At 74.7% G+C, this 57,671-nt stretch carries 48 protein-coding genes, 1 pseudogene and 1 riboswitch (1 of these 50 cut by a window edge); of the genes and pseudogenes, 26 read left to right on the top strand and 23 right to left on the bottom strand.

All coding sequences use genetic code 11. From position 1 onward, the window contains the following. Positions 1 to 1,342 carry the 3' portion of an NAD-binding protein gene (locus FRAQA3DRAFT_RS23935; protein ID WP_232291728.1) on the top strand. The gene continues 509 nt to the left of window position 1, outside the view, so only the last 1,342 of its 1,851 coding nucleotides appear in the window; its start codon lies off the left edge, out of view; its stop codon occupies positions 1,340 to 1,342. A 22-nt stretch (positions 1,343 to 1,364) separates the two neighbouring features. Here the strand turns inward: FRAQA3DRAFT_RS23935 and FRAQA3DRAFT_RS23930 are convergent, their stop codons facing one another. After that, a complete protein-coding gene (locus tag FRAQA3DRAFT_RS23930) occupies positions 1,365 to 3,101 on the bottom strand; it encodes a hypothetical protein (protein ID WP_009741631.1) in 1,737 nt (578 codons plus the stop codon). 164 nt (positions 3,102 to 3,265) lie between these two features. On the opposite strand from FRAQA3DRAFT_RS23930, the gene mptB reads away from it, so the two are divergent. After that, complete coding sequence (gene mptB / locus FRAQA3DRAFT_RS23920) at positions 3,266 to 4,960, top strand: polyprenol phosphomannose-dependent alpha 1,6 mannosyltransferase MptB (protein ID WP_232291727.1); 1,695 nt, start codon at positions 3,266 to 3,268, stop codon at positions 4,958 to 4,960. Here the strand turns inward: mptB and FRAQA3DRAFT_RS23915 are convergent. Further along, entirely contained in the window at positions 4,869 to 6,383 is a 1,515-nt protein-coding gene (locus tag FRAQA3DRAFT_RS23915; RefSeq protein ID WP_009741629.1) for a glycosyltransferase 87 family protein, read from the bottom strand. The genes mptB and FRAQA3DRAFT_RS23915 overlap by 92 nt on opposite strands. 196 nt (positions 6,384 to 6,579) lie before the next feature. On the opposite strand from FRAQA3DRAFT_RS23915, the gene FRAQA3DRAFT_RS23910 reads away from it, so the two are divergent. Then, entirely contained in the window at positions 6,580 to 7,836 is a 1,257-nt protein-coding gene (locus tag FRAQA3DRAFT_RS23910; RefSeq protein ID WP_009741628.1) for a Glu/Leu/Phe/Val dehydrogenase, read from the top strand. Between the two features lie 277 nt (positions 7,837 to 8,113). Here the strand turns inward: FRAQA3DRAFT_RS23910 and FRAQA3DRAFT_RS23905 are convergent, their stop codons facing one another. Beyond that, entirely contained in the window at positions 8,114 to 8,527 is a 414-nt protein-coding gene (locus FRAQA3DRAFT_RS23905; RefSeq protein ID WP_009741627.1) for an RNHCP domain-containing protein, read from the bottom strand. Between the two features lie 207 nt (positions 8,528 to 8,734). On the opposite strand from FRAQA3DRAFT_RS23905, the gene FRAQA3DRAFT_RS23900 reads away from it, so the two are divergent. From FRAQA3DRAFT_RS23900 to otsB, 3 genes are all read left to right on the top strand, one after another. Next, positions 8,735 to 9,043, top strand: a complete 309-nt coding sequence (locus tag FRAQA3DRAFT_RS23900) for a DUF3263 domain-containing protein (RefSeq protein WP_009741626.1) — start codon at positions 8,735 to 8,737, stop codon at positions 9,041 to 9,043. Positions 9,044 to 9,050: 7 nt separating this feature from the next. Then, a complete protein-coding gene (locus tag FRAQA3DRAFT_RS23895) occupies positions 9,051 to 9,701 on the top strand; it encodes a LytR C-terminal domain-containing protein (protein WP_009741625.1) in 651 nt (216 codons plus the stop codon). Between the two features lie 227 nt (positions 9,702 to 9,928). Beyond that, positions 9,929 to 10,708: a trehalose-phosphatase gene (gene otsB / locus FRAQA3DRAFT_RS23890; protein WP_157468712.1), complete on the top strand. Its 780-nt coding sequence runs from the start codon at positions 9,929 to 9,931 to the stop codon at positions 10,706 to 10,708. On the opposite strand, the gene FRAQA3DRAFT_RS23885 is transcribed toward otsB, so the two are convergent. After that, complete coding sequence (locus FRAQA3DRAFT_RS23885) at positions 10,686 to 12,242, bottom strand: trehalose-6-phosphate synthase (protein WP_051054468.1); 1,557 nt, start codon at positions 12,240 to 12,242, stop codon at positions 10,686 to 10,688. The two genes, otsB and FRAQA3DRAFT_RS23885, sit on opposite strands and share 23 nt — an antisense overlap. Before the next feature lie 197 nt (positions 12,243 to 12,439). Beyond that, positions 12,440 to 13,237 (bottom strand): HAD hydrolase family protein, encoded by a 798-nt coding sequence (locus FRAQA3DRAFT_RS23880; RefSeq protein ID WP_009741622.1) that lies wholly within the window; start codon positions 13,235 to 13,237, stop codon positions 12,440 to 12,442. A 232-nt stretch (positions 13,238 to 13,469) separates the two neighbouring features. After that, positions 13,470 to 13,585, top strand: a riboswitch (SAM riboswitch). 8 nt (positions 13,586 to 13,593) lie between these two features. Between FRAQA3DRAFT_RS23880 and thrC the strand changes: the two genes are divergently transcribed. From thrC to FRAQA3DRAFT_RS23865, 3 genes are all read left to right on the top strand, one after another. Then, complete coding sequence (gene thrC, locus FRAQA3DRAFT_RS23875; protein WP_009741621.1) at positions 13,594 to 14,871, top strand: threonine synthase; 1,278 nt, start codon at positions 13,594 to 13,596, stop codon at positions 14,869 to 14,871. A 491-nt stretch (positions 14,872 to 15,362) separates the two neighbouring features. After that, entirely contained in the window at positions 15,363 to 16,985 is a 1,623-nt protein-coding gene (groL, locus tag FRAQA3DRAFT_RS23870) for a chaperonin GroEL (protein ID WP_009741620.1), read from the top strand. A gap of 1,032 nt (positions 16,986 to 18,017) precedes the next feature. Then, the gene (locus tag FRAQA3DRAFT_RS23865; RefSeq protein ID WP_009741619.1) at positions 18,018 to 18,608 is read left to right on the top strand and encodes a Uma2 family endonuclease; all 591 of its coding nucleotides are present in this window, start codon (positions 18,018 to 18,020) and stop codon (positions 18,606 to 18,608) included. A 76-nt stretch (positions 18,609 to 18,684) separates the two neighbouring features. On the opposite strand, the gene FRAQA3DRAFT_RS23860 is transcribed toward FRAQA3DRAFT_RS23865, so the two are convergent. The 9 genes from FRAQA3DRAFT_RS23860 to FRAQA3DRAFT_RS23820 form a co-directional block, all read right to left on the bottom strand. Further along, positions 18,685 to 20,409 (bottom strand): DNA repair helicase XPB, encoded by a 1,725-nt coding sequence (locus tag FRAQA3DRAFT_RS23860; protein ID WP_009741618.1) that lies wholly within the window; start codon positions 20,407 to 20,409, stop codon positions 18,685 to 18,687. Between the two features lie 270 nt (positions 20,410 to 20,679). Then, positions 20,680 to 23,244: a helicase-associated domain-containing protein gene (locus FRAQA3DRAFT_RS23855; protein WP_009741617.1), complete on the bottom strand. Its 2,565-nt coding sequence runs from the start codon at positions 23,242 to 23,244 to the stop codon at positions 20,680 to 20,682. 42 nt (positions 23,245 to 23,286) lie between these two features. Next, positions 23,287 to 23,808: a hypothetical protein gene (locus FRAQA3DRAFT_RS23850; RefSeq protein WP_009741616.1), complete on the bottom strand. Its 522-nt coding sequence runs from the start codon at positions 23,806 to 23,808 to the stop codon at positions 23,287 to 23,289. Positions 23,809 to 24,327: 519 nt separating this feature from the next. After that, entirely contained in the window at positions 24,328 to 25,857 is a 1,530-nt protein-coding gene (locus FRAQA3DRAFT_RS23845; RefSeq protein WP_232291726.1) for a hypothetical protein, read from the bottom strand. Positions 25,858 to 26,172: 315 nt separating this feature from the next. Further along, positions 26,173 to 26,610, bottom strand: a complete 438-nt coding sequence (locus FRAQA3DRAFT_RS23840; protein ID WP_009741614.1) for a DUF3180 domain-containing protein — start codon at positions 26,608 to 26,610, stop codon at positions 26,173 to 26,175. After that, entirely contained in the window at positions 26,607 to 27,197 is a 591-nt protein-coding gene (folK, locus tag FRAQA3DRAFT_RS23835; protein WP_009741613.1) for a 2-amino-4-hydroxy-6-hydroxymethyldihydropteridine diphosphokinase, read from the bottom strand. The genes FRAQA3DRAFT_RS23840 and folK overlap by 4 nt, the downstream gene beginning before the upstream one ends. Next, a complete protein-coding gene (gene folB / locus FRAQA3DRAFT_RS23830; RefSeq protein ID WP_009741612.1) occupies positions 27,187 to 27,663 on the bottom strand; it encodes a dihydroneopterin aldolase in 477 nt (158 codons plus the stop codon). Before folB ends, folK begins: the two co-directional genes overlap by 11 nt. Then, the gene (gene folP / locus FRAQA3DRAFT_RS23825) at positions 27,648 to 28,727 is read right to left on the bottom strand and encodes a dihydropteroate synthase (protein ID WP_009741611.1); all 1,080 of its coding nucleotides are present in this window, start codon (positions 28,725 to 28,727) and stop codon (positions 27,648 to 27,650) included. Before folP ends, folB begins: the two co-directional genes overlap by 16 nt. After that, entirely contained in the window at positions 28,724 to 29,701 is a 978-nt protein-coding gene (locus tag FRAQA3DRAFT_RS23820) for a GNAT family N-acetyltransferase (protein WP_009741610.1), read from the bottom strand. The genes folP and FRAQA3DRAFT_RS23820 overlap by 4 nt, the downstream gene beginning before the upstream one ends. A 786-nt stretch (positions 29,702 to 30,487) precedes the next feature. Here FRAQA3DRAFT_RS23820 and FRAQA3DRAFT_RS23815 point away from each other — a divergent pair. Both FRAQA3DRAFT_RS23815 and FRAQA3DRAFT_RS23810 read left to right on the top strand, forming a co-directional pair. Further along, positions 30,488 to 32,029, top strand: coding sequence for a hypothetical protein (locus tag FRAQA3DRAFT_RS23815; RefSeq protein ID WP_009741609.1), 1,542 nt, complete (start codon positions 30,488 to 30,490; stop codon positions 32,027 to 32,029). Positions 32,030 to 32,131: 102 nt separating this feature from the next. After that, positions 32,132 to 33,103, top strand: coding sequence for a phosphotransferase (locus FRAQA3DRAFT_RS23810; protein WP_009741608.1), 972 nt, complete (start codon positions 32,132 to 32,134; stop codon positions 33,101 to 33,103). 131 nt (positions 33,104 to 33,234) lie between these two features. Here the strand turns inward: FRAQA3DRAFT_RS23810 and FRAQA3DRAFT_RS38930 are convergent. Then, positions 33,235 to 33,822, bottom strand: a pseudogene (locus tag FRAQA3DRAFT_RS38930) (phosphatase PAP2 family protein); the annotation flags it as partial. Positions 33,823 to 34,190: 368 nt separating this feature from the next. Between FRAQA3DRAFT_RS38930 and FRAQA3DRAFT_RS23805 the strand changes: the two are divergent. Beyond that, positions 34,191 to 37,202 (top strand): AAA family ATPase, encoded by a 3,012-nt coding sequence (locus FRAQA3DRAFT_RS23805; RefSeq protein WP_009741607.1) that lies wholly within the window; start codon positions 34,191 to 34,193, stop codon positions 37,200 to 37,202. A gap of 42 nt (positions 37,203 to 37,244) precedes the next feature. On the opposite strand, the gene FRAQA3DRAFT_RS23800 is transcribed toward FRAQA3DRAFT_RS23805, so the two are convergent. Together FRAQA3DRAFT_RS23800 and FRAQA3DRAFT_RS23795 are read right to left on the bottom strand one after the other, a co-directional pair. Next, positions 37,245 to 38,477, bottom strand: coding sequence for a geranylgeranyl reductase family protein (locus FRAQA3DRAFT_RS23800; RefSeq protein ID WP_009741606.1), 1,233 nt, complete (start codon positions 38,475 to 38,477; stop codon positions 37,245 to 37,247). A gap of 106 nt (positions 38,478 to 38,583) precedes the next feature. Continuing rightward, the gene (locus tag FRAQA3DRAFT_RS23795) at positions 38,584 to 39,753 is read right to left on the bottom strand and encodes a DUF5926 family protein (RefSeq protein ID WP_009741605.1); all 1,170 of its coding nucleotides are present in this window, start codon (positions 39,751 to 39,753) and stop codon (positions 38,584 to 38,586) included. A 397-nt stretch (positions 39,754 to 40,150) separates the two neighbouring features. Here FRAQA3DRAFT_RS23795 and FRAQA3DRAFT_RS23790 point away from each other — a divergent pair, with 397 nt between their 5' ends. The 3 genes from FRAQA3DRAFT_RS23790 (at position 40,151) to purQ (ending at position 42,590) form a co-directional block, all read left to right on the top strand. Further along, positions 40,151 to 41,110 (top strand): NAD(P)-binding protein, encoded by a 960-nt coding sequence (locus FRAQA3DRAFT_RS23790; RefSeq protein WP_035921425.1) that lies wholly within the window; start codon positions 40,151 to 40,153, stop codon positions 41,108 to 41,110. Between the two features lie 52 nt (positions 41,111 to 41,162). Then, the gene (locus tag FRAQA3DRAFT_RS23785) at positions 41,163 to 41,735 is read left to right on the top strand and encodes an ATP-binding protein (RefSeq protein WP_009741603.1); all 573 of its coding nucleotides are present in this window, start codon (positions 41,163 to 41,165) and stop codon (positions 41,733 to 41,735) included. A 144-nt stretch (positions 41,736 to 41,879) separates the two neighbouring features. Continuing rightward, positions 41,880 to 42,590: a phosphoribosylformylglycinamidine synthase subunit PurQ gene (purQ, locus tag FRAQA3DRAFT_RS23780; RefSeq protein ID WP_009741602.1), complete on the top strand. Its 711-nt coding sequence runs from the start codon at positions 41,880 to 41,882 to the stop codon at positions 42,588 to 42,590. Positions 42,591 to 42,602: 12 nt separating this feature from the next. Here purQ and FRAQA3DRAFT_RS35395 read toward each other — a convergent pair whose 3' ends face one another. Then, positions 42,603 to 42,770, bottom strand: coding sequence for a hypothetical protein (locus FRAQA3DRAFT_RS35395; protein ID WP_157467621.1), 168 nt, complete (start codon positions 42,768 to 42,770; stop codon positions 42,603 to 42,605). 201 nt (positions 42,771 to 42,971) lie between these two features. On the opposite strand from FRAQA3DRAFT_RS35395, the gene FRAQA3DRAFT_RS23775 reads away from it, so the two are divergent. The 3 genes from FRAQA3DRAFT_RS23775 to purL all read left to right on the top strand — a co-directional run bounded on the left by FRAQA3DRAFT_RS23775 (position 42,972) and on the right by purL (position 47,191). After that, positions 42,972 to 44,294, top strand: coding sequence for a hypothetical protein (locus FRAQA3DRAFT_RS23775; RefSeq protein ID WP_157467619.1), 1,323 nt, complete (start codon positions 42,972 to 42,974; stop codon positions 44,292 to 44,294). A gap of 7 nt (positions 44,295 to 44,301) precedes the next feature. Next, on the top strand, positions 44,302 to 44,736 hold the full coding sequence (locus FRAQA3DRAFT_RS23770; RefSeq protein WP_009741600.1) for a hypothetical protein: 435 nt from the start codon (positions 44,302 to 44,304) through the stop codon (positions 44,734 to 44,736). A gap of 136 nt (positions 44,737 to 44,872) precedes the next feature. Continuing rightward, positions 44,873 to 47,191, top strand: a complete 2,319-nt coding sequence (gene purL, locus FRAQA3DRAFT_RS23765; protein WP_009741599.1) for a phosphoribosylformylglycinamidine synthase subunit PurL — start codon at positions 44,873 to 44,875, stop codon at positions 47,189 to 47,191. A gap of 145 nt (positions 47,192 to 47,336) precedes the next feature. Here the strand turns inward: purL and FRAQA3DRAFT_RS23760 are convergent, their stop codons facing one another. Beyond that, entirely contained in the window at positions 47,337 to 48,362 is a 1,026-nt protein-coding gene (locus FRAQA3DRAFT_RS23760; protein ID WP_009741598.1) for a DUF3027 domain-containing protein, read from the bottom strand. A 229-nt stretch (positions 48,363 to 48,591) separates the two neighbouring features. Between FRAQA3DRAFT_RS23760 and FRAQA3DRAFT_RS23755 the strand changes: the two genes are divergently transcribed. From FRAQA3DRAFT_RS23755 to FRAQA3DRAFT_RS23735, 5 genes are all read left to right on the top strand, one after another. Next, positions 48,592 to 50,226, top strand: coding sequence for an MFS transporter (locus tag FRAQA3DRAFT_RS23755; protein ID WP_009741597.1), 1,635 nt, complete (start codon positions 48,592 to 48,594; stop codon positions 50,224 to 50,226). 148 nt (positions 50,227 to 50,374) lie between these two features. Then, positions 50,375 to 50,797 carry a hypothetical protein gene (locus FRAQA3DRAFT_RS23750; RefSeq protein ID WP_009741596.1) on the top strand — a complete coding sequence of 141 codons (423 nt, stop codon included), beginning with the start codon at positions 50,375 to 50,377 and terminating at the stop codon, positions 50,795 to 50,797. A gap of 283 nt (positions 50,798 to 51,080) precedes the next feature. Continuing rightward, positions 51,081 to 52,109, top strand: coding sequence for a futalosine hydrolase (mqnB, locus tag FRAQA3DRAFT_RS23745; RefSeq protein WP_009741595.1), 1,029 nt, complete (start codon positions 51,081 to 51,083; stop codon positions 52,107 to 52,109). 90 nt (positions 52,110 to 52,199) lie between these two features. Then, the gene (locus FRAQA3DRAFT_RS23740) at positions 52,200 to 53,045 is read left to right on the top strand and encodes a 1,4-dihydroxy-6-naphthoate synthase (RefSeq protein ID WP_009741594.1); all 846 of its coding nucleotides are present in this window, start codon (positions 52,200 to 52,202) and stop codon (positions 53,043 to 53,045) included. A gap of 53 nt (positions 53,046 to 53,098) precedes the next feature. Beyond that, positions 53,099 to 53,449 (top strand): rhodanese-like domain-containing protein, encoded by a 351-nt coding sequence (locus FRAQA3DRAFT_RS23735; RefSeq protein ID WP_009741593.1) that lies wholly within the window; start codon positions 53,099 to 53,101, stop codon positions 53,447 to 53,449. Positions 53,450 to 53,582: 133 nt separating this feature from the next. Here the strand turns inward: FRAQA3DRAFT_RS23735 and purS are convergent, their stop codons facing one another. Then, positions 53,583 to 53,867: a phosphoribosylformylglycinamidine synthase subunit PurS gene (gene purS / locus FRAQA3DRAFT_RS23730; protein WP_035921420.1), complete on the bottom strand. Its 285-nt coding sequence runs from the start codon at positions 53,865 to 53,867 to the stop codon at positions 53,583 to 53,585. A gap of 176 nt (positions 53,868 to 54,043) precedes the next feature. Between purS and FRAQA3DRAFT_RS23725 the strand changes: the two genes are divergently transcribed. After that, positions 54,044 to 54,649: an HAD family hydrolase gene (locus FRAQA3DRAFT_RS23725; protein ID WP_035921418.1), complete on the top strand. Its 606-nt coding sequence runs from the start codon at positions 54,044 to 54,046 to the stop codon at positions 54,647 to 54,649. Between the two features lie 7 nt (positions 54,650 to 54,656). Here FRAQA3DRAFT_RS23725 and FRAQA3DRAFT_RS36280 read toward each other — a convergent pair whose 3' ends face one another. Together FRAQA3DRAFT_RS36280 and FRAQA3DRAFT_RS23715 are read right to left on the bottom strand one after the other, a co-directional pair. Next, a complete protein-coding gene (locus tag FRAQA3DRAFT_RS36280) occupies positions 54,657 to 55,073 on the bottom strand; it encodes a hypothetical protein (RefSeq protein WP_009741590.1) in 417 nt (138 codons plus the stop codon). A 72-nt stretch (positions 55,074 to 55,145) separates the two neighbouring features. After that, entirely contained in the window at positions 55,146 to 55,373 is a 228-nt protein-coding gene (locus tag FRAQA3DRAFT_RS23715; RefSeq protein WP_009741589.1) for a hypothetical protein, read from the bottom strand. A gap of 237 nt (positions 55,374 to 55,610) precedes the next feature. Here FRAQA3DRAFT_RS23715 and FRAQA3DRAFT_RS23710 point away from each other — a divergent pair, with 237 nt between their 5' ends. After that, positions 55,611 to 56,006 carry a cold-shock protein gene (locus FRAQA3DRAFT_RS23710; protein ID WP_009741588.1) on the top strand — a complete coding sequence of 132 codons (396 nt, stop codon included), beginning with the start codon at positions 55,611 to 55,613 and terminating at the stop codon, positions 56,004 to 56,006. A gap of 18 nt (positions 56,007 to 56,024) precedes the next feature. Here FRAQA3DRAFT_RS23710 and FRAQA3DRAFT_RS23705 read toward each other — a convergent pair whose 3' ends face one another. Beyond that, positions 56,025 to 56,207 (bottom strand): hypothetical protein, encoded by a 183-nt coding sequence (locus FRAQA3DRAFT_RS23705; protein ID WP_009741587.1) that lies wholly within the window; start codon positions 56,205 to 56,207, stop codon positions 56,025 to 56,027. 427 nt (positions 56,208 to 56,634) lie between these two features. Here FRAQA3DRAFT_RS23705 and FRAQA3DRAFT_RS37590 point away from each other — a divergent pair. Beyond that, on the top strand, positions 56,635 to 57,671 hold a 1,037-nt coding region (locus FRAQA3DRAFT_RS37590; protein WP_009741586.1), incomplete at its 3' end, for a serine/threonine-protein kinase.

Below are 57,671 nucleotides of genomic sequence, written 5' to 3'. Positions count from 1 at the left end.
CGTCGGTGACCCGGTGGAACCGCTGGTGCTGACGAAGGCCGGCGTCGCCCGCGCGGACGTGGTCTACGGCTGCCTGCCGGACACCTCGTCGAACCTGGCCATCGCCCTCGCCGCCCGGCGCCTCGCCGCCAACCGGGCGGAGCAGCCGCTGCGCTGCCTGGCCCAGGTCGGCGACCTCTCCCTGATCCCGCACCTGCGCGCCCGGCGGATCGGGCTCAACGACGACAGCGGGTTCCGGCTGGACTTCTTCGCCGTCGAGGTGCTCGGCGCGCACGCCCTGCTCAACCGGCACCCGCCGAGCTGGGCCGCCCCGGAACCCGGCGGGGCACCGCCCGCGGCACCCGCGCCCCTGGTCGTTCTCGGGCTGTCCGGCCTCGGCCGTGCCCTGGTGATGGAGCTGGCCCGCCGCTGGCGGGCCCTGGCCGGCGCGTCCGGTCCGCTGCTGCCCATCGCCGTGGCCGATCCGGCGGCCGAGGAGATACTCGCCGCGCTGCGCGCCCGGGAACCCGCGCTGGCCCGCGTCGCGCTCACCGGTCACGACACCCCGCACGGCGAGCTGCCGCCGGCCGTCACGGACCCGGATGGTCCGCACGGGCCCCCCGAGTTCGTCTACGTCTGCCAGCGCGACGAGGAACGGGCGCTGCTGTACGGGCTGGACGCCGCGCAGGCCCTCAACGACCGGTTCGGCGTCGCGCGGACCACGGTCATCGTCCGCACCGGCCGGCAGCGCAGCCTGCAGGACGTCTTCGGCCGGCTGACCTTCCCCCGCCCGCCGACGCCATTGCCGGGGCCGCTGCTGGAGGACCTCCAGGGCGGCGTGCGCTTCTTCGCCGTCAACGACGAGGCGCTCCCGCTCGACCTCGGCGACACCGACCTCATCGAACGTTTCGCCCGGGCGAGCCACGAGCGCTACCTGGAGACGGAACGCCGCCGGGGCAGCGCGATGGGGTCCAGGCGGGCGATGGTGCCGTGGGCGGAGCTGCCGGACGACCTGCGCGACTCCAACCGGGCGCAGGCCGCCCAGTTCGGGGAGGTCCTGCGGGCGCAGGCGCTGATGCTGATGCCGGCCGGGGAGGTCGACACCGACTTCACGTTCACCGCGGGGGAGGTCGACGAGCTCGCCCAGCAGGAGCATGACCGGTGGCGCCGGGAGCGGGAGGCGAAGGGCTACACCCTGGGGCCGACCCGCCAGGACGGCACCGACCGGCGCCACCCCGCGATGGTCGACTGGTCGGCGCTGCCCGAGACCGACCGGGAACGCGACCGCGACGTCATCCGCAGCCTGCCGGCGATCCTCGCCCACGCGGGGCTGCGCATCGTCCGCCTCGACGAACCCGGCTGAACCGCCCAGGTCGCAGTGGCGGTCAGGAGATGCGCTGGTCCACGGGGCAGTCCAGGGCGCTGGCCCGGGTCAGACCGTCGACCGAGAGCCGGGCGGACAGGCGCACCGGCCCGGACGCCTCGGTGAGGATGCCCGTCCAGCCGCCGGCGGCCCGGAACACGCATGCCCTGCCCTCCGACAGCCGCCAGTAGGGCGTGTAGTGGACGAGCACGGTGGCGACCCCGGGCGTGCGGAAATCCACGGCGACCGAGCTCACCCCGAGCTCGGTCAGGCTCGCCGGCCCCTGCACCAGGCCGGCGGAGTCGGTGACGAGCCAGACCTTCCAGTGCGGGTTCTGCCAGGCGAGCTCGAGGTAGGGCAGACCCGCCCGCAGCAGTTTCGCCTCCGCGACGGCGGACGGATCGAGCTCCACGTCGGGCAGGGCGACGTAGCGGATGCCCCGGGCGAGCAGCCACTCGTGGTAGGTCTCGGCGTTCAGGGTGCCGTCGTAGAACAGCGCGTTGTACTTGCTGTCGAGCTGGCGCAGCCAGCCCCGGGCCATCGGGACTGACGGCGCGACGAAGCGGGCCTCCCAGTGGGCCCGGGTGAACGGGACCTCGACCCGGCCGGCCGGCACCGGCGCGCCGCGATCGAGGTAGTCGAGCAGCTCGGTGTAGTACCCGGCGGACGAGGACGGATCGCCCTGAGTGAGCAGCGCGCCATGGATCGGGCCGATCTGCCAGCCGATCAGCGGGATCGCGACGATCGCGAGCAGCCGGCGGCGGTTGGCGAGCAGCAGCGCCGCGGCGGGGCCGGCCAGCAGCGTCGCCGGCCGGGTGATGTTCCCCCCGACCTGGGAGGGGATGAAGAAGAACACGGCCGCCGCGGCCGCCCACAGCAGCAGGCCGTGCCGGATCGCCCGGGCGCCCTTCGGGACCACCAGCAGACCCACCGTGATGAGCGCCAGCAGCGACAGGAAGGTCAGTGCCGGGAACGGCTGGTAGCCGTCCTCGGGGAAGGCGAGCGCGACGACGATGCCGGCCCCGGCGCCGGCGAACGGCAGCACGCGCCGCCAGCCGATGGTCAGCAGCAGCGCGGCGCCGACGAGCAGCACGAAACCGGCGGCAAGCGGCGAGGCCAGCGACGACAGCACGGCGCCGGCCCAGGTCAGCGTGGTCCGGCGTTCGCGGGCCCCAAGCAGCGCCAGCGCGCCGAACGCCATCCCGAGGGCGAACGGCATCCGCCCGACGACGAGGTTGGAGACGGTGGCGACGGCGAACCAGACGAGGACGAGGTCCTGCCCCGACCGCCGGCCCGGCCCGCGCAGCAGCCGGGTCACGATCACCGTGGAGGCGACGCAGGAGATCGCGCCGAGGAGCTGGACCCCGAACAGCGCGCCGAGCGGCGGGAACAGCACACTGTACCCGGGTATGGTGTGGCCGCCGTACCATTGATCGTCCCAGAGGACCGCTCCGCCGTGGCGGAACAGCCACACCCGGTATTCCTGGGCGGGGGTGTCGGGGCCGGTCACATCGAGCCCGACGCACAGCAGGCACAGGGCCGCGGTCAGCGTCCAGGGCCACCGGCGCACAGCCGCGACGAGGACGAGGACGCCCCGCACAACCGGCCCGTGGTGCCGCGGCGGCTCGAGGGCGATGAAGGGGGTCTGGGGCAGTGGAGCCACGCGAGACTCGGTCTCGCCCGCCGGCACCGCCGCGGTCGTCGGCCGGCTACCGGGCGTGGCGTCGATCGGGGAGCCGGGCGCCGCGAGCGCTGTCACCCGCGACCTCCCAAGGCACCGACGACGGTCCGTCCGCCGCATCCCACCGATCATCTCCCGACGGCCCGCCGGTCGGCGAACGGCCGGCCGCGGCCACCCCCGCTCCGGCGGCGCGCGGCGGCCGCGGACCATCCGCCGTCAGGGCCTCGACCAGCGTCATCTGGTTGATCATCGGCGGAGTCGGCGCCGCGGCCGCGGCCATGCTGGCCGAGGGGCGGCTCGGACCGCGCGATCCGTACGTCACCGACCCCTCATCCTGGTGGGGAATTCTCCCATCGACCCCGCCGGCCCAGACGGCAAGGGGCGTTCTGGCCGGGCTGTCCGCGCTCAGTGTCATCGCGCTGTGCCTGTGCTGGGTTCTCCTGGTACGCGCGATGACCGCCGGGCGGGTGTCCACCCGCGCCGGGCTCGCGGCCGCCGCCGCCTGGAGCCTGCCCTTCGCCGTCGGCCCCCCGCTGTTCAGCCGGGACGTCTACGCCTACGCCGCCCAGGGCGAGCTGGCCAGGCTCGGTCTGGACCCGGCGACCCACGGCGTGGCCACCCTGCTGACGGCCGGCGCGCCGGACGGTTCGGGCCGGGCGTTCGTGTGGGCCGTCGACCCGCGGTGGTGGCACACCCACACCCCCTACGGCGGCGCCGCGGTCGCGGTCGAGAAGGCCGCGGCGGCGATCGGCGGCGGCCCGGCCGGGACCGTCGCCGTGCTCCGGGTGGTCGCCGTGCTCGCCACCTTCGTCATGATCGCCCTGTCGCTGCGCCTCGCCGGATCCGACCCGGCCCGGCGCCGCGCGGTCGCGGTCCTGGTCGCGGCGAACCCCGTGGTCGTCATCCACCTCGTCGGCGGCGCGCACCTCGACGCGATCGCCGCAATGCTCGTCGTCGCCGCCCTCGTGCTGGACCGCGCCCGCCGCGTCCCGCACCCGCACCCGCACCCGCAGGCTGCGTCGGGGCGGACCGAGGCGCACGGGATCCTGCCGGGCGCCGCCGCGACGGGGCTGGCGTGCCTCGCGGGCAACGTCAAGGCGACCGCCCTGCTCTGCGTCGGCTGGCTGGTGCTGGCCCACCTGCTGGCAGCGCGGCGGTCGCCGCGGCCGGTGCGGGCGGGGGCCGTGCGCCTCGCCGCCGACGCCGCCGCCGCCGCCGTCGCCTCGGGCTTGAGCATCGCCGCCGCCGGCTTCGGCCCGACCTGGATCCACGCGCTGTCCACATCGGGCACCCTGACCACCGGAATCGCTCCCGCCGCCGTCCTCGCCGCGGCGGCGGACGGCGTGCTCGCACTGGTCGGCGTGCATCCCGCGGACGGCGCGACGCAACGGGTGACCCGGGCGCTGTGCCTAGCCGCCGCGGCGGCCGTCGTCCTCGCCCTCTCCCTGCGCGCCTGGCGCCACTCCCCTGGGGCACCGACCGGCACCGGCGCCGCGGAGGGGACGCCGGCACCGGACGGGGCGCCACCGGCGGGCGGTGACCGGGCGTTCCGGGCGTTCGCCGACAGCCGGCCCGACCTGGTCGTCGTCGGCTTCGGCGGGCTGGCCGTGGCGTTGGGCAATCCGGTGGTCTACCCCTGGTACCTCGCGCTGTGCCTGGCGCCACTCGCCGTCCTGGCGGCGCGCGGCGCCCCGGCCGGGCGGCGGGCGGGGCGGCTGCCGGGAACGGCCGCGGGGCGTACCGTCGCCGCGCTGGTCGCGGCCTCCACCTGGCTGTGCCTCGCGACCCTCCCGCCGCTCGCGGCCACCTGGCGGCTGCTCGGTCCCGCCGGAGTGGCCGCCCTCGTCACGGTCGCCGGGCTCGCCGTCGTCGCCGGGGCCGCAGCCGCGCTGCTGGCGGCCCGGCGGCGGCCCGCACCGCCCACCAGCACACCGTGAGCAGGCCGAGGTTGCGCCCGACCAGCAGCAGGCTCAGCACGATCCGGCCCTGGATGACGTCGTTGTACCGCCATGGGTAGATGATCTGGGTCAGCACGACGCAGGCCAGCAGCGCCACCGGCAGCCGCGCGCGCGGACCCCACGGTCGGCCGCCGCTCCCCGGCGCCGGCGCGGTGCCGGCGGCGTCTCCCGTGGCGCCCGGGGGCGCGACGGCGAGCCCCGCGGCGACCAGCGCGAGGATCCACACGAGGTACTGCGGGCTGAGCACCCGGGCGGTCACGACGACCACGACGACGAGCGCGAGGGCCCGCCCGGCGAGCGTCGCGGCCATCGCCCGCGGGTCGGCAGCGGCATCCCCCGGCGGGACGACGCAGGCAACGCCCGAGGTGACGGTCCCCTCGCCCGTCCGGGCCGCCCCGGCACCCGCCGGCTGCCGGGCCCGCGTCCACCACCACACCGCCGCGGCGACGACGGCGACGGCCTCGAGCAGGGTGCAGGCCGTGGCGACGGCGCGGGCCGCCGGACCGCCGAACTGCAGGGAGCCGTAGGAGTAGTCGGGCGCCGGGCCGCCGAGCATGTGGGCGACGACGAACGGCGTCGCGGCCACCGCCTCGACCTGCAGCCCGCGGGCCTGCTGCGCGCCGAGGAAGCCGAGGACGTCGCGCCACCACCCGGTCAGCGCTCCGACGGCGGCGAGCAGTCCCACGGCGCCCAGCAACCCACCGACCAGGCGGGCCGCCCCCGCCCGCAACCACGCCGGCCACCGTGACGGGGAGCCGGCCGGCGCCGGCACCGCGACCAGCAGCAGCAACGGCCACACCTTGAGCAGCGTCCCCACGCCGAGGTGGAATCCGGCGCGGCCGAACCGGGCGCGCGAGACGGCGAGCACCGCGGCGACCGCAGCCGCCGCCGGAAGCAGGTCGAACCGGGCCAGCGCCACCGGGCCCAGCGCCGTGATCCCGACCACCCAGAACAGCGCCGCGCCGCGGTCGCGCCGCGCCAGCGCGGCGGTCACGGCGGCGTCGGCGAGAAGCGTCAGCACGAGGAACGCCACCCGATAAGGCACCGCCGAAAGGGTGTGAGCGAGCTCCGGTAGCACGAGCGCGACCGCCGCCCCCGGCGGGTACTGCCAGCGATCATCGCCGGCGGGCAGCCCGCCGCCGTGGCCGAGATCGTGCGCCCAGTCGGCGTAGATTCGAAGATCACCGAGGACACTCTGCTGGGCGCCGAACGTCTGGCCGATCAGGACACCGACGACGAGCAGCGCGCGACTGAGCAGCCAGCCGCCCCATAACCGGCCGACGGCCGGACCGGGGGTACCCGGACCGGTCCGGGATGTGGCCGCCGGGCCGGCGGCGGCGATCGGCTCCGGGGCCGGCGGGCGGGGCGGCCCGGCGGACGGGGCCGACTGATCCGCGCGCACGCTCGCGACCGTACCCGCCCGTTCGGGCGGCCCGGGGCGCGCCCTCGACGTGCCGGGCGGGGGGCCTCTCCCGTCACCTATTGTTTGCGCCATATCGAGTCACTGCCACGGCACGCAACGGAGCGCGCCGTGGCCGACGAACCCGGCGGCGCGTTCGGCGGCAGAGGGTGGCTCGAAACGCGCCGCGGAGGTGCCTGTGATCCTCGGATCCGGCTCAGCATGGGACACGGCCTGCGTTCAACTGGCGAACGCGGCCCGTCATCTGGGCCTCGACGACGGACTGCACGAACTGCTCCGCACGCCCCGCCGGGCGATCACCGTCAGCGTGCCGCTGCTGCGTGACGACGGACAGCTGATGGTGCTGACCGGCTACCGCGTCCAGCACAACCTCGCCCGCGGCCCCGGCAAGGGCGGCATCCGCTACCACCCCAGCACCGACCTCGAGGAGGTCAAGGCGCTGGCGATGTGGATGACCTGGAAGTGCGCGCTGATGGGAATCCCCTACGGCGGGGCGAAGGGCGGCATCGCCGTGGAGCCGGCGCTGCTGTCCCGCCAGGAGCGCGAGCGCATGACCCGGCGCTACGCCGCCGAGCTCGTCCCCCTGATCGGGCCGGAGAAGGACATCCCGGCCCCCGACGTGGGCACCGACGAGCAGACCATGGCCTGGATCATGGACACGTACTCCACCCACACCGGCCACACCGCCACCGGCGTCGTGACCGGCAAGCCGCTGTCGATCGGCGGCTCCGCCGGGCGGGCCGGGGCGACCAGCCGCGGGGTCCAGCTCGCGCTGTTCGCCGCGCTGCGCCAGACCGGGCGGGACCCGCACGCGACGACCGTCGCCATCCAGGGCTTCGGCAAGGTCGGGGCGCTCACCGCCCAGTACCTGCACGACGCCGGCTGCAAGGTCGTCGCCGTCTCGGACGTCAAGGGCGGCGTCTACAACCCGCAGGGCCTCAACCCGGCGGCGCTGATCCGCCATCTCGCCGAGGGCGCGGAGACCGTCGTCGGCTTCCCCGGCACGGACACGCTCACCAATGACGACCTGCTCGAACTCGACGTGGACGTGCTGGTCCCCGCGGCGCTCGAAGGTGTGATCACCATCGAGAACGCCGACCGGATCTCCGCCCGGATCATCGTCGAGGGGGCCAACGGCCCGGTGACGGCCGAGGCCGACCGGATCCTGGAGGACCGGGGCGTGATGGTCGTGCCGGACATCCTCGCCAACGGCGGCGGTGTCGCGGTCTCGTACTTCGAGTGGGTGCAGGACATGCAGGCCTACTTCTGGTCCGAGGACGAGGTCAACGACCGGCTGCGGGCCCTGATGGAGCGCGCCTACAGCGAGGTGGCGATGCTCGCCACCACGCAGGGCATCAGCATGCGCAAGGCGGCACACGTCATCGGGGTGAGCCGGGTCGCCGAGGCACACCGCACGCGCGGCCTCTACCCCTGACGGCCCGCCTGCCGATCAGCCGTTTTCGCCTGAACCAACCGCCCCGTCCCTGACGGGCCGGGAAGCCGACCAACGGGGCACCACGCCGGCGCGAGGTGACGCGCCGGCCCCAGGGCGGGCCGCGCCGGGCGGCATCCCGGGCCTCGCGCCCGGGCTGCCACCGGACGGTGCCGGTCGCCGAGTTGCCGAGGGTGACCACGGTCAAGGCCACCGATCGTGCGAGCTCTCGGCAACTCGTGCGGCTGCCCGATCAGGCGACGCACCGGGACGCGGGCGCTCAGCGGCCGCGGCCGGCTCGGGCGCGACGCCGTGGACGGGCGCCGGCGGAGCGCGACGCAACCGGGGATCCCACCTCGGGGAGCACCGCTTCGGCGGAGAACACCGCTGTTTGTGCCGCCGCGGCCGCGACGGCGAGCAGGGCGTCGCGGTCGTCGGCCGGCGCGGTGCGGTTGCGGCGGCGGTGGCCGCAGCGCTCGCAGGCATGCGTGAGGACCACGTCGTGCGTCCGGGTCTCGACGGCCACCGGGCGCATCACCCCGCCGCAGCCGGCCGCACGGTCGCCGGGATGCACGTCGACGTGGCGCGAGCACAGGCAGGATGGGCAGTGGTTGGTGTACCCGTCGCCGCGCACGGAGGCCCCGCAGACGAGACAGACGAAGTCCTCCGTGGTGCGGGTGAAACGCCGGCTCACCGATCCAGCCTAGAGCCCCCCGGTCGCCGCGGGCCCGGCGTCGCCGTGGCCCACTGTCGCGATCGCCGCCCGGAACGTGTGTTCCCGGAGACGACCGGGGATGTCGGACCCACAGGATGAAATAGTGGGCGGCAAGCCATACCGGGCGTGGCGTGGCCGCGTCCTAGCGCGTCCGTCGTCCCGGCTGCGTCCCGAGGAGGTCCCGCTGTGCAGGCAGCTCAACCCCTGCCGCCCGAGGAACCCGGGCGGGCGAGCGCACCGGCCGCGGAGCTGTCCGACCGCGACCGGCGCATCCTTCGCTTCGAGCAGGGCTGGTGGCGTCATCCGGGGGCGAAGGAGGAGGCGATCCGCGCCGAGTTCGGCCTGTCCTCGACGCGTTACTACCAGATCCTCAACCGACTGATCGACTCGGACGCGGCACTGATCACCGATCCGATGCTCGTCCGACGGCTGCGCCGGCTGCGCGAGCAGCGCCGGGCCGCCAGGTCCGGCCGCCGGGACCGGGTCGAGGAGTAGAGCGCGCATGACGCATGGCACGAGCGCGCCGCCGCGGCGCCGCCCCCCGGACCGGCGCGCGGACCGGCTGCATGCCCTGGCGGCGGGGGTCATCGCCGTCCTCGCCGTGCTCGCCGGCATCCTGCTGGTCAACCTGCTCAACGGCAACTCCGACCCCGATCGGTCGAGGCCGGTCGCGGCGCCGACCCGCACGCCGGACGGCGGCAGCCCGAGCCCGTCGCCCGCCGTGCGCCGCACGACGCCCGCAGCCTCGCCGACCCATCGCCCGAGCCCGGCCGCGACGACGCCGCCCAGCGAGCGGCCGTCATCCCCGACGCCCGCGCCGCCGCCGACGCCGCAGACCCGGCGGGCCCCTGCGGTGACCGCGCCGGTGGTCGTGCTGAACAACTCCCGGATCTCCGGCCTGGCGGAGGCGGCGGCCGGGCGGGTCGAGGCCGCCGGGTTCCCGGTCGAGCGGACCGGGAACTTCCAGTCGATCTACAACGTCCCGGTCTCGACGGTGTTCTACGACGACTCCGACGCCGAGGCCGCCCAGGCCCTCAAGGACGCCGTTCCGGGCATCGAGAAGATCATCCCCCGCTCGCAGACGAGAATCATCTCCACCGACACCCTGATCCTCGTCATCACTCGCGACTTCCCCGCCGACCCGGAAAAATGATCAGTGATCGTCCCGCCTGAGACATCCCACGGTGGGCATGTCCGCCGGCCCTCGACCATCGACGACACCGACCCCGGGAAGGCTCCGTGAGCGATTCCGCCCAGCACAGCGCCGCGTCCGCCCAGCACAGCGCCGCCGACTCCGCAGCCCACGACGACTCCGCAGCCCACGACCAGCACAGCCCGCCCGCGCCCCGAACCCTCGCCGGGGGTGCCGGGCTCGCCGCCCTGCTCACCGCGCCCGACCGCGCGCTGATCGCCCTCGACTACGACGGCACGCTCTCCCCGATCGTGGCCCGCCCGGCCGATGCCGTCCCCGCCGCCGGGGCGATCGAGGCGCTGCGCCGGATCTCCCACGCGGTGGGCACTCTCGCGATCATCACCGGGCGGCCGGTCGACGCGCTGCTGGAGCTGACCGGGGTCGAGAAGCTCCCCGGCCTCGGCGACCTGGTCATCCTCGGCCAGTACGGACTGCAGCGGTGGGACTCGCGGTCGCGCGCGATCACCAGCCCGGAGCCGCTGGCGGGCGTGGCCACCGTCCGCGCCGCCCTGCCCGAGCTGCTGCGCGACGCCCCCGCCGGCACGGTCGTCGAGGACAAGCATCAGGCGCTCGTCGTGCACGTGCGCCGCACCGCCGACCCGGATGCGGCACTGGCCGCGCTGACCCCGGCACTGACCACCCTCGCCGAGGAGCACGGGCTGGAGGCCGCCCCCGGCAAGAAGGTGCTGGAGCTGCGCCCGCCCGGCCACGACAAGGGGGGCGCGCTGCGCGAGCTCGTCGCCGCCAGAGGGGCACGCTCGGTGCTGGTTGCCGGGGACGACTACGGCGACCTGCCCGCCTTCTCCGCCGTCGACGAGATGCGGGCGAGCGGGCTGCCCGGCATCACCGTGTGCAGCGACAGCCCCGAGGTCCCCGCCGTGCTGCGGGAGCGTGCCGACCTGGTCGTCGGCGGGCCCGCCGGAATGGTCGCGCTGCTGGAGGTGCTCATCGAGCGCCTCGGCGGTTGACCGGCGCGCCTGCGCGATCCGCGGCGAGGGCGGTGAGCTGGTCGGTGAACCAGACCCGCGGCGGCAGCCGGCCGGCCACGGCGGCGAGCTCGCCGGCGCGGCGCCGGCGGTCGGCCGCGGGCATCGTCAGCGCCGTGTGCAGGGCCTGCGCGGTCGCCTGGATGTCGAAGGGATTGATCACCAGTGCCGCCCGGCCCATCTCCGCGCAGGCCCCCGCCTCCCGGGACAACACCAGCACGGCGTCTCGCCGCGACACGACCGGCCCCTCCTTCGCGACGAGGTTCATCCCGTCCCGGATCGGGTTGACGACGAGCACCTCGGCGAGCGAGAGCGCGGCGATCGACCGCGGGTAGTCGTCGGTGATCTCCAACCGCAGCGGCAGCCAGGTGTCCGTGGCGAACTCGTCCTCGATCTCCGCGGCGAGACGCTGCACCGTGGCGGTGTACTCGCGGTACTCCGGCAGGTCGTGCCGCGACGGGTAGGCGCAGACCAGGTGCATCACCTTGCCGCGCCACTCCGGGCGGGTCCGCAGCAGCTCGCGGTAGGCGGCGAGGCCGCGCACGATGTTCTTGGACAGCTCGGTGCGGTCGACCCGGACGATCAGGCGCCGGCCCTCGGCCAGCTCGACGAGCTCCGCCGCCCGGGCGGCGACGTCGGATGCGCCGGCCCGGTCGCGCAGCTCGTCGGCGTCGACACCGAGCGGGTGCACCCCGATCCGCACCGTGTGGCCGGCCCCCGCCACCCCGGCGGGCGGCGCCACCGTGAGCGCGCGCCGCTCGACCCGCACCCCCGACAGGCCGCGGGCGCACTCGGTGAAGGCGTCGGCCCACGCGTCGGTGAGGAACCCCAGCCGGTCGGCGCCGAGCATGCCGCGCAGGATCTGCTCGCCGATGTCGTCGGGGAGCATCCGGAAGTACTCCGGCGGCGCCCACGGGGTGTGGCTGAAGTGGGCGATGCGAAGGTCCGGGCGCAGCCGGCGGAGCTGCCCGGGGACGAGGGTCAGGTGGTAGTCCTGGACGAGCACGCAGGCGCCCGGGGCGGCCTCGTGCGCCAGCGCCTCGGCGAACATCGCGTTGTACGCCTCGTAGGCCGCCCAGTCGCGGCGGAACGCCGGGTCGAACATCGGCTGCGAGGCCGGGGCGTAGAGCAGGTGCTGGATGAACCACAGGATGCGGTTCGCGACCGCGTTGTAGGCCCGGTCGAACACGACCCGGTCGACGTCGAGCATCCGCACGGCCGTGCCGCCGGTGTCATGGCCGGCGAGGTCGAGCCGGCCGGCCGGTGCCGCGCGGACCGCACGCCGGTCGGCGTCGCCGAGCGCGGCGCACACCCAGAGCATCGGCAGAGCCTCGGGCGGCGCATCGGCCGCCGCCTGGCCCAGGCCGCTGACCAGCCCGCCGGCCCCCCGGCGCAGCACCAGCTCCCCGTCGTCACCGGTGACGAACGCCACCGGACCCCGGTTGGAGGCCACCAGCACCCGCGCCGTCCCCAGCGGCGAAGGACTCGCCGACGTGCCCTGCTCGGCTTCCCGCATCCGCTGCACACTGCGGAGGGTAGGCCATCCGGACCGCCGTCCAGGCCGGACTGCAAGCCTCACCCCTGCCGACCCGCGCGGGTATCGCCGGATATGGCCTGGCATCGTCCGTCCGGTGTCCGGCCGCCGTCCGGTCCGCCAACAGCGGACGAACCGGCAGCGGATCGGGCGCGGACGGTCGGGCCGGGACGGTCGGATCAGGCGGCGACGGCCGACCGGACCGCGCTCGCCCAGCCGGCGCCGACCGTGCCCGCCTCGACCGTGACGTTGTCGTACCGGGCGAGCAGTGCGGTGATGTCCGGATGGCGCATCGCGTTCGCTACCAGGTGCATCCGCCCGACATGCGGGGCCATCGCCAGGTCGCTGGCGGAGTCGCCGATCGCGATCGCCTCGGCCGGGGACACGCCGCGCCGCTTGAGGTCGTAGGCCACCGCGTCGCCCTTGCCCACCCCGTCGGGGACGAGGTGGTAGACGTGCGGCGCCACCCCCAGTCCGGGCATGTGGGCCGGCGAGATCAGGCCGTTGTCACGCATGCTCAGCCAGGCGAAACCGGTCTCGGCGAGCCAGCCGTCGACCTCCGGCACGTCGATGCGGCCGCGGAGCATGACGTCGACCTCGCGGCCGGCGTGCCAGGGGGTGTGCAGCTCCAGGCGGTCGGGATAGCGCTCGATCAACCGGTCGAGCAGCGACTCGGGGACCTGGTCGACGTCGGGTGGCATGGCGCCGCGCAGGATCTCGCTGTCCCGCCCGTCGTTCCAGCCGACGATGGCGCCGAGCTCCCCGATGAAGCCGTCCGCGCCGAAGATCTGCGCCGCCTCGACCAGCTGCGGCCGGGTGCGGCCGCTGACCAGCACCAGCGCGATCCCGGCCGAGTGCAGCTCGGCGAGCGCCTGCGCCGGGTCCAGGGTGATCGCCCCGCCCTCGGCGCGGAAGAAGCAACCCTTCGGGCCGACCATCGTGCCGTCGAGATCGGTGTAGACGACGCGAATACTCACTGTCACGGACTCCCTGGTCTGCGAGGTGGGTCGGCCCGCCGGCGCGGCTGCCCGGGCACGGGGCGTGGACGGCGGTCGCCGGACGTGGACCCGGCGTGCCCGGCGCCGGTGAACATTGTGGGGGCCAGGGCGGGCCGCACCCGGCGAAACACGGTCTCATGACCGTGAACCACGAAACACCGGTGCACGATCTCCCGCACACGGTCTACAGTACGGACAGACAACTTCATCTGGCTCATCCAGAGGGGCAGAGGGAACGGCCCAGTGAAGCCCCGGCAACCACCCGCATCCGATGCGTGGCAGGTGCTAATTCCGACCCGTGGCAGGTTGCCCCGGGAAAGATGAGGAGCTTCTTCATGACTCTCGCGCCCGAGCGTGCCGACACCCCCGCCCTCGACGTCGCGAACCCCGCAGTCGGACTGTCCTGTCGTCACTGCGGCGCCACCTACCCGCTCTCCCCGTCCCACGTGTGCGTGGAGTGCTTCGCCCCGCTGGAGATCTCCTACGACCCCGACCTGCTGGGCCGGGTCACCCGGGAATCCATCGAGCGTGGGCCGGCGAACCTGTGGCGTTACGTCGGCCTGCTGCCCGCGGGGCATGACCCGGCGCGGCGGGTGTCGCTCGGCGCCGGCTGGACGCCGCTGCGCCCCGCCCCGCGCCTGGCCGCCGAGCTGGGGATGAAGACGCTCTACGTCAAGGACGACAGCGCCAACCCGACGCACTCGTTCAAGGACCGCGTCGTCTCGGTGGCGCTGAGCGCCGCCCGCGAGCTCGGGTTCACCACGGTGGCCTGCGCCTCGACCGGCAACCTCGCCCAGTCCGTGGCCGCGCACGCCGCCGGGGCCGGCCTGCGCTCGGTGGTGCTGGTGCCGCACGACCTGGAGGCCGGCAAGACCGTCTCCACCGGCGTGTACGGCGGGACCCTCGTCGCGATCCAGGGCAACTACGACGACGTCAACCGGCTGTGCAGCGAGCTGGCCGGTGAGTACGAGTGGGCGTTCGTCAACGTCAACGTCCGGCCGTTCTACGCCGAGGGCTCCAAGACGCTGGGCTACGAGGTGGCCGAGCAGCTCGGCTGGCGGCTGCCCGAGCAGGTCGTCGTGCCGATCGCGTCCGGCTCGCTGCTCACCAAGGTCGACAAGGCGTTCGGCGAGCTCGGCAAGCTGGGCCTGGTGGAGCCGACGCCCTACCGGGTCTTCGGCGCGCAGGCCGCCGGCTGCAACCCGGTGGCCGCGGCGTTCGCCCGCGGGGTCGACACCGTCGCCCCGGTGCGGCCGTCGACGATCGCCAAGTCGCTGTCCATCGGCAACCCGGCCGACGGCCCGTACGCCCTCGACGTCGCCCGCCGCACCGGCGGCGCGATCACGGACGTCAGCGACGAGGAGATCCTCGAGGGTATGCGGCTACTCGCCCGCACCGAGGGCATCTTCGGCGAGACGGCCGGCGGCGTCACGGTCGCGAACCTGCGCCGCCTGCTGCGCGAGGGCCTGCTCGACCCGGCCGCCGAGACCGTCATCTACAACACCGGCGACGGGCTGAAGACCCTCGACCCGCTGGTCGAGACCGGCGGACCGACGGCCACCATCAAGCCGTCGCTGCGCGCCTTCGAGGCCGCCGGCCTCGGCGACGACTAACCCGCCGCGTTCCTCGTCCCCCAGCCTTTCCACAGGGACGAATCGGGCGCGCAGCCCTGTGGAAGGGCACGGTGGTCGGCGACACGGGAGCGCCCGGTTCCGCCGGCGAGTCGCCCGGCGGAACCCCGGGCGCGAGGCCGAGCGGCCCGCTGTCGCCCACGCGACAACGGGCCGACAATCCCGCCCAGGCAGCGGTTACGCGATTCCGAACGAGGCGGTCTCGCCCCCGCGGCGGGTTGCGAAACGGTCGGCGTCCGCGTGCTGCGAAGCGCGCGGACGCAGTACCGAGCTTGCACTCACCCATGCCGAGTGCTAAACAGGACCTGGCACTCTCACCTAGGGAGTGCCAAGGCTGAAACGGCGAGGCTGCCCGATCCGCCCGGCGTCCACGGTGGTTGCACCGGGGTCGGAGCCGGCGGGAGCCGTCCGTCGCGGGCGTCGTTGTGGCCAGGCCATCGAACCTGCCATCCCACTGGGAGGACCCAGAAACCATGCCGAAGATCATCGCCTTCGACGAGGAGGCTCGGCGCGGCCTGGAGCGCGGCATGAACCAGCTGGCCGATGCCGTCAAGGTCACGCTCGGTCCGAAGGGTCGCAACGTCGTACTGGAGAAGAAGTGGGGCGTCCCCACGATCACCAACGACGGTGTGAGCATCGCCAAGGAGATCGAGCTCGAGGACCCGTACGAGAAGATCGGTGCGGAGCTCGTCAAGGAAGTCGCGAAGAAGACCAACGACGTCGCGGGTGACGGCACCACGACCGCGACCATCCTGGCTCAGGCCCTGGTGCGCGAGGGTCTGCGCAACGTGGCCGCCGGCGCCAACCCCCTCGGCCTGAAGAAGGGCATCGAGGTCGCGGTCGAGCGCGTCTCCGAGGAGCTGTCGAAGCAGGCCAAGGAGGTCGAGACCAAGGAGCAGATCGCCTCCACGGCGTCGATCTCCGCCGGCGACCCGGCCATCGGCGGTCTCATCGCCGAGGCCCTCGACAAGGTCGGCAAGGAAGGCGTCGTCACCGTCGAGGAGAGCAACACCTTCGGTCTGGAGCTGGAGCTCACCGAGGGCATGCGCTTCGACAAGGGCTACATCTCGCCGTACTTCGTCACGGACGCCGACCGTCAGGAGGCCGTCCTCGACGACCCGTACATCCTGATCGTCAACAGCAAGATCGCCGCGGTGAAGGACCTGCTCCCGCTGCTGGAGAAGGTCATGCAGACCAGCAAGCCGCTGGTCATCATCTCCGAGGACGTCGAGGGCGAGGCCCTGGCGACCCTGGTCGTCAACAAGATCCGCGGCACCTTCAAGAGTGTCGCGGTGAAGGCCCCCGGCTTCGGGGACCGCCGCAAGGCGATCCTGGGCGACATCGCCATCCTCACCGGCGGCCAGGTCATCTCCGAGGACGTCGGTCTCAAGCTCGAGAGCACCTCGCTCGACCTGCTCGGCCGCGCGCGGAAGGTCGTCGTCACCAAGGACGAGACCACCGTCGTCGAGGGCTCGGGCGACCCCGACCAGATCGCCGGTCGGGTCAGCCAGATCCGCAACGAGATCGAGAAGTCCGACTCGGACTACGACCGCGAGAAGCTCCAGGAGCGCCTCGCGAAGCTGGCCGGCGGCGTCGCCGTCATCAAGGTCGGCGCGGCCACCGAGGTCGAGCTCAAGGAGAAGAAGCACCGCATCGAGGACGCGGTGTCCAACGCGAAGGCCGCCGTCGAGGAGGGCATCGTCGCCGGTGGCGGCGTCGCGCTGCTCCAGGCGTCGATCACCGCCTTCGAGAAGCTGGACCTGTCCGGTGACGAGGCGACCGGGGCGAACATCGTCCGGCTCGCGCTCGAGGCGCCCATCAAGCAGATCGCCTTCAACAGCGGTCTCGAGGGCGGCGTCGTGGTCGACAAGGTCCGCAACCTCCCGACCGGCCACGGTCTGAACGCGGCCACCGGCGAGTACGTCGACCTGATCGCCACCGGCATCATCGACCCGGCCAAGGTCACCCGCTCCGCGCTGCAGAACGCCGCGTCGATCGCCGGCCTGTTCCTCACCACCGAGGCCGTCATCGCCGACAAGCCGGAGAAGAACCCGGCTCCGGCCGTCCCCGGCGGCGGCGGCGAGATGGACTTCTAGTCCAGCTCCCCCGCACCACCCAGCGCGAGCGCTGGATCAGCACCACCGTCACGACGAAGGCGGCTCCGTTTCCCGGGGCCGCCTTTCGCCGTTGCGCGCCCCCACTGCGGCCGCCTAGGCCAGCCGGTGCCCGACCGCGCCCGACCCCCCGCAGGCGAGAACCGCCCACGCCGCTTCCGCCTCCCGCTCCGAATCCCCACGCCTCAGCTCGACGCCCTGCCGTCCACCCACGATTGCGGTGCGGTCGGCACGGTTTGGGGCCGGAATACCGTACAGGCTGCACCGCACTTCACCTGGGCCGACGCCACGTCAACGCGGGGATACCCCTTTATTGGGGTGATTGCCGCCAGAGCCGTACGTCACATTGAAAGTGCACCCCTCACCGCATCAGCCACGGTGGCGGCAAAGTCGGCATCTCCGACTTCTCACCGCCAGAGGCCACTCAGCCACCCCGACAAGATCGAAAAGGCGATGCGGCGGAACCCCACGACCACCCCGAGGCCAGGGGTCCCCGGATTGCGCCGAAGGCCCCCACGGCTCCCCCAGAAAGATCGCCGAAGGCGATCTGACGGAAACCCCACGACCACCCCGAGGCCAGGGGTCCCCGGATTGCGCCGAAGGCCCCCACGGCTCCCCCAGAAAGATCGCCGAAGGCGATCTGACGGAAACCCCACGACCACCCCGAGGCCAGGGGTCCCCGGATTGCGCCGAAGGCGCCATCCGGGGAAAGGCCCGCCTCCGCGGACGGGAGGTTCCGCGGAGGCGGGCTCTTCGGCCTGGGAGCGGGCGCCACTCGGGACGGAGCGAACGCCAGGAGGCGCTCCCAAAGACGACCTTGCGCCAAGAAAGGTTCTCGGCCGTCAGCAACGGCGATCAAGTTACCACTGGGTATTGGAGCCGACAAGAGTTTTATGTCACTTCTTTTCAACAATTCGCGGCGGGGGAGGTTAGAGCTCGACTATTTGCGCGACACGGACAATTAACGCAGTCGGTCTTTCGACAGGGCCTCCGCGGCGGGGCACGATAGGCAGCGTGGTCCAGGCACCCCCGCAGTCCCGCTCCCACCGCCCGTCGGTAACCGTGCCCGCACCTCCGGTCACGGTCGAGAATCTCGACACCGGCGGGTACGACGATGCCCGGCTGGAGCTGCTGGACGGGCTGTGCGTCCTGCGCCCGTGGCCGACGCCGCTGCGCGCCCGGGTGACCAGCCGGCTGACCCGGCTGCTGACGCAGGCAGCCACCTCCGGCGCCCACGTGCTCCCCGCCGGGGTCGGGGTGGAGTTGTCAGCGCGCTGCCTGCTTGTGCCGGACATCGTCGTCGCCCCGAGCCCCGAGGTGGTGGGCCGCCGGCTGCGGGAGACGCCGTACCTCGTCGTCGAGGTCGCGGATGCGAGCACCCGCCGCTACGACCGCACACTGAAGCTCGATCTCTACCGGGAGCGCGGGGTGCCGTCGTGCTGGCTGATTGATCCGGACGCGGCGACGCTGGAGGCGTTCGAGCTGGTTGACGGCGCCTACGTGACCACCAGCGCGGCCGACCCACGGGGTGAGTTCAGTGCGAGGCGCCCGTTCCCGGTGACCGTCCGGCCCATCGAGCTGATCGACCCGCCCGACGCCGAGTGAGAGGCGGCGCCTGGGACCGGGTTGGTCCCGCCCGCGCCGTCGTGGGCCCGGCGAGGTCGGGCGTGCGCTGGCCGGGCTAGTCCCACCCGCCAGCGCCGTCGGGGTCGGGGTCGGCGATGTCGTCCGGGTCCGCGAGGTCGCCGCGGTCGGCGGCGTCACGCGGGTCGGGGATGTCATCGGCGTCGATGATCGTGTACGCGTAGCCCTGCTCGGCGAGGAAGCGCTGGCGGTGGGCCGCGTACTCCTGGTCGACGGTGTCGCGGGCGACCACGGTGTAGAAGTGCGCCGCTCGGCCGTCGGCCTTGGGCCGCAGCACCCGCCCGAGGCGCTGCGCCTCCTCCTGTCGGGAGCCGAAGGTGCCCGAGACCTGCACCGCCACCCCGGCCTCCGGCAAATCGATGGACACGTTCGCGACCTTGGAGACGACCAACGTGGTGATCTCGCCCGTGCGGAACGCCTCGAACAGCCGCTCGCGCTCCCGGTTGCGGGTCGAGCCCTGGATGACGGGGGCGCCCAGCAGCTCGCCGAGCTCGTCAAGCTGGTCGAGGTAGGCGCCGATCACCAGCACCCGATCGCCGGAGTGCCGGCGGACGAGACGCTCCACCACCGCCCGCTTGCTGTAAGCGGTGGCGCACATCCGGTAGCGCTCCTCCGGCTCGGCGACGGCGTAGGCCATCCGCTCGTCGTCGGTCAGGGTGACCCGCACCTCGGTGCACTCCGCGGGGGCGATCCAGCCCTGCGCCTCGATCTCGCGCCACGGCGCGTCGTACCGCTTCGGCCCGATCAGCGAGAAGACGTCGCCCTCCCGGCCGTCCTCGCGCACCAGGGTCGCCGTCAGGCCGAGCCGGCGGCGGGACTGGATGTCGGCGGTCATCCGGAAGACCGGCGCGGGCAGCAGGTGCACCTCGTCGTAGACGATCAGGCCCCAGTCTCGGGCGCCGAACAGGTCCAGGTGCAGGTACTCGCCCTTGCGACGGGCCGTCATCACCTGGTAGGTCGCGATGGTGACCGGGCGAATCTCCTTGCGCTCGCCGGAGTACTCGCCGATCTCCTCCTCGGTCAGCGAGGTACGGCGCAGCAGCTCGTGCCGCCATTGGCGACCGGCGACCGTGTTCGTGACCAGGATCAGCGTGGTCGCGCCGGCCTGGGCCATCGCTGCCGCGCCGACGATGGTCTTCCCCGCGCCCGACGGCAGCACGACGACGCCGGAGCCGCCCTCCCAGAAGCCCGCGACCGCGCCCTTCTGGTACTCGCGCAGCTCCCAGCCGTCCTGGCAAAGCTCGATCGGGTGCTTCTCGCCGTCGACGTAGCCGGCGAGGTCCTCCGCGGGCCAGCCGAGCTTGAGCAGCGCCTGCTTGAGCCGGCCGCGCTCGGACGGGTGCACGGCGATCGTGTCGTCGTCGATGCGCGCGCCCAGCATCGGCGCGACCTTCTTCGCCCGCGCGACCTCGACGAGCACGGCCCGGTCGAGCGCCCGCAGCACCAGTCCGTGGACCGGATCGTTCTCCAGCCGCAGCCGGCCGTAGCGGTCCATGGTGTCGGCGACGTCGACGAGCAGCGCGTGCGGCACCGCGTAGCGGGAGTGGCGGACGAGCGCGTCCACCACCTGCTCGGCATCATGCCCGGCGGCGCGGGCATTCCACAGGGCCAGCGGGGTGACCCGGTAGGTGTGCACGTGCTCCGGGGACCGCTCCAGCTCGGCGAACGGGGCGATGGCCGCCCGGGCCTCGGGGGCACCGGGATGGTCGACCTCCAGGAGCAGGGTCTTGTCCGACTGAACGATCAACGGGCCGTCCGCCACCCTCACCATCCTCCTGGTTCCGCCGTACGGCATCGGCCCACCCGGGCACGTCCCGGAGGGCACGCCGCCGTGCGAGCGACGTACATCGACGGTACAGGCGCCCACCGACAGGTTGGCGACGCCGTCCTGAGGGAGCCCACGAGGCAGGTGGCGGCGCGGGGCAGACAGTCACGCAACGCCGCAGCCGCGGCGCCGTCCGACTCAGGGCGGTCGCTCACGGGCTGCCAGGCTCACGGGCTGCCAGGCTCACGGGCTGTCAGGCTCAGGAGCTCAGGGCGGGTCGGCCGCGTCCGGCGTGGAGGCCGTCCAGTCGGCCGGCGCCGGGGCGCCGCCACCACCGAACACCTCGTCGATGTCGGCAACCCCGGTCACCCGGTGCAGGGCGAAGCGACGCGGGGCGGCGCTGAGCTCGTCCCAGGCGGTCAGCCAGCCACCATCCACCGCGGTCGGCCGCACGATCCGGTCGCTGGGGGTGCCCTGCTGGTCGACGTACCCGAGCAGAACCCGGCGCCGGTCCCGGACGGCGCCCTGCAACATCACGAGGATGAGCGGGGCGGACCGGGTGAGCCCGATCTCAGCGCCGGCGACACCCCCGGCCGCCCGCATCGCCTGCGCGCTGTCGTCGCCGCGGCGCACCAGCCGCAGCACGTCGCGCGCCTGCGCGAGCCGCCCGTCAGCGACGTCGACGGGCGCCGGGCGCGGCCTTGCCGGGGTCCGGTGGGTGGCCGGCCGGCTGAGCACCACCCGGCCGTCGGGCGCCTCCGCAACCGGCGCGTATCCCGCGGCGCGCAGACCGGCGAGCACCTCGCCGGTCGGCAGCGGGGAGATGACGATGGTCGGCGCTATCCGGCGCAGCCCCAGCCCCTGCGTGCGGCGGCTGGCGACCACCTCGGCGAGCAGCGCGGTGTCGTCGCAGCGCAGGTAGCTCGATGCGGGACCGGCCCGCAGCCGGCCGTGCCGGCGGGCGGTGTCGTCGATCAGGTAGGTCAGCCCCTGGGGGACGCCGGCGCGGCCCAGGCGACCGAGCGTGGCGTGGATGTCCTCGGCAGTCAGCCCCAAGTCGAGCCCGCGGCGCAGCGACTCCTCGGAGAAGCGGTAGACGGTCGCGGCACCCGACGACTCGACGTCCGCCATCCGCGCGAGCTCCGCGGCCACCCGGGGGAGCAGCGGACCGGGGGCGACCGCGGTCAGGTCCGCCTGCAGCAGCAGCTCCTCGACCGGCTCGGGCAGCAGCGGCGCGAGGGCGTCGGCGAGCCGGCCGCACAGCGCGGCGTCCCCGCCGGCCGGCCGGCTCGGCAGGCCCACGACCCGCGCCGGGTCGGCGCTCTCCTCGTCGAGCTGCGTGGCCAGTAGCCGCCCGACGGTACTCGGCGCCCCCCGCCCGGTCAGGCCGAGCAGCTCCGCCTCGCCAACCGTGCCGTCGATCATCCCGGCCAGCAGCGTGCCCGCCCGCCGCGGCGCCCGCCAGGTCAGCAGTGCGCGCAGCGACTCGCCGGTCGGCGCCACCCCGGCCGGCGCCGCCGCCAGCGCGCGCAGGACCTGGGCCCGCAGGTCCGGCGCGGAGGAGCGGCGGACCTCCAGCGACAGCGCGGCGATCTGGCGACCCCGCTCGTCCCGCTCGCCCACCAGCCAGGCGGCGCTCGGCGAACGCAGCCAGCCCTCGACCAGCACCGCCCACCGCGCCGCCACCAGGTCGGTGCCCCAGCGGTCGTAGGCCGCGGTGGGCATGTACTGGACGTCGACGCCGGCTGTCGCGTCGACGAGTCCGGCGGCCGCCGCGAGCTCCACCACGAAGGCGGCGGTCCGCTCGTCGGTGTCGAGCAGCTTCGCGGTCGCGCGCAGGTCGCGCACGCTCAACCCGCCGGTGCGCAGCGGGGTCACGGGCGTCGAGCCCCACGCGTCGAGCAGCGTGGTGACCCAGCGGACGACGGTGTCCGCGGCGAGCGCGGCCGCGGCGTCGGCGGCCGCCGCGCCGACATCCGCGCCCGTCGGCTCGGGCGGATACGGATGTAGCTGGCCGGCCGGAGCGTCACCGCGCACCGCGAGACCGACCTCCCGCGGCAGCTCGACGGTGTCTTCGTCGATCCCGACCAGCAGACCCCGGGCGAGCAGCTCCTCGACCGGGCTGCGGGCCGCCGAGACGGGGAGCAGCCGACCCGCCTCGGCGGTCGTGCCGAGCGCGGGACCGGCCGCCAGCCGGCGGAGCAGCTGGTGGGCCCGCTCGGAGCACCCGTCAAGCCAGCCCCGGACCCGCGCCGGATCGGCGAACAGCTCGGCGATGGCGTCGCCGAGATCGGCGCGGGCGGCGAACCCGGTCCCGGACTCCACCGAATCCGTCGCAGGCGGAATCGGGCCGACGGCGGCGGCGACCCTGGCCAGCTGGGGGTGCCGGTAGGCCGACAGGCACTCCCGCATCGGCCGGCCGAGCCCGAGCGGCCGCGACCCCACGAGATCGACGGCCATGCCGACGACCCGCAACGCGCCGTCATCACCCCAGAGCAGGCCCAGCTCGCGCAGCCGGTGCACCACCCCGGCCACCACCTCGGCGTGCCCGCAGAACGCGGCAAGCTCGGCCAGCGGCACCGGGGAGGGCAGGATCGTCAGCGCCTCCAGCACCTCGCACGCGAAGGTGCCGAGCCGTTCCAGAGCGCGCGCGACGCTCACCCGGATCTCCAGCCGGGCGGCCAGGACGTCGAAATCCGGCGGCGGCGGTGTCGCGAGATCGGGTCGCAGCAGGAACAGCCGGATGATCGCCTCGTCAGGCAGCGCGCGCAGCCAGCCCACGAGCGTCGGGTACTCGTCTGGCGCGGGATCGACCGGCATCGACACCATCATGACGGTAGCTGGCCCGGCACCAGCCGGGCACAGCGCCGCGGCCTACCTCGAACGCGCCGCGTCACCCGTCCGGACGCCGGACTCGCAACCCCGGCGGACGCCGCCGTCACGCCGGCGGACGGACGCCGCCCCGGCGACCGGCAGGTCCGCGCGCCGCATGGTCGGGCCGCCGCCGCCCGCCCCGAGCCCGAGCCGGGCCGTGCCGACCTGGTCCAACACCCAGCCGCAGCAGGTGTCCCAGCGCAGCACGGCGATCGCCGGGTCGGTGCCACCCGGTGCACGCAGGACGGCGAACGCCCAGTCCGGAGCGCCGGTCGAGGTACGGATGCCGGTGATGCGAAGGCCGCCCGCCGCGAGCGTGGCCACCAGTGGGCTGTCGAGGACGGCGGCGGTGATCGCGGCGGCCTCGGCCTCGGTGGCCGGGCGCCCGGGACCGTCGGAGACTTCGGACGCGGTGGCGCCCGTCCCCGTGAGACCCGGCGCCGTCCAGTCCCGCTGCGGCACCCCGTGACCGGCGTCGCCGGCCAGCGGGACCGCAGGGGCTACTGCGAGTCTCGGACGCACGTGGCCTCCTTGGATGCCTTGGCAGGCCGGGGCACGCGTTCGGTCGAACATCGGCGACCAGGGTGCCCGACGGTGGCGGGCACTCGCGAGACGAGGTCGACGGAATGCGACAGACCTACCAATACCGATTGGACACGCCGAGGACCGCCGAACGCAAGGGGATTCGGCAAACTGGGACGCATCAATTTTGGCGAGGTCCGCTTCCCGCGTCTCAACGGTGGGAAGGCCACTCCCATCCTGAGATCCCAGGTTACCCGGACATAGATTTGATCACACGCAAGGGCGACCATAAAGCGACAAGTACGACAACGACGACAACAATTGATCTCCGCCCGACAAACCATCAACTCGGTCACCGCCTGCGACGGCTTTCCCACGCGGACCACCAAAGCGGCCACCGTGCCGGCCGGCCACCCGGCGAGGTGCCGAGCCCCGGATCCCGCGGCGTGGTGGTCGACGGATCAGCGTGCGGACCGGTTCAGCGACCGCCCCCACCTCGCGGCCCGTCAGCGCGGCCCGTCAGCGCGGCCCGTCGACCCGATCCACCAGGAACGACAGGTGGTTGGCACGACCCCAGTCCGGGAGCCGCGAGATCATCCCGGCGTCCCCGGGCAGCGCCAGCGTCCGGCCGAGCGACACCCCGACGACCAGCACCGCCAGCACCAGCGCGGCCTGGACCAGGCCGAGCCGGCCACCGGGCCGGCCACCGGGCCGACGGCGACCGGCCGGGCGCGCACCAAGCCGGTCGGCCGGATCGCCTGCCCGGGGGCGGTCGCGGCCACCGTCGCGGTCGCGCTCGCGGTCGTCCGTGTCGTACAGGGACCGGCTCTCCCCGGGCAGGCCGTCGAACCGTCCGCCGGGCCGGCCATCCCGGCGCCCGGCGGTGCCGACGGCGGGGTCGCCGGCCTGCGACGGGCGCCCGCCGGACCGGGCCCGCTCACCAGTCGGGGGAGGGCGGCCCGACCCGACGCGCCCGGCGCCCGCGGGTGGCCGCGCCTCACCACGGGCGGCCCCGCGCGGCTCCCAGCCCTCACCCTCCCGGATGGCGGGCTGGTAGCCGGTGAGATCGACCTCGTCCTGGGCCGAGCCACCGTCCGGGCGCCGCCCGCGGGTGCTTGCCGGGTCCGGCTCGCCGGCCGGCAGCGCCTGCTGAATGCCGGTGTAGCTGACCTGGTCGAGCAGGCTGGGCGCGGCAGGCCGGACGCGGGGCGGGCCGGCAGCGGACGGGCCCGACTCGCCGCGGCGGGGATCGGGCGCCTCGGGGACGGGGTCGACCGCGGGTTGCGCATGCTCTCCGGGAAATCGACGGCCGCCCGGCGGATCGGACGCGGGAAAGCCGCGACCGCCCGGCGGATCGGCGCCACGAAAACCGCGCCAGCCCGGCGGGGCGTCGGCACGAAAGCCGCGTACCCGGGGCGGATCGGGTTCGCCGCCATACTCCCCGGTTCGGCGAAATCCAGCCGGGTCCGATCGGTCGGCCCGGTCGTACGGATCGGCCGGCGGCTCCCCGGTGGGAGAACGGTCGGGGGGATCGGGCCGCCACGGGGTCGGCGGGCCTACATCCGCGGGATCGAACGGCACTACCTCGGCCCCGCCGGCCGTCGGGTTGCCGAAGGCCACGGCTCGGAAGGTCTGGCGCGTCCGGCCTGTCGACGCTTCCCCGGGCGCCGGCCGCGGCGGCGCCGGGGCGGCGGAGGGCGGCCCGGCGGGGGCGGAAGGCCCCACCCCGCGGGCGGGACGGGAAGCAGCGGGCGGCTGTACCGAGGGCCGCGCGCCGACGGGCCGAGGCGGCAGCGCGCCGTCGGGGGGCGGGGCGGTCACCATGTCCACCGGGTCGAACCCGGTCATGGCCGCGATGCGGTCGGGCCGGGGCGCGGGATGCCTGGGCGGGCCCGCCGGCAGGGTGCCGAATGCCACGATCCGGCCGCCGCCGGGCTGGGCCCCGCCGACCGGGTCGCCGTCCGGCGCCGGCTCCGCGGCCGGGTCGCGCCGGGCGGCGCCCGACGGGTGGTCCCGCGATCCATCGCGGTTCCGGCCCTCAGCGACCACCGCCCGCACCTTCCCGCCTTCGCGCCTCGCCACCGCGACACCCATCGACCGGCAAGAAGAACGCCGCCAATCACCATAGGATGGTCTTAACTAGGACAACTCTGACACTGGTCACGGTCACATGCGGCGATTGCCCCCAGAGTAGCTCCGACGCGAACGGACCCGGCGACCAGCTCGGGGCGATGACCAGCCCCGATCCGCCCACCGCGACCACCGGGGACGACCGGCCCGTTCGGGTGAGGGCAGGCACCCCGCGGCGGTCAGGAGAACGACAGACGGGGTCGGAGAGGAGGCGGCGGGCCGGGCCCGTCCGCGCTACTGCTTCTTGACCCGGCACACCCGTTCCAGGATCAGCCCGCCGGCGAGAAGCACGACCGCGGCGGCCAGGCCGAGCCCCGCGGTGATCGCGTCGCCACCCGCGGTCGGGAACTCGTCCGTCCGCGGCGCGGTGTACCCGAGCACACCCGCCCAGGCGCCCGCGAGCGCCGCCCCCACGACCGAGCTGGCCTTCGCGAGCGCCGCCAGCCGGGCGACGGTGAGCGGCAGGATCGGCCGGGTGCCCGGCCGACCCTCCAACCGGCGCCTCGTCTGGGCGGCGACCTGGAGCTCGATGGCCCCGATGACGACCACCGACAGCGATGCCGTGCGGGGCAGCGTGGGAATCGACCGGTACGCCCACCACAGCAGCAGGTAGCCGAGGACCCCGAACACGACCGCGGCCAGGACGAGATCGCGCGATCGGGTGGGTTTCACGCCGACGCCCCGCCCTCGCCGGTCTCCCCGGCCCGGGTGGGCGCCCCGGCGGCGCCGGCCGGACCGTCGCCGCGCAGCCGCCCGGCGGTCCGCCGCAGGCCGACGAGCTCCCCGGCGTCCGTCATCCGGGCGACCAGATCGGCGACCCGGCCATGGCCCGGCAGGGTCGCCTCGGGGTCGACGTCCAGCCAGGGCACGCAGACGAAGGCCCGCAGGTGCGCCCGCGGATGGGGGATGAGGATCTCCGGGTCGTCGCTGCGCAGCGTGCCGAGCGCGATGACGTCCACGTCGAGCGTGCGCGGCCCCCACCGCACGGTCCGCGCCCGCCGCGCCCGCTCCTCCACGGCGCGCACCGCGGCCAGCAGCTCCCCCGGTGGCGCCGGCGCCGCGAGCACGACCGCGTTGAGGTAGTCGTCCTGCTCGGGACCGCCCACGGGCGCGGTCTCGTACACCGGGGAGCAGGCCGTCACGCCGAGAAGCTCGTCGAGCTGGCGCACGGCGGCTCGCAGCAGCGCCCAGCGGTCGCCGAGGTTGGAGCCGAGCGCCAGCACCGCGTGGGCGGCCCCGGTCATCCGGTCACCGGCCATCGGGCGCGGGGCCGGCCGGCGGCGTCGGGTCGGCGGGGCGATCCCGGGTGACGGTGACGGCGACGTCGCCGAAGGGGACCGGGATCGGCGCGGCCGGCTTGTGCACGGTCACCTCGGCGCGCACGACCCGATCCGCGCGCAGGCAGGCGGCGACGAGACGCTGGGCCAGGGTCTCGATCAGATCCACCGGGGGGCCGGCGACGATGCCGGCGAGCGTCTCGGCGAGCTCGCCGTAATGGACGGTGCGGGTGACGTCGTCATCGCGCGCCGCCTCGGACACGTCGAGCCAGATGACGGCGTCGACGACGAACTCCTGGCCGAGCTCCCGCTCGGCCGGCAGCACCCCGTGGTGGCCGCGGGCCCGAAGCCCGGTCAGGCTGATCCGATCCAGCGGCACGTCGCCGAGCCCGGACCCACCCAGCCCCGATCGGCCCGTCACCGGGCCGCCCGTCACCGGGGTGACCACGGCACCTCCCGCTCCCCCGCGTAGCCGGGCGCGGCCGTGGGCCGGTCTCGCCGGCCCGGCCCCGCGTCGGCGCTGCCGCCGCCCCCCTTGCCCGTGCCGCCGTTCTTGGCCGGCCCAGCACCGGTCCGCGGCGTCGCGGCGAGCCGCGACCGGCGGCCGGCCGAACCGGCAGCCCCGGGCACCACCACCGGCACGCTCGCGGTGGTCGCCGCATCACCGGCGCCGCCCTGCCGCCACGCCCGCACGACGCGCACGGCGTCGTCCGCCGGCCGCACCGCGTGCACCCGCACGGCCCACACCCCGGCGGCGGCCAGCAGCGCGGTGGTCGCCTGCGTGGCGTCGTCGCGCTCGTCGCTCGGCCGCGCGCCCGCGCCTGCGTCGGCCAGGACCGAACCGAGGAAGGACTTGCGCGACGTGCCCACGAGCAGCGGCCGGCCGAGGGCGGCAAGCGCGTCGATGTTGTTGAGCAGCGCCCAGTTGTGCGCCGCGGTCTTGGCGAAGCCGATCCCGGGGTCGAGGATGACCAGGTCCTCCGCGACCCCGGCGGCAACGACCGTCTCCAGCCGCGCGGCGAGCTCGGCGGTGACCTCCGAGACCACGTCGCCGTAGACGGCCCGGCTGGACATGTCGACGCTGGGCCCGCGGGCGTGCATGAGCACATAGTGGACGCCGCGGTCGGCCACCAGGCCGAGCAGGTCCGGATCGCAGCCACCGGAGACGTCGTTGACCAGCACCGCCCCCGCGTCGACGGCGGCGGCGGCCACCGAGACCCGGCTGGTGTCGACGCTGACCCGCACCCCGGCGGCGGCGAGCTCGGCCACGACCGGCAGTACCCGGCGCATCTCCTCCGAGGCGGCCACCCGGGACGCGCCCGGGCGGGTCGACTCGCCGCCGACGTCGATCAGGTCGGCGCCCTCGTCCACCATCCGCAGCCCGGCCCGCACCGCATCCACCGGGTCGAGGAACGTGCCGCCGTCCGAGAACGAGTCGGGCGTGACGTTGACGACACCCATCACCTTGGTGAGGCCACGCGGCTCGAGGAGGTCACCGACGGTCACGCTCACGCGGCACCCGCCTCGGCCGGGCCGCCGCCCCGGGGATCCGGGGCGTCCGGGGCCACCGACAGCGGCGCCCGGCGGTAGGAGTACCGGTAGACCGGCCGGAAGCCGAGATCGGCATACAGACCCCTGGCCACGGTGCTGACCTCCTCAACCTGGAGATAGGCGTGCGTGGCTCCGCGCGCCCCCGCCCACTGCGCGAGCGCGGCGACGACCCGCCGGGCCGCGCCCCGGCCGCGGGCCGCCGGCAGCGTCGCCATGCTGTAAATGCCCAGCCAGCGGTCGTCGGCGACGCCACGGCCCACCGCCGCCGGCACACCGTCGACGGTCAGCGTCACATAGACGGTGGGCAGGCGCAGCGCCGAGAGCACGGCGAGGGTGCCGGCCCGCTGCACGCTGAAGGTGGTGAGAACCTGCCCGGCGACCCGCAGCCACTCATCCCCCGGGGCGTCGGACGTGGTCACGCCGATCGACGCCGACGCCGACGCCGACGCTGGCGCGGTCCGGGCGCCGAGCCCGCGCGCCGCGACGGGTGGGCGATCCCCCCTGGCTTCTCCGGGGCCGGCGGGGCCGGCGGCGGCCCGTGCCAGCGCAGGGAGCGGCACCGTGCAGACGTCGGTGGGCCCGGTGTCGTCATAGCCGGCGGCGTCGAGCACGGCCCCGAGCTCCCTCGGTCGGGCGACCGGGGTCAGCTGAAAGGTGGGCGGCAGGCCGGCGGCGGCGTAGAAGTCGGTGACCGCGGCGAGCGCGGCCGGCGCATCGGGCACGCCGCCGTGGGCCCAGACCGAGTTCCCGCGGCGGGACGAGCCGGCGGAGGCTCGCAGAGTCCACCCGCCGACCTCGATCTGCCGCAGCGGCGGCCAGGCCCGGTGGGCGACGGCCTCGAGCTCGCGAGCCAGGGACGCCTCGGCCGGCGGCAGGTCGGCCCGCGGGCCGCTCAGCGGGTCCGGCGGGCAGGGCGCCGCCTGGTCACCGGGCATGGCGCACCCCTGTCGGCCGGGCAGGTCCGCGCCCACGGCGCGACCTGCGGGAGTAGGAGTACTGCTGGGCCGCATCCGCCATCATGCCGAGGCTACCGACCCGATGGCGTCGATGGACGGCGACATCCGGTCGGGCCGGCACCACACCCGTACCCCACCCAGCAGCGGCAACCATGACCGAATGTCATAATTTCAGTACTATTGCCGCTTCGTTCCCATTCTGGAGCAGACCGACGGTCGGTTGCCGCCGACGGCCGGTCCGGCTCTACCACGCAAGGCCGGCAGATTCCGACGGCAACTGCACAATCCTTCTCCGTTCTGTCCGGTCAGGACGTGATTTCCTTCTCCCGCGGCCACCGAAACCGGTCTCAGCCCAGCCCCACCAGGCGATCGAGAACAGCCGGCCACAACAAGATCAGTTGTGGAAACCTCAGAGAAACACCACGTAGAGCCACGATGGCGGGCACATTGCGCCGGCTTCATCGTCACCCTCCGGCGCAGCAGTCCTTCTAGTATCGATAACGAGGAACCGGTAGAACCCGGTCAACACGACCGGAGTGACTGGCTGGTGGCAGCGTCGCCGCCGCGCGATCGCCGGAGCCGCCGGCCATCGACCGCCGGACCGGACCGGACCGCCGCCGGAGTAGCCGGCGGTCACGGAACCGCCAGGTCGCGTGGTCTCACCGTGCGCTTCCGACGGGTCGCCCCTCGCAGCGGGCCTCGCCCCTCGCTACCTTGTCGGCACGGTCGCTGACCGTGGTGTTTTCGGAAGGAAGGACGCGCGGCATGCCGCAGTCGAGCGGATCTTCACCGGGCCGTGGATCCGATCACGGATCCACGGGCCCGACCGGTCACTCCGGCCCTCCCCCGGTCCGGCGAGCGACGAGCGAGTCGATCAACATCCCGCCGGCCCGAACCCCCCCGGACGATCACCCCGAGGACTACCCACCGGAGCCGCCCACGCAGCCGCCGATCGACCGGTGTGACCTCGGCCCCATCAGCGCCCCGTCCGCCCAGCAGCTCTGGGCCGCGGACGACCTCGCGGACCTGGCCCGCTCCTCGGTCCTGTTCGGTCAGGAGCCGTTCGGCCCGGCCGGCCCGGTCAGGTCCGGGTGGTCGCCGGGCGGCCCGTACCCGTCCTGCGCGGCGCCCTCCACGCACTCGCTGATGATGTTCGGTGCCCCGGCCGCGTTCACGCCGACCGCGGCCGGCCCCGCACCCGCCGACGCGGTGGCCCCCGCCCCGCGGCCCGCGGCCCCGGGCGTCTCCGACCGCCGGCAGTTCCACCGGTACGCCGGAGCGGCGATGATGACCGCGATCCTCGCCGAGGGCCAGATCATGGAGGTCTCCGACGTCCTCGCGGCCAGCCCGATCCAGCTCGCGCTGGAGCGCGCCGACGACATGCTCGGCGACCTCCTCGACGCCCACGAGGCGACCCCGCCCGCGCACATCTTCGCCCAGACCGCCCGCCTGCGCCGGGGGCTGGAACGGCTCGGCCGCCGCTCGATGCCGGCCGGGGACGCCCGCCGCCGCGACATGCTCACCGGCCGGGTCGCGGTCCTCGGCGCCGACGCGGCCTTCAAGCTCGGCGACATCGAGACCGCCCGGTCGCTGACCACCCTCGGTTTCCAGGCCGGGGGACTCGCCGGGGAGGGGCCGCTGCGCGGTTCCGCCCGGGAGGTCGCCGCGGTCAACGAGTTCTACGCCGGCCGCCCGGACGAGGCCCTCCGCCTCGCCCGCGACGGGCTGACCCACGTCGGCGACGGCCCCGTGCGCGCCCGGCTGATCTGCCAGGTGGCCCGCGCCCTGGCCGCCCTCGGTGACGTGCGCGGCGCCGCCCAGGCGTTGGACCAGGCCTACGACCTGGCGGATCTGATCCCCCCGGACCAGTGGGGGCGCCCGGGGCCGAGCTTCGAGAACTTCAACCCGGTCGAGGTGTCCTACAACGCCACCACCGCGCTGTGCCTGCTCGGCCGGCCGCAGGCGGCGCAGGAGCACGCCGAGCTCGCGATGCCGAAACTCGACGCGATGAACGCCCCCGGCTTCCGCTCGGTGATCCGGCTGGACCTCGCCCTCGCCCTCGCCCGCCAGGGGCGCCTGGAGCTCGAACGGGTCTGTGACCTGGCCACCGAGGCAATCCAGATCTCCTGGGGACGCACGGTCGCCTCCGTCTCCGGACGCGCCGACCAGCTGCTGTCCGCGACCCGCCCGCACAGCGAGGTGCGTGAGGTCCGGGAGCTCGCCCTGCTCGTCCGGGAATGGCAACGCTCCGCCGCCGGCCAGCGGCCCGGCCCTGGTGCGATCACCGCGCCAGGCCTGACCGTCTGAGCTGACCCACCCCGCCGGACCAGGCCCGCGCGCCGCGCCCAGCGGCCCGCTGCCCGTCCCGGCACCCCGACCCGGTGTCCCTCGATCGGGAGGATGGCGGCGATGGCCGACGACAGTCCTGCTCGGCCGGATCCACCCGGCCCGCCAGACCGCCCCGATCCGCCGGGTCGGGCCCGTTTCACGGCGGCGGCCACCCGCCGCGCCGTCGCCGAGATCGCCGCCCGCGCCGGCCTCGACGACGCGGGCGCGGTCCTGGTCAAACGGACGGTGAACGCCGTGTACCGGTTGCCCCGCGCGGGCGCGATCGTGCGCATCACCGGCTCCGCCGCGATGACGCACCGGGTGGCGAAGGTGGTCCGGGTGGCCGGCTGGCTGGCCGATCGGCACGCCCCCGCCGTCCGCCTCATGCCCGGCGTGCCAGCCCCGGTCGAGGCCGGTGGCTTCGTCGCGACCGTCTGGGTCGACGCGACGCCCACCGGCGCGTCACCCGCCGGCCCGCCCCCGCGCGCGGGGGACCTCGCCGCCCTGCTGCGCGCCCTGCACGCCCTCGACCCGCCCAGGCCACCCCTGCCCCGCTGGGACCCCCTCGACGACGTCCGGCGGCGATTATCCGACGCCGAGTCGTTACCCGGCGCCGACCGCCGGTTCCTCGAACGCATGACCGAACGCGTCACCGCGGCGCTCGGCACCGTCCGCTACGCGCTGCCGACCGCCGTCGTTCACGGCGACGCCCACCTGGGCAACCTGATCCGGGCAGCGGACGGCCGGGTACTGATGTGCGACTTCGACGCCACGAGCGTCGGCCCGGCCGAATGGGATCTCGTCCCGGTCGCGGTCGGCCGGGTGCGTTTCGGCCACGACCCGCGGGCCCATCGCGACCTGGCGCGCGAATACGGCTTCGATGTCACGGCCTGGGAGGGCTTCGCCGTCCTGCGGGCTGTCCGTGAGTTGAAACTGGTCACCAGCGTGCTCCCGGTGCTGGCCAGCAGCACGACCGTCGCAGCCCAGTTCCGTATCCGGATCGACAGCCTGCGGTACCGGGACGCCGACGCCCGCTGGTCGCCGTACCGATGAGCCTGCTCCGCCGGATCGGGGCCGGCCGGCCCCGATCCGGGGGCGACGTCACCCGGCCGCCAGGGACGCAGCAGGGCCGCCATCCCCAACGCCCACGCGACGCCGAGCAGGTAGCCGCCGAGGACGTCGGACAGGAAGTGCACCCCCAGCCCGAGCCGGGAGAAGCCGGTCAGCGCGACGACCACCCCCGACCCGACCCACCAGGGCCATCGCGGCGGGCGGCCGGTGACGGCCCGGACCGCGACGAGGCAGACGACGGCGGCGACCATCGCGCCGAGCGCATGCCCGGAGGGGAAGCTGAGCCCGGCGGCGTGCGCCACCGGATTGGTGAACGACGGGCGGGCCCGCCCGATCAGCTCCTTGAACCCCGTCACCAGCAGCCCCCCGACGCCGACCGTCACCAGGGCGAACAGTGCCAGTCGGCGGGTGGTGGCCGGATCGGCTCGGCCGACGCCACCGCGGCGGGAACGCCACCACAGCGCGGCGGCGCCGACCACCGCGAGCGCCCGGAAGACCGTCGGGTGGAACACCTCGCTCACCCCTCGCAGCGCGCTCACCAGCCAGCCCGTGGTGGCCGACAGCCGGCCGAGCGCCTCCGCGACGTCGGCGTCGTTCTCCACCACCGGCGACCAGCCGGCGTCGACCACGATCGCAAGCACCACAAACGCCAGGGCGGCAGCCTGCGCGCCCCGGCGAATCCCGCGGGTACCCGATGGCATCGTCGCGTCCCTGCCCAGCTTCGTCCGGCTTATCCCATGCAGCGCCCGGTCTCGAACCGCGCGAGCTGGACGTTCCTCAAGCGACACGGGCGAGCCACGGCACTGGGGACGCACCGGCCCGTGCGGTCCGTCCCACCGCATGTCATTCTGGTTCAACCTGCCGGACCGGTCCGGCTGGCCACGTCCTGCAACGGACGGTCGGTTCCGCTCGCCGCGGACCGGCGTACCGTCCCCCACGCACGGGCGTCAGATAGCCCCGGCCGCATGGCTCGGCTCGCCCGATCGGAGGGGAGACCCTTGGACATCGCGGAGGGAAAGCCCGGATCGGAAGATCCAGCCCGAGGCCTAGCCCTGCGGGGAGTCCGCCCGTGAACGGCGACGGTCGGGAGATCAGCGCCATCCAGGTCGGCGATGTGACCGACACCGAGCGGGCCAACGGCGACACCAGCCGGGCCATCGGCAACGCCGGTTGGGCCATCGGCGAACCCGGGCGGGCCATCGCCGAACCCGGGCGGGCGCAGTCGCCCGGCCATGGCTCGGCCCGCGGGCCGGCCGGCGGGAGCGCGCTGCCGGGACCTGGGCATCCGTCCTGGCCGCAGGGCCGGCTGCCGGCCGCCCGGCCGTCGACCCCGCCGCCCGGCGAGGGGGGAGCCAGCGCCGCCGCGGCCGGTTCCGGATGGTCCGCAGCGGTGGGGCAGCCCGGTGCCGGATGGCCCGCGGAGGGCACGGCCGGGCGCGGTCCCGCCGGTGGCCAGGGCTGGTCGGTCGACGCCGTCCCGCGAGGCGGCGGCCACGCGGGCGCCCTCCCGGCAGAACGAGCCGGCCACTCGGCGCCACCGGCCGTCTCCGACACCTGGCCGTCGATCCGCCAGTCCGATCCCGGCCCGGGCCCGGATCCCGCCGCCCAGCCCGGCTGGAGCAGCGGCAACGGCCGGATGCTCCCGATCGAGACGCGCACGTTCGATCCGCTGCTCGACCGGTTCCCGCTGACCCCGGGCGGGGCGTTCGGTCAGTCGTACCCGCCGGCCCCACCGGCCGAGACCCGCGCCTGGCGTGGGGACCCGCTCCCGCCCAGCCCCCCGGCAGCTTCACCCCGACACCAACCGGCACCCGCCCCCCAGGCACCGCCCCCCGGCCCGCAGGCACCATCGCCGGGCGTGCTGCCCCCGCCCGCCCCGCCCACGGCGCGCTACGCCACGCCGGTGGTCCCCCGCGAGCAGCCGGACGGTCCGGCCGGCTCAGCGGTTTTTCCCCCGCCCGGCGCCGTGGCCGATGGTTCGACCGGCTGGGCGGGCGGCGCGGCGCGGCAGCGGCCGGAGGATCCACGGTGGGCGGCCGCGCCGGCCCCGATCGATCCGCGATCGACCATGCCGATTCCCCTGCCCGGCGCCGGCGCCGACGCCGGCGCGGCCCACGGCGAGCGCTTCGACGAGTACCGTCCCTCGACCGAGTACCCGGCTCCCCCGCCACCCTCCGGCAGCGCGGCGACCGGCGCGATCACCCTCGGTGGCCCCCTCACCGGGCCGGCGTCGATTCCCGCCGCGCACGGGCGCGTCCCTTCCTGGCTGCGCGATCCCACCGTGCCGCCGGCCCGCCCGGCCGGTTACGGCACCCCGACGTCCGAGGCCCCGCACCCAGGCGAGACGCGCCAGCACCGCCCGCCCGCCCAGCCGCCCCACCCGAGCCGGGCCTACCAGGGCCGGCCGACCGACGCATCCGGCCGCGGCACGCCCCACCCCACGCCGCACGCGGACAGCCACCACCGCGTCATCCCGCAGGAGGCGCTCGGCCGCGGCAGTGCCCTTCCCGGCCCGCCGCCCACCGCCGGCCCGCCCACCGCCGGTGCGCCGCCCACCGCCGGTGCGCCGTACGCGTCCGGCCGGGTGACACCCGGACCGCCGCCGGGACAGGCCCCGTACCCCGACGACGACGCGTACGGCCGGTCCGGACGCCTGTCGGACGCCGACCGGCAGCGCTCCCAGCGGGGCACCGGGTCCGGACGCCACCGCGGCGCCCGCAACGACCCCGAGTCCCGGCCGGACCACGGCCCCCAGCAGGATCGCCGCGATTCCTCCCGGCACACCCGCGAGGATCCGCAGCCCCGCCAGGACCATGGGCGCCGCCAGGACCATGGGCGCCGCCAGGACCACACCCCGCACCAGGACGGCGGGCCGCATCAGGACGGCGGGCCGTGGCCGAGCCGCGGGTCACGCCTCGGCCGTGGATCGCGCCCGGACTACGACCCCTACCCGGACGACGGGCCATCGCTCTCCGTCGACCCATACGCTCCATATCCGGACGGCGACGCCCATCTCGGCCAGACTCGGCGACACCGCGCGGACGGGTCCGACCCGTATCCGTCCGACGATCGTCCGGCCGCCGGGATGAGGCCTGGCGGGACGCGCCGGCCGGCCCCCGCGGACCCGGGTCCGCACGATGCCGGCGGCCGCGCCGGGCTGCTCACCAGCGCCCTGCTACCCCCGCCGCCGCAGACGGCCTCCCGCGGCTGGCGCAAGCTCGTGTACCAGGTGTCGGCCGGCGCGGTGAATCCCGGACCATCGCCCGACGAGGTCCGCGACCGCCGGCAGATCGCCCGGATCCGCACCCCGCTGCTGGACTGCCACCGGATCGCGGTCCTGTCCCTCAAGGGTGGGGTCGGCAAGACCACGACCACCGTGGCGGTCGGTTCGACCCTGGCCAGCCTGCGCGGCGACCGGGTGGTGGCGATCGACGCCAACCCCGACCGCGGCACCCTCGGTTCCAAGGTGCCGCGCACCTCCGCGCACACCGTGCGGGAGCTGCTGGAGGACGCCCCGCGCCTGCACCGGTACGTGGACGTCCGCAAGTACCTGTCCCAGGCCGACTCGCGGTTGGAGGTGCTGGCCTCGGCCAACGACCCGGAGCTGTCCGACACCTTCGGTGACGACGACTACCGAGCCGTGGACGATCTGCTTCAGCGGCACTATTCGATCCTGCTGACCGACTGCGGAACGGGCATCCTGCACAGCGCCATGCACGGGGTGCTGGAGCTCGCCGACACGCTGGTGATCGTGAGCAGCGCGACCGCGGACGGCGGCTCCAGCGCCAGCGCCACGCTGGACTGGCTGGACGCGCACGGGTACGCCGAGCAGGTCCGCGAGGCGGTCGCGGTGATCTCGATGTTCCCGGCGCAGGGCGAACGGGTCGACGTCGACGCCCTCGTCCGCCACTTCGAGGCGCGGACCCGGCGGGTGGTGCGGGTCCCCTTCGACCCCCACCTGGCCGACGGTGGGCGAATCGTGCTGTCGGACCTGAAGCGGGAGACCCGAACGGCCTACCGGGAGATCGCGGGCGCCGTGGCCGAACGCTTCGGCGAGGCGCACGGCAGCCGCCCCCGCTGAGCGGCTGTACCTCGCCGACCTGGCCGGGCGGCGGCGGCCGGCTCAGCGGCCCAGCGCCGCCACCGCCGCCCGGACTCCGGGGCGCCGCAGCTGGCGGGCGACCGTCGTGCGGCCCTGGATGAGCCGGGTGAACAGGCCGAAGGTGCCCGGGCCCGCCATGAGCGCATGCATCACGCCCGGCCGCCGGGTGAACGCGCCGAGCACCTCCCTGCCCGCCGCCATCTCCGGGCCCAGGACCGCCTCGACGCGGGCGGGGTAGGCGTCCAGGGCGGCCGAGCCGACGGGCCCGGCGGCACCGGCGGCGCCGACCGCCCCCGCGGCCGCCTCCCCGGCGAGCCGGCCCGAGCGCAGTGCGAACGAGATGCCCTCCCGGGTCCACGGGTCGAGCAGGCCGGCGGCGTCCCCGGCGACGAGGACCCGGCCGCGGCGCAGCGGGGAGTCGACGGCCCGGACCCGGGTGAGGTGGCCGGAATCGTGCTGGCGCGGGGCGCCGGTGAGCCCGAGCCGCTCGACGAACCGCTCGTAGTAGCCGCGCAGCGCGGCACCCTGGGCTCGGTCGCCGATCACCCCCACGGTCAGCACCCGCCCCTTGGGGAACAGCCAGCCGTAGGAGCCGGGCACCGGTCCCCAGTCGAGCAGCATCCGGCCGGCCCACCGGTCGGCGAGCGCGGCGTCGACGACGAACTCGCCCTCCAGGCCGACGTCGACCTGGTCGCACCGGACGCCGACGTGGGTGCCGCAACGTCCGGAGGCGCCATCCGCCCCGATGACGACGCGGGCACGCAGATCGGCGCCGCCGCGTACCCGCACGGTCACCCAGCCGTCGTCGGCGGCGGGCTCCGAGGCGCCTGCCGACCGGTCGACCGGGTCGCCACCCGACTCGCGCAGGCCCAGCACCTGCACGCCGGTCCGCACGCTCGCGCCCGCCGCCTGGGCCGCGGCCAGCAGCGCGGCGTCCAGGTCGGTCCGCATCACCATGGTCAGCCAGGGCCGGGCGCCGGTCCGGCCCCGGCTGACCGTGTATCGGCCGTCCCAGGTCATGGTCATCGAGCTGACCGAGGCACGGACCAGGCCGGCCAGGTCGATGCCGACGTGGTCGGTCGACAGGCCGACCAGCCCGCCGCCGCAGGTCTTGTACCGCGGCATCGACGACCGTTCGAGGACGCAGACGCGGGCCCCGGCGGCCGCGGCCGCCCGCGCCGCGCTGCCCCCGGCGGGGCCCGCCCCGACGACGATGACGTCGAACGTGCTGTCCGGCCTGTCGATCGTGCCCACCGCAATCCCTCCCTGCCGAGCGCCCCCGCCCGACTCCGCCCGGTGCGCCGGGCGGCGCCCGGCCCGTCGTGCCCGTCGTGGGGACCGACGCCGGCCCCCACCCGTGTCAGCGCAGGGTGAGGCTGCGGCCGACGAGACCGGCCCGGACCCGGCGCTCCTGCGCGGTGAGCGGGGTCGGGTCCGCGAGCGTCTCCCGGTAGGCAAGCCGCAGCGCGGCGGCCGGCTCCTCGCAACGCTCCGCCTCGGTGTCCGCGGCGAGATCCCAGACCGGTACGACGAGGCCGTCGGCCCGGAAGAAGCCGACGAATCGGGATCCCGGGCCCACGGTGAGCCGCTCGGCCGCAGCCAGCCGGGCGAGAGCGTCCAGCAACGCCTCCTCTGAACGGGCAACGTCGCCGGCGTCGGCCGCGCCGACTTCGGCCGGGTCTGCTTCGGCCGAGCCTGCGGCGGTTGCGGCCGGCGCGGCGAGCGGCAGCGCCCAGCGCAGATGCCACCGGTCGCTGGGGTGACACCAGTACGCGGCGGGCACAGTGGACAGCCGCACCGTGGGGACCACGGTGGCGTTGGCGCGCTCCAGCATCGCCGCCACCTCCTGGTTGGGCCCGCTGTCGTCGTCCGACGGCGGCAGCCACCAGCCGAAGCCGGGGTGGACGGTGATCTCCAGGGGGGCGGGATCGAGCAGGTCGGTGAGCCGGGGCAGCCCGGCCAGCCCGTCCGGCCGCTGCTCGACCAGGCGCTGGGACGAGGCGGCCGGCACGTCGACCACGCTGCCCGGTTCGGCGTCGAGGGCGGCGAGGAGCGCCCCGGCGATGTCACGGGAGGCGTCCAGCCCGGGCAACGCGGTCTGCATGGCGACGAGGATCTCCCCGTTCTCCCGGACCAGCGCGGGCGCCGCCTGCGGCAGCATCGTGCACAGCGTGATGCGCCGATCGGCGTGCCTGGGATGCTCGGCGAGATGGTCGGCCGCGAGGATCACCGGGGCGGTCGCGCTCGGCACCAACTCCCGCAACGCGACCAGGTCGGGCTCGTCGCGGCGGCCGAGGAAGGGCCGCAGCACCGGCGCGGGCCGGGTGCGCTCGCCGTGGCACGCCTTGTAGCGGCGCCCGGAGCCGCAGGGGCAGGGCTCGCGCGGCCCGACCACGCCGATCGCGCCGGTCGCGCCGTCGGGTCCCGGCTCGGGCAAATGGCGGCGGCGGGCGGCGCCGGTCGAACCGGCCGCCGCGACGCGGGAGGGGCGGGCGCCCGGGCGCTGGGTTGCGGGTCGACGTGCGATCACGGGCTCCTGAGGTCATGACCGTCACGCACGGTCGTGGACATGGACTGGGGTACGGCTGGATTCGGGGTAAGGCTAGGCCATCGGCGGCGCGAGCCGCGGATGCCGGGCGCCGCGGCGGCACCCCGCGGGTGCATTCCGGGAGAACCCCACCCGTGCTGGACGTTGTCCCATCGAGCCGGCACCGGCCGCACGCGGGCGTCGGGGGCGGCAGGGACGATGATGGTGCCTGCCCGCCGGAGTGGATCCCGGCGGGTGCGCGGAGATGTTCACCGCGCCCGGCTCGCACGCAGCCGCCCGGTCGGTCCGCGGGATCCCACGAAAGCGGCGTCCCGGGGCGGAGAATGGGGGTTTACCCGCGGGCCCGCCGGCATCGATGTCGAGACAATGGGGGGGGTTGGTGGCAAAGGTCGTCGTCGCCGGCGGGGGAATTGCGGGAATCGCCTGCGCCAGTGTGTTGCAAGCCCAGGGAATTACGGTGGGGGTCCGGGACCGGGGCCGGGTGATCGGCGGCCGGATGGCCTCGCGGTGGATTGACGGGCGGATCGTGGACTCCGGCGCTTCCTACTTCACCGTCACCTCACCCGAGTTCACCGAGGTCGTGGACGACTGGACGGCCCGGGGGATAGCGCGGCCGTGGACCCGGCGGATGTCGGTGATCAGCGGACCGAACGCGACGCTGGCCGCGGCCGAACCGGGGCCGCTGCGCTACGCCGCGCCCCGCGGGCTGCGGTCGCTGGTGGCGGACCTCGCGTCCCGGGCCGGTGTCAGCGTGGCCCAGTCCGACCCGATCGCCCGGATCACCCCGGGGCCGCTGGTCGACGGGGAGCCGGTGGACGCAGCGGTGCTGGCCATGCCCGACCCGCAGGCGCTGCGCCACCTCGACGAGGCCTTCGTCGAGGAGCGCGCCCTGCTCGCCGACCGGCCCTGGACGCCGGTGCTGGCGCTGCTCGCGGGCTGGTCGCACCGCTGCTGGACACCGATGGACGGCGCCTTCGTCCACGACGACGACACGATCGAGTGGGTCGCCGACGACGGTCGCCGCCGAGGCGACAACGCGCCCGTTCTGGTCGCGCACTCGACGGCCCGGTTCGCCCAGCCGCGGCTGGCCGAGCCGGCCGCGGCCGGGCCCGCGCTGATCGCGGCGCTGCGACGGCTGCTCGCCATCCCGGAGCAGCCGCGGTGGGTGTACGTGCAGCGGTGGACGTTCGCCCGGCCGGACCGCCCGCACGAGCAGCAGTTCCACCTGTCCGACAATCGCATCGGTCTCGCGGGCGACGGGTGGGGCCAGCCGAAGATCGAGAATGCCTGGCTCTCGGGCACCGCGTTGGGCCGGGCGATCGCCGAGCGGCTCCGGTGATCGGCAACCGTGTGACGCACTTCCACAAACGTTGGTCTAGCAGGTTCGATTGATGCTGCCCGAGGGGGGTACACCAGCCGACATGGAGATCAAAGTAAGCCTGTCGTTGCCCCGCGATGAGATCTCCATTCCCGTGGTTCGACGCATCTGTACGCAGTCCCTGAAAGTTCTCGGGGTATCCCAGGAATGCATCGATGATGTTGAGCTTGCGTTGACAGAGGCATGCGCGAATGTTCTTCTCCATGCCCAGGCCGAAGACGAGTACGAGGTATCGGTCGGCGTCGACAACGAGGTGGCCGTCATCGAGGTGAGCGACCGCGGCGGCGGGCTCGACACCTCCTTCGAGACTGTGTTCGAATCCGAGCGGACGGCGCGCCCGAGCCTGGACGGCGTGGCGCCGGAAAACGTCCCGGAGCAGGGCCGGGGGATCTTCCTCATGCGGGCGCTCATGGACCATGTCCAGTTTCACCGGGTCGAGGGCCCGCAGCGGGGTACCCGCGTGCATCTGGAGAAGATGCTGGTCTGGGAGGAGAGCGCCCCGGGCGCACAGCTGAGCCGGACGCGCAGGACGACCGGGCCGTGGGGCTCCGCCCGCCCGCCGAAGGCCGCCGACGAACCCGTCTGAACGTGCCCGCCCGCGTCCGCCCGCGTCCGCGTCCCGGACCTGGCGATAACCGGATCCCGATGGGGATCGACCGGCCTTCCCACGTGGGAAGAGCGGCTACGCTGACGGCAGTGGACGGGCGAGCGGAGCTGGGTGGGTGCCGGGATGGATGCGGTAGGGACCGACGCGACCACGACGACGGCCAGGATCGGGGTCGTCACCTTCCCGGGTTCGCTCGACGATCGGGACGCTGCCCTCGCGGTGCGGGCCGCCGGCGCCGAGCCGGTCGCCCTCTGGCACGGCGACGATGATCTCGCCGGGGTCGACGCCGTCATCCTGCCCGGCGGCTTCTCCTATGGGGACTACCTGCGCGCCGGTGCGATCGCCCGGTTCTCCCCCATGGTCACGGCCCTCATCGCCGCGGCCCGCGACGGCCTGCCCACGTTGGGCATCTGCAACGGCTTCCAGGTGCTGTGCGAGGCCGGCCTGCTGCCGGGCGCGCTGACCCGCAACGCCGGGCTGCACTTCGTCTGCCGCGACCAGCGACTGCGGATCGAGACCGCGGCCACGGCGTGGACGCGGGACTATCAGGCCGGCGAGGAGATCGTCATCCCGGTCAAGCACGGCGACGGTCGTTTCGTGGCAAGCCCCGAGGTGCTCGCCGAGCTGGCCGCGCACGATCGGATCGTGCTGCGCTACCTCGACGGCAACCCCAACGGCTCGGCCGACGACATCGCCGGGGTCTGCAACGCCGAGCGCACGGTCATGGGCCTCATGCCCCACCCGGAACACGCCGTCGACGAGCTGACCGGCTCGGGCCTGGACGGGCTGCGCATGTTCACGTCGGTGCTCACCGGCCTGCTCGCCAACACCTGAACGGATCGCCGGTCACGCCTGCGCGGAGCCGGGGGCGGCCGGCGCCGACCCACCTGGCTCACCAGACCCGGCGTCGGGCTGGTCGTCCGCCGCCACCGACCGGTGCGGCGCCACGTGCAGCGCCGCCGGGGTGAGCACGCCGTTCGCCGCCCAGCGGGAGAAGCCCGCCGACGTCGCCAAGGAATACCTCCAGGACAAGGGCCTGCTCAGCTAGTCGCGGGTCGGGCGCCCCGCCGTCGCGCCGCCCCTGCGGCGCCGGCGTGGCGGTGGGGTGCGTCCGTATCACGGTTTTTTCGGCCCCGGCAGTTGGCATCGGGGATAGGGCTCGGTATTGTGGCGGGAAGCGTCCGTCCTGACCATCTCACGGACAAAGGTGTGCACGTGAAGCGGGTTCCCCGTTTTGTCGACCGGTCGCGTGCGGGACGCCGCACCGACGGGCTGTTCGGCTTCGACCCGGATCCGGCGGATGCTGCGGAGCCGGCCGCGGATGAAACCCGGACGTTCGAGATTCACGCCCTCGGCCCCTCCGGCTCCGGAAAAACCGTCTTCACCGCGAGCCTCTACCACCGATTGTTGATCCGGCGCCCCGAATACTCGTTCTATCTGAAGTCCGACCACGCCAGCTCGGCCTATCTCAACGGGGTCTACAACCAGGTCGCCGATGCCGACGAGGACTGGCCCATCGCCAGCCAGGATGTCCGGGAATGGAACTTCACGACCTGCGTGCAGTCCGCGGCGGGTGATTTCGAGCCGCTGCGCTTCCGGCTGCTGGACTATCCGGGCGGCATCCTGACCAACCCGCGCGGCGCCCAGGACGCCACGGTCAGCGGGCTGGTGGACCGGCTTCGCTCCGCCAACGCCCTGTTCGTCCTGCTCGACGGCCAGGCGATGCTGGCGCTGTTGCAGAACGAGGAGCTCGGCGCGCGTTACCTCGCCTTCGACATCATCAGCAGCCTGGAGATCGCCCAGCAAAGCCGGTGTCCGGTGCAGTTCGTCGTGACCAAATGGGATCTGCTCGACGGCCGTTACTCCCTGGACCAGCTACGGCAACGGCTGATGCTGGACGAGAACTTCCGGGACCTGGTGCGGTCGAAGGCCGAGGACACCCCGGCGACGATCCGGCTGTTCCCGGTCAGCTCGGTCGGCTCCGGGTTCGCGGCTATGACCGAGTACGGCGAGATGCGCAAGTCCGGTCGCCCGCCCCAGCCGCACAACATCGAGCTTCCACTGCTCGCCGTGCTGCCGGACTTCCTTCAGTTCGCCTACACGGAGATCCGGGCCCGGGAGGTGCTGCTTGCCGATCGCAAGCAGTCCGCCGGCCGGCTCCCGCCGATGCTCTCGCGGCAGTTGCAGCCGTTGATGCAGGGCATGGCCGACACCGGAATCCCGCGGCTGCGCAAGGCGATCATGACCCGCTACCCGGGGCTGGAGAAAATGCTGCCGGAAAGCGTGTTCCGCGAGGTCTTCAGCTACGCCGAGATCCTCGCGCAGGGCCAGGCCGCCCGGGCGCGGATGGGTCGCCAGCGGTACGCCGACGATCTGATGCGCCGCCGGCAGGGCATCACCGACGAGCTGTCGGCGCTCCAACTGATCCAGATGCAGTGCGAGGACCGCGTCAGCGGGTACGAGGAGGCGAATCCGACCTCGGTCCTCGCCGGCGGCACGCGACACTTCTCGCCCGAGACGGTCGGGCAGGACGGCTAGCCGGCCCATGACCGGTTCCTGGATGTTCCTGGTCACCCGCAACCGCGAGCTGGACTGGCGGGCGATCCTCGCGCCCGGCTTCCTCATCGATGCGAACGACGACTTCCAGCTCGTGACGCGGACCGCCGCGCCCGCCCATCCGCAGCCGCCCACGGCCCGCCCGCTGGACGTGCCGGGGCGCGCACAGCTGACCCTGCTCTACCGCAGCCGCCCCGCCGGCGAGGTGCTGGGCCTGCCCACGGCCCGGGACCGGTTCGGCCGACCGATCTTCGTGGTGGAGGGCATGGTCGTGGACCGGCCGGTGTCCCCGCCGCCGGCGATGATCCAGGCGGCGATCGAGGACGGGCTGACCGGCCTGGAGGACCTGGTCCGCGCTTTCTGGCAGCAGTCCGACGAGGCCGCGCCGCCGCAGGTGGCGCCGTGCCGGCCGATCACGCTCTGAACGACCCGCGCGGCCGGGGTCCGGCGGCCCGTGGTGGGCGTCGACCGGGTGGCAGTGGCCCACGCCACGCCGGGCCCGCGGCGCCGGCGTCCGGGCACGGGGGCCGCGAGCAGGCGGAATCCGCGAGGATGGGGGGGTGACCGGCAACCCGACCGCCCCGGCGGCCACCTCCGAGACCACGCCCGCCGCGAGCCCCGGTGCGCAGAGCACCAGCACCGCCGAGCAGCCGTACCGCGAGCTGGGGCTCACCGACGACGAATACGCGCGGATCGTGGCCACCCTCGGCCGCCGCCCCACCGACGCCGAGCTCGCGATGTACTCGGTGATGTGGAGCGAGCACTGCTCCTACAAGTCCTCCAAGGTGCATCTGCGGCAGTTCCGGGACACCCCGTCCACCGACCGGCTGCTCGTCGGCATGGGGGAGAACGCCGGCGTCGTCGACGTCGGCGAGGGCCTGGCCGTCACCTTCAAGATCGAGTCGCATAACCATCCGAGCTTCGTCGAGCCGTATCAGGGGGCGGCGACCGGCGTCGGGGGCATCGTCCGCGACATCCTGACCATGGGGGCCCGGCCGATCGCCGTGCTCGACCCGCTGCGCTTCGGCGACGCCGACGCGCCCGACACGGCGCGGACGCTGCCCGGGGTGGTCGCCGGCATCGGCGGCTACGGCAACTGCCTCGGCCTGCCCACGATCGGCGGCGAGATCGTGTTCGACCCGACCTACGCCGGCAACCCGCTGGTCAACGCGCTCTGCGTCGGGGTGATGCCGGTCGGCCGGGTGCAGACCTCGGCGGCCACCGGAGTCGGCAACGCCGTGGTCCTGCTGGGCGCGAAGACCGGCCGGGACGGGATCGGCGGCGTGTCCGTGCTGGCGTCGGCGACCTTCGACGAGGGCGGCGGCCCGGCCCGGCGGCCGTCGGTGCAGGTCGGTGACCCGTTCACCGAGAAGATCCTGATCGAGTCCTGCCTGGAGCTGTTCGACCGTGGGCTCGTCACCGGCATTCAGGACCTCGGCGGCGCCGGGCTGACCTGCGCGCTGACGGAGACGACCGCGGCGGGGCTCGCCACCGGCCAGCCCGGTGGCATGGACGTCGACCTGGACCTGGTGCCGCTGCGCGAGCCGTCGATGGCCGCGCACGAGGTGCTGGCCAGCGAGTCCCAGGAGCGGATGCTCGCGATCGTCACGCCCGAGGCGCTGCCCGAGGTCCTCGCGCTCGCCGAGCGCTGGGGGGTGCTCGCGACCAGGATCGGCACCGTCACCGACACCGGGCGGCTGATCGTGCGCTGGCACGGCGAGGTCGTCGTCGACGTGCCGCCCGGCTCGCTCGCCGACGATGGCCCCGTCTACGAGCGGCCGCTGCGCCGCCCCGCCGACCTCGACCTGGTCCGGGCGGACGGCCCGACGGCGGCCCGGCTGGCCCGGCCGACCACCGGGGCGCAGCTACGCCAGACCCTGCTGCGGATGATCGCCTCCCCCAACCTGTGCTCCCGGGCCTGGGTGACCGACCAGTACGACCGGTACGTGCAGGCGGCCACGGTCCTCGCCCAGCCGGAGGACGCCGGCGTGCTACGGCTGTCCGAGGAGACCGGGCTCGGCATCGCGCTGGCCACCGACGGCAACGGGCGCTACGCCCGGCTCGACCCGTTCGCCGGCGCTCAGCTCGCCCTCGCCGAGGCGTGCCGCAACGTCAGCGCCGCGGGGTCGGTGCCGATCGCCGTGACGAACTGCCTGAACTTCGGCTCCCCGGAGGATCCCGAGGTGATGTGGCAGTTCGCGCAGGCGTGCGCGGGCCTCGCCGAGGGCTGCCGGCGCCTGGGCCTGCCGGTCACCGGCGGCAACGTGTCGTTCTACAACCAGACGGGCGCCGCCCCGATCCACCCGACCCCGGTGATCGGGGTGCTGGGCCTGTTCGACGACGTCGCCCGGCGCACCCCGATCGGGTTCACCGACGAGGGGGATGCGCTGATCCTGCTCGGCGAGACCGCCGACGAGTTCGGCGGCTCCGAGTGGGCCTGGGTGACCCACCGCCACCTCGGCGGAGCGCCGCCGGCGGTCGACTTCGCCCGGGAGAAGCTGCTCGGGGAGGTCCTCGTCGCCGGTTCCCGCGACGGCATGCTCACCGCCGCCCACGACCTGTCCGAGGGGGGACTCGCGCAGGCCCTCGTCGAGTCGTGTCTGCGCGGCGGGCGCGGCGCCCGGATCGTCCTGGGTGACGGAACCGACCCGTTCGTCGAGCTGTTCAGCGAGTCGGCCGGGCGCGCCGTCGTCGCCGTGCCCCGCTCGGAGGAGCTGCGCTTCACGGACATGTGCACGGTCCGCGGCCTGCCGTGGCGGCGCATCGGCGTCGTCGACGGCGACGCGCTCGACGTGCAGGACGCGTTGCGCATCGGCCTCGACGAGCTGCGCGACGCCCACGAGGGCACCCTGCCCGCCCTGTTCGGCCGCACCGCCTGAGCCGGACCCCCGCTGCCGAGGCCGGCCCGGTCGGCGTCCCCGCCGCGGGACGCCGACCGGGCCGGCGACGCCCGCACCGCGGGACCGGACCCGGGACGGGGCGGAACGGGCCTCGGGTCACGGGCCTCGGGTCACGGGCCTCGGGTTAGGAGTGGCCGTAGGGCTCCGGGTCGGCGGCGTCCCCGGCCTGCTCGTCCGGCTCGGCGTCCGTCACCGAGCCGGGGCTGTGCGCGGCGACGCCGATCAGCTCGACGTCCATCGGCTCCAGATCGGAGGGGTCCTCGTCGAAGACGACCGGCTCCGGGTGCGCTGACGGCGCCACCAGCGCCTCGGAATGCGCGCCGCAGCCGTGATCGATGGCGGTGACCCGACCGTCGTCGGGGGCCAGCTCGTTGGCGCAGACGCCGAAGATCCGGCCGAGCGCGCCCGCGAGGCGGACGTGGAAACCGCAGGTCAGGCACGAGGCGGGGGCGACCTTGGCAATCGAGGCATCCGGCCCGGCGTCGCCGGCGTACCAGCGCTCGACGGCCTCCTCCCGGCCGGTGACGGACAGCACCCGGGCCCGGCCGAGACCGAGCTCCAAGTAGTCGTCGGTATCGACGAGCTCCTCGACGTCCTCCACGCGCAGCGCGAGCCGGGGATCGTCGATCGCCGTGGGCAGCAGGTCGCCGACGCCCACGTCGCCCGGCCGCAGCCGCTCCGACCACGGCACCCACGCCGGCGCCAGCAGCGCGCCCTCGCCCGGCATCAGCACCACGTCGTCGACCGTGACCTTGCGCACCCGCGAGGCGCGGGTGACGACGACCGTCCAGGCCCAGCCCGGGTAGGCGGGCGAGGCGCAGGCGAAGCGGTGCAGCACGATCCGGTCGCCCTCGGCCTCGACGCCGAGGTGCTCGCCGACCTCGCTCTCGCCGCCCGCCTGCTCGACCGCGGCCGCGCGGGCCAGGTCCACGGCGGCGGCGCACACCGCATCCACCGCCGGCTCCCGCGACGCCCGGACCGCCCGGACCGCCCGGGACCGCGCGGCCGGCACCGCCGGGTCCGCGACCGGCTCGGTGGTGATGGTCACGTCGGGCGGCGGCGCCGCGGTGGTGGTGGACGACGCCCGAGGGCGAGTCCGTGGGGTCGACGCGTCGGCGTCCGTCGCCGGAGCCGTTGTCACCGTTGTCACGTCTGGGACCTCCGCGCTGCCCTGGGCCGTTGCACCCGCCGTGAGCTCCGCACCGGCCGCACCCGCAGCGTCCGGTACCGAATCCGCACCGAAGGTAACGGATGGATCCGGCGGCTCGGTCGTGGTGGAACGAACCTCGTGAGCATCCACGCAACGTATTCTCACCCACGGACACTCGCACCGCCCGACGTGGTCGTAGGAGCGCAGGCCAGGGACGAGGACACTCGGCATGGTGAACCTGGGCAGCACCGTCTCGAACAACCTGCGAAGGCTGCGGTCGAGCGTGCGCGGCGACGGCGCCGACCGGACCGGGCTGTCCGCCCTCACCGAGCTGTCCTTCGTGAACGCCGCGGGCGACGCGCTGGTGACCGTCGCGCTGGCCGGGTCACTGTTCTTCTCGGTGCCCTCCGGCGAGGCCCGGTCGAAGGTCGCCTTGTACCTGCTCATCACCATGGTGCCATTCGCATTGTTGGCGCCGGTCATCGGGCCGCTGCTCGACCGGGTCGCCCACGGCCGGCGCACGGCGCTCGCAGCCCTCTGCCTGGGCCGCGGCCTGCTGGCCTGGCAGCTCGCCGGGGCGCTGCACGGGCTGGCCGTCTACCCGCTGGCCCTCGGCCTGCTCGTGCTCTCCCGTGGCTTCGGCGTGGCGCGCAGCGCCGTCATTCCCCGGGTCGCCCCGGCCGAGCTCACCCTGGTCAAGGTCAACTCGCGGATCTCGCTGGTCAACATCGTTGCCGGCGCCATCGTGGCACCGCTCGGGCTGGGCATCGCGCACATCCCGTTCGTCGGCTATCCGTGGGTGCTGCGGCTGTGCGCGATCGTCTACATGGCCGGCGTCCTGCTGGCCTTCAACCTCCCCCGGCACGTCGACTCGGCGGCCGGCGAGCTGCCGCTGCGCGCCCCGGTCGCGCCCGGCGACGGCCGGCGCGGGCTCGGGGCCCGGCTGCGGGCGTTCCTCGGCGCGCTGCCGGTGGCCCTGCGCGCCACGGCAGTCCTGCGCGGCCTGGTCGGCTTTCTCACCTTCTATCTCGCCTTCCTGCTGCGGACCAACGGCGGCAACAGCCTGTGGCTGGGCGGCCTGGCCGTGGCCGCGGGCGTCGGCAGCGGGCTCGGCGTGTTCATCGGCGGCCGGCTCGGCCGGCGACGCCCGGAGGGCATCCTCATGCTCGCCTTGGTGCTGGCGGCCGGGGGATGTCTCGGCGCCGCCATCACCTACACCAGGTTCACCTCGCTCGTCGCGGCGCTGCTGGCCACCATGGCCGGCTCGATGGGCAAGCTGGCGCTCGACGCCGTCGTCCAGCGCGACATCCCGGAGGCGACGCGCAACTCCGCATTCGCCCGCTCCGAGACCGCGCTCCAGCTCACCTGGGTCGCCGGTGGCGCCCTCGGGCTCATCGAGATGCCCGGGACGGTCGGCTTCGCGGTGGCCGCCGCCGTCGTCTGCAGCACGCTGTTCGTCCAGGCCGGCGCGCTGCGCCGCTCGCGCCTGGCGGCCCGGGACCGGCTGCAGGGCGCCGACCTCCGGCCGCCGGGCGGCGCCGTCCCGACGGGTGGACCCGCCGGTGCCGTCCCCGCCCCCCTCGGCCAGCCCACCGTCGGCCAGCCCACCGTCGGCCAGCCCACCGTCGGCCAGCCCGGTATGGGACAGGCCGGGTGGGCGTACCCGCCCGGCGTCGCCGGGTACCCGCCGGGTGCCCAGCCCCAGACGCCACAGCCGGACCCGGCGGCGGTGGTGTCCGCGCCGGTGCCGTCCGTCGCCCCCTGGCGGGATGCGTCGGCGCCCATCCCGCCCACCCTGGAGGACCCCACCCGCCCGGACGCGCCGCGGCAGCGCCGGGGGCTGGGCCGGCGGCGGCGGGACTGACCTCGCCGGCCTGATCGGCCCCGCCGGGGACGACGTGACACCGCTCACGACGCCGCCCTGGCACCACCCGCGGACGCCTCGCCCCGGGACGCCGCGACACCGGCGGCGATAACCTCCGAGCGTGCGCACGTCAACGCGGTCCCGTCGGGTGCCGTTCCCACGGCTCGCCGCGATCATCGCCGCCGTTGCCGCAGTCGGCCTCGGGGTCGCCGGCTGTGACCGCCCGACCCCGCTGGTGACGATGGAGTCGGGCGGGGACTTCGTGAAGACGAACGCGGCCCAGTACCTGCGGGACGGCGCCCTCATCGAGCGATCGGTCTCGCCGCCGCACCTGGCTGCCAGGCCCGGGGGCAGCCTCAACATCGACGTTCCGACCTCGGTCGCCGATCGCGGCTACTTCCTCTCGGTCAACAACGAGCGGATCACCGAAACGATCACCGACACCCACTACCGCTACCTGCTCCCGAACGTGCAGGGGACGGTGAACCTCGTGGTCTTCGCCGCGCCCACCGACGCGAAGTCGACCACGGCATCCGGGAGCTGGCCGTTCGTGGTCTCGATCAAGCCCTGACCCGCATCCCGCTGCGCCGGCCGCCCGCGCCGGCCGCCCGCGCGGCGGCCCGCCCGGCGACCGCCGGGGCCGAACCGGGGGACGTACCAACCCGGGTACCCCCGTTGCCACCGGCCATGGCCCTGGCATGCGCGCAGCGTGCCCTTGGCCGCTATCAGGACCACGCAGCGTCGACCGTGATGCTAAGGTCCGGCAACAAGTCCGATTTGCACCACATCGAAAACCCCGTGCCGTTACATCGCCGTCCGGCGCGGTCGCATTCGAGTAGATCGACCGACAGCGCATGACGGCAGACGAGGACATTCCAGATCATGATCCGGACCTGGTCGTGAGCCGCACCCTGATCGTCACCGCGGTGACAGCCGAGGCAGACGCGGTGTGCGCAGGGCTGATGGGTAGCTGGTCGCGCGGACGGACGAGGTTGCCGGCCGGGCCGGGCAACCTGGTTTCCCCCGACTGGGACCGCCAGCTGCTCACCACGTCGACGTTGGGCCCCTACGTCGGCCGCCGGCGTGGCCCGGTCACCGTCCTCGCCGCGGGCACCGGCGGTCCGGCCGCCGCCGCCGGCACCGCGGCGGCCCTGGCGGTCGCGAGCGCGGCCGGGCAACCGTTCGATCTCGTGGTGGCCATGGGCGTCGCGGGCGGGTTCCGCGGCTGGGCGGAGATCGGCGACATCGTCGTCGCCGAGCGGATGGTCGCGGCGGATCTGGGCGCCGAGTCCGGTCTCGACGAGGAGCCCCCGTCGGCGCCCGCCGGCCGGATCAGCGAGATGGACCGCAACCTCGGCTTCCATGCCACCGGCGCGCCGACCCACCGGGGCCCCGACGGACGCGGCCCGATCGGCGGCGGGGCGTTTCTCACCCTGGACGACCTGGGCCTCGGCTCGTCCACCGCGCGCCCCGAGCCGGAGCTGGTGTCACGGCTGCACACCGTGCTCGATGCCACCGGCCGGCGGATCGTCACAGGTACCGTGGTCAGCGTGTCGACCGTGACGGGCACGGAGCGCCGGGCCAGCGCCCTCACCGAGCGGCTGGACCCGGTGGCTGAGGCGATGGAGGGCTACGCCGTCGCCCTGGCCGCGCGGTCCTTCGGCGTCCCCGCCGCGGAGATCCGCGCCATCAGCAATCCGGTCGGCCGCCGGGACCGCGCCGGCTGGAACCTGCCGGCCGCGCTGGCCAGCCTGCGTACGGCCGCGGCGGCGCTGGTCGCGCACCCGGAGGGCCTGGTCGCCGCCGAGGCGCTGCCCGCCACCAGCGGCGAGACGGCGACGGCGGGCTCCGGCCCCCAGCACGGCAGCAACGGCACGCGCTGACGAGTCCGCACGACGAGACTTCAGGCGGACGGCCTACGGCGGACGCGAGCGATCGGCGGGACAGACACCGACGAGCGGGAGGACACCGGGATGAGCGAGCGCCGGACGGTCACGACGCGGGACACCCAGCCGCTGTCCCTGGCCATCTCCCCGTGTCCCAACGACACGTTCGCCTTCCACGCCCTGGCCCACGGGCTGGTGCCGGACGCGCCCGCGGTGACAGTGACGTTCGCCGACATCGACGTGCTGAACTCCCGGGCGGCCGAGCGGCGTGACGATCTGGTCAAGGTTTCCTATGGCGCCCTGCCGTGGCTGCTGGCCGACTACCAGCTGCTGACCTCCGGCGGGGCGCTGGGCCGCGGCTGCGGCCCGCTGGTCCTCACCGCCGGCCGCACCGACCTGCGCGATGCGCGGGTCGCCATCCCCGGCACCCGCACCACCGCCTACCTGCTGTTCCGGCTGTGGGCCGCCGATCGTGGCGTGGCCAGCATCGACGTGGTGCCGTTCGAGAAGATCATGCCGGCGGTCCAGGAGGGCCGGTATGACGCGGGGCTGGTCATCCACGAGTCGCGGTTCACCTACCCCTCGTACGGGCTGACGGCACTCGCCGACCTCGGCGACTGGTGGGAGGAGCAGACCTCGCTGCCGATCCCGCTCGGCGCGATCCTCGCCCGCCGCGAGCTGGACGGCGCCGTGCTGTCCGCCGCGGTGCGCGCCAGCGTCGCCGCCGGGTTCGCCGACCCGTCCGCAAGCGCCGACTACGTCCTCGCCCACTCCCAGGAGATGGCGCCCGACGTCGTCGACGCCCACATCAAGCTGTACGTCAACGAGTTCAGCCTCGATCTCGGCGACGAGGGGTTCGCCGCCATCGAGACGCTGCTCGCCCGCGCCGCCGACGCGGAGCTCGTGCCGAGGCTGCGCCAGCCGTTGCGCTGAGCCGGGAGGTCGTCGGCTGTCCCGACTGCTGAAGTAGGTGGCAGGATGGCAACGTGAGTTCTGATCAGATCCCGGCCGTCAGCGTCGCCGACCTGCCTGCCGACCTGTCCGCGGACGGTGCCCCTCTGCTCGTGGATGTCCGGGAGCCCGACGAGTGGTCCGCCGGGCACATCGCCGACGCCCTGCACATCCCGATGGGTGAGCTCGTCGCCCGGCTCGACGAGGTTCCCCGCGGGCACGACGTGATCGTCGTGTGCCGGTCCGGCGGCCGCTCCGCCGCCGTCACGGGCTACCTCGCCCAGGGCGGCTGGCAGGTCCGCAACCTCACCGACGGGATGCTCGCCTGGCAGGCCCATGGCCGGCCGATGGTGAGCGAGAGCGGCGCCGCGCCCACCGTCCTCTGAATTCCGCGGTTCCGCCCGAGACGTCACAACCCGCGAGTTCACCAACACCTGCGCAGGACAGACCGCCTGCCAGGACCGACCCGGGCCGCCCGCCCCGACCGCCATCCGTCTCGGCTGGTCGGGGCCGGCCGGCTCAGCTCGCGGCGCTCGCGCTGGGCTCGGCCGACGCGTCCTCGACCCGCACCACGTAGTCCTCGATGACCGGGTTGGCCAGCAGGGTCGACGCAAGATGCTCGACCCGCGCAAGCACCGCGCCGTCCAGCGCCACCCCGTCCGCCAGCTCCAGCTCGAAACGCTTGCCCTGGCGGACGCCGACGATCCCGCTCACCCCGAGGCGCGGCAGCGCGTTGAGCACCGCCTGCCCCTGCGGGTCGAGGATCTCCGGCTTGAGCATCACATCCACCACAACCCTGGTCACACCCGCGGACACTACCGGCCCGGCGGCCCCGTCGGCGGGGATTGCGCCGAGTGCCGGCCCGTCGTCACGCCGCCGCCCGCGCTGGTGGCCGCGCGGGCGGCGGATCGTCCGGCGACGACCGTCCGTCGGGTCCGGCCTAAGCTCGGTTGATGCCGTCCTGGAAGGCATCAGCCCCGGTGGTCGGATTCGACCTCGATCTGACCCTGCTGGATGCCCGCGCCGGCATCCGGGCCACCCTCGCCGCGCTGTCCGGCGAAACCGGGGTGGCCGTCGACGCCGACCTGGTCGTCTCCCGGCTCGGACCGCCGCTGGAGACCGAGCTCGCCCACTGGTTCCCCGCCGCGGACGTGCCCGCCATCGCCGCCCGCTACCGGGAGCTGTCCGCCGTGCACGCGGTCCCCGCGTCGGTGCCGATGCCGGACGCGCGCGCCGCGGTGGACGCGGTGCGCCGGCTCGCCGGCCGCGTCGTCGTCGTCACCGCCAAGAGCACCGCGCTCGCCCGGGCGAGTCTGGACCGCATCGGCATCGCCGCCGACGCGGTCGAGGGAGCCCTGTTCGCGCGGACGAAGGGGGCCGCCCTGCTCACCCATCGGGTGGACGTCTTCGTCGGGGATCACGTCGGCGACATGATCGGCGCGCGGGAGGGCGGCGCGCTCGCGGTGGGCGTGACCACGGGCCCCTGCTCGGCGGGGGAGCTGCGCACCGCCGGCGCGGACGTCGTCCTGGCCCGGCTCGGCGAGTTCCCGCCCTGGCTGCTGGGCGAGGCCGCCCGCCGGCGTTGACCCCAGATCAGGCGGTCGGGGCCGAGACGCCGGCGCCGGGATCGGCTCGCGTGTCCGCACCGGGGCGGCCGTCGGGATCGCCGTGGAGTGCGGGTTCGGGGCGGCCGAGGGGCGGTTCGACCGGGAGGTGCGGGTTGGTCCGGTACAGGTCCGGATCGGCCTCCTCGGGGATCCGGGAGCGGACGGCGGCGAGCACCCCGGTCAGCGCGACGGCGAACCCGACGGTCAGCCCGCCGCCGGCGACGGCGTTCAGCCACGTCGGCAGGTTCCTGACCCCGAAGAAGAAGGGGATCACCGCGACCGCGGCGGCGACCAGGCCGATCCCGAACAGCCCGCATCCTGCCCGCACGAGCCGGTCCGCGCGGCCCGCCACCGGCCCGGCCTGGGGCCCGGCCTGCTCGGACGGCGTCGGCGTCGGCGGCACGCCCGACAGCCTACGGGGGCCGGCGAGGACGGCCGGGGTGCCCGGCTCAGGACGGGCACCCCACGGCGGCGGTCAGACGACCGGTGCGCCCTCGCCCTGCTGGTGCGCGCCCCGTTCGACGTGCTCGCGGTAGTTCGCGGCCTCCCGGTCGGACACGGCCAAACCCTCGGCCGCGCGGCTCGCCTCGGGATCGTCCGGGCCGCCGTCCGCGCCGAGCACGGCCTCGTCCCGAGCCCGGCTGCGCTCGGCCTCCTCGAAGTCCTCCGGGGTACGAAAGTCCTCGCGATCGGGATTCGCCATCGAAACGCCTCCTGCCATCGGGGGCCGGCCGTCCAGTCCGGACGGTCGGCCCAGGGTCAGGACCTGGCATGCCCGGGGTACACCCCGGATAACACCGGGGAGGGCACCGTCACTGGTGAGGTCCGGCCGACAGCCGATCGCGACCGAAGACCCCGCGCGTGGTGCGGTCGGCGGATAGCCTGGGACTCCCTCAGCTTTCGTCGCGTTGTCCTGTCGTTACACAGAACGAGGTCGCCCGTGCCCACCGGCAAAGTCAAGTGGTTCGACGTCGACAAGGGCTTCGGCTTTCTCAGCCGCGACGACGGCGGCGACGTCTTCGTCCACAAGGCCGCCCTCCCGGCGGGGGTGGAGCGGCTCAAGCCGGGCGACCGGGTGGAGTTCGGCGTCGCGGCCGGGCGGCGCGGGGACCAGGCGCTGTCGGTCCGGCTGCTGGCCGCGCCGCCGTCGGTCGCCAAGGCGGCCGCGCACGCCGCCCGGCGCAGCCCCGACGAGCTGCACAGCATGGTCGAAGACATGATCAAGGTGTTGGACGACGTGCAACGCGATCTGCGCCGCGGGCGCTACCCGGACCGCCGGATCGCGCAGCGGGTGGCCAAGGTCGTGCACGCCGTCGCCAATGAGCTGGAGGCATAGGCGGCGGGGAGTCGATCCTCACGGCTCCGTGGGCGGCAGGAAGCTCACCCGGCGGCCGCAACCGGTGCACACCGCCACCTGCGAGCCGGGTTCGTCATCGGACGCAACGAGATGGGTCAACGGGATCGGCCCGTCGCACCAGGGGCACAGCAGCCACGGCCCGTCGACGCTGCGGGAGCCGCCGCCGGTGGCGGCGGTCACCGGTTCACCGCCGCACCCGAGGCGCGCCGGCGCGAGCGCGCCGCTTCTCCGGGCCGGGCGCGTGACACGGGCAGCCGGGCCAGGGGGGCCCACCGGCCACGGCCCGCGCTGCCCCACCGGTAATCACTCACCCACGATGCCCCATCCCGGACCGGACTCGGGCCACTATCGCAACACATTGTCGGCCAACCGACCCGAACGACCGGCCGGGAGCCCGTGCGTGCCGGAGAGCACCCGCGGTGCGGCAGACTGCGAACGGAGACAACGCGACCCAGGAACGCCGGCGAACCCCGACCGCCGCGTGGCGCCGGACGGGGGCGAGCTGGTAGCGGGTCGAGTCCGGGCCGTGCGTGGGATCGGGAGCTGAGAGGCATTCGCGTGACAACCAGTGGGCAGCGGTCGTGATCACATCCGTAGGGTGCTGACCGTGGTCGACGACGCCGCGGGCCCGAACCCCCGCACCGATCCGGGCGACCCGCTCAACCCCCACGAGCCGCGGTCCATCGGCCCCTACGCCCTCATCAGCCGCCTGGGCGTCGGCGGGATGGGCACGGTCTACCTGGCCCGCAACACCGCCGGGCGGCGGGTCGCAGTGAAGGTCATCCGACCCGACCTCGCGGCCGACGAGGAGTTCCGCCGCCGGTTCCGGGCCGAGGTGGAGGCAGCCCGCCGGGTCGCCCCCTTCTGCACCGCCGAGGTGCTCGACGCCGATCCGAACGCGCCGGCGCCCTACCTGGTCACCGAGTTCATCGACGGCGTCCGGTTGGACGAGCAGGTCGACTCCGGTCCGCTGGCCTCCTCGACCCTGACGGGCCTGGCCGTCGGGGTGGCGACGGCGCTGACCGCCATCCACAGCGCGGGCCTCGTCCACCGCGACCTCAAACCGAGCAACGTGATGCTCTCCCTGTCCGGCCCGCGAGTGATCGACTTCGGCATCGCGCAGGCGTTGGAGGGCGCGAAGGCCAAGCCGACGGCGTGGGGGTTCGGCTCGGCCGGCTGGATGGCGCCCGAGCAGGTGCACGGCCGGCCGATCGGACCCGAGGCGGACGTCTTCGCCTGGGGCATCCTCATCGCCTACGCCGGCACCGGCCGGCATCCCTTCGGCGACGGCTCGGACATCGACCTCGGCATGCGCATCGTCGGCGCAGCCCCGGACCTGCGCGGTCTGCGGGAGCCGCTGGTCGGGCTGGTCAGCGCCGCCCTGGCGAAGCATCCCGACGACCGGCCGAGCGCCCGGGAGCTGCTGCTGCGGCTCATCGCGCAGCCGCCGGCCCGCGGTGGCCCCGCCCTCGGGCCGGCCATCGGGCCGGCCATCGGCCAGGTCGAGGAGCTGCTCAACCGCACCGGCGAGGTGCCCCGCCCGGCGCCGACGCGGGTGGGTCCGGTGACCTCGGCTCCCGCCCGCCGGGCGCCCTGGGACGGTGCGGGCCCCGCGGCGAGGCCGGCCGGCCCACCGGGGCGCGC

Source organism: Frankia sp. QA3 (assembly GCF_000262465.1).
In the GTDB taxonomy this organism is placed as follows: domain Bacteria; phylum Actinomycetota; class Actinomycetes; order Frankiales; family Frankiaceae; genus Frankia.
The sequence above is the reverse complement of the archived record's forward strand: the minus strand, read 5'-3'. Positions and strand labels throughout refer to the sequence as shown.

Bases quoted from the DNA above. Each gene is read 5' to 3' on its own strand.
- FRAQA3DRAFT_RS23895 (WP_009741625.1), top strand. From the start codon at position 9,051: ATGACGCATGGCACGAGCGCGCCGCCGCGGCGCCGCCCCCCGGACCGG.
- FRAQA3DRAFT_RS23885 (WP_051054468.1), bottom strand. From the start codon at position 12,242: ATGCGGGAAGCCGAGCAGGGCACGTCGGCGAGTCCTTCGCCGCTGGGG.
- thrC (WP_009741621.1), top strand. From the start codon at position 13,594: ATGACTCTCGCGCCCGAGCGTGCCGACACCCCCGCCCTCGACGTCGCG.
- groL (WP_009741620.1), top strand. From the start codon at position 15,363: ATGCCGAAGATCATCGCCTTCGACGAGGAGGCTCGGCGCGGCCTGGAG.
- FRAQA3DRAFT_RS23855 (WP_009741617.1), bottom strand. From the start codon at position 23,244: ATGATGGTGTCGATGCCGGTCGATCCCGCGCCAGACGAGTACCCGACG.
- folK (WP_009741613.1), bottom strand. From the start codon at position 27,197: ATGGCCGGTGACCGGATGACCGGGGCCGCCCACGCGGTGCTGGCGCTC.
- FRAQA3DRAFT_RS23820 (WP_009741610.1), bottom strand. From the start codon at position 29,701: ATGCCCGGTGACCAGGCGGCGCCCTGCCCGCCGGACCCGCTGAGCGGC.
- FRAQA3DRAFT_RS23815 (WP_009741609.1), top strand. From the start codon at position 30,488: ATGCCGCAGTCGAGCGGATCTTCACCGGGCCGTGGATCCGATCACGGA.
- FRAQA3DRAFT_RS23810 (WP_009741608.1), top strand. From the start codon at position 32,132: ATGGCCGACGACAGTCCTGCTCGGCCGGATCCACCCGGCCCGCCAGAC.
- FRAQA3DRAFT_RS23785 (WP_009741603.1), top strand. From the start codon at position 41,163: ATGCTGCCCGAGGGGGGTACACCAGCCGACATGGAGATCAAAGTAAGC.
- purQ (WP_009741602.1), top strand. From the start codon at position 41,880: ATGGATGCGGTAGGGACCGACGCGACCACGACGACGGCCAGGATCGGG.
- FRAQA3DRAFT_RS23770 (WP_009741600.1), top strand. From the start codon at position 44,302: ATGACCGGTTCCTGGATGTTCCTGGTCACCCGCAACCGCGAGCTGGAC.
- FRAQA3DRAFT_RS23755 (WP_009741597.1), top strand. From the start codon at position 48,592: ATGGTGAACCTGGGCAGCACCGTCTCGAACAACCTGCGAAGGCTGCGG.
- mqnB (WP_009741595.1), top strand. From the start codon at position 51,081: ATGACGGCAGACGAGGACATTCCAGATCATGATCCGGACCTGGTCGTG.
- FRAQA3DRAFT_RS23740 (WP_009741594.1), top strand. From the start codon at position 52,200: ATGAGCGAGCGCCGGACGGTCACGACGCGGGACACCCAGCCGCTGTCC.
- FRAQA3DRAFT_RS23715 (WP_009741589.1), bottom strand. From the start codon at position 55,373: ATGGCGAATCCCGATCGCGAGGACTTTCGTACCCCGGAGGACTTCGAG.